Annotated in this window: 39 protein-coding genes, 1 rRNA gene and 1 pseudogene; 10 read left to right on the forward strand and 31 right to left on the reverse strand. The window is 73.8% G+C overall.

Going from position 1 to position 43,273, the window contains the following annotated elements:
• Positions 1 to 216: 216 nt before the first annotated feature.
• Positions 217 to 819 (reverse strand): annotated as a pseudogene (locus ACZ6S8_RS36575) (transglycosylase family protein); the annotation flags it as partial.
• 298 nt (positions 820 to 1,117) lie between these two features.
• Between ACZ6S8_RS36575 and ACZ6S8_RS36580 the strand changes: the two are divergent.
• Both ACZ6S8_RS36580 and ACZ6S8_RS36585 read left to right on the forward strand, forming a co-directional pair.
• Entirely contained in the window at positions 1,118 to 1,921 is an 804-nt protein-coding gene (locus ACZ6S8_RS36580) for a hypothetical protein (RefSeq protein ID WP_469462340.1), read from the forward strand.
• A gap of 155 nt (positions 1,922 to 2,076) precedes the next feature.
• Positions 2,077 to 2,487 (forward strand): hypothetical protein, encoded by a 411-nt coding sequence (locus tag ACZ6S8_RS36585; protein WP_469462342.1) that lies wholly within the window; start codon positions 2,077 to 2,079, stop codon positions 2,485 to 2,487.
• 36 nt (positions 2,488 to 2,523) lie between these two features.
• Here ACZ6S8_RS36585 and der read toward each other — a convergent pair whose 3' ends face one another.
• From der to ACZ6S8_RS36610, 5 genes are all read right to left on the reverse strand, one after another.
• Complete coding sequence (der, locus tag ACZ6S8_RS36590) at positions 2,524 to 3,981, reverse strand: ribosome biogenesis GTPase Der (RefSeq protein WP_469462344.1); 1,458 nt, start codon at positions 3,979 to 3,981, stop codon at positions 2,524 to 2,526.
• A gap of 75 nt (positions 3,982 to 4,056) precedes the next feature.
• Positions 4,057 to 4,644, reverse strand: coding sequence for a lysophospholipid acyltransferase family protein (locus ACZ6S8_RS36595; RefSeq protein ID WP_386532966.1), 588 nt, complete (start codon positions 4,642 to 4,644; stop codon positions 4,057 to 4,059).
• A gap of 52 nt (positions 4,645 to 4,696) precedes the next feature.
• Positions 4,697 to 5,431: a (d)CMP kinase gene (gene cmk, locus ACZ6S8_RS36600; protein ID WP_469462345.1), complete on the reverse strand. Its 735-nt coding sequence runs from the start codon at positions 5,429 to 5,431 to the stop codon at positions 4,697 to 4,699.
• 167 nt (positions 5,432 to 5,598) lie between these two features.
• The gene (locus ACZ6S8_RS36605) at positions 5,599 to 6,687 is read right to left on the reverse strand and encodes a prephenate dehydrogenase (protein WP_469462347.1); all 1,089 of its coding nucleotides are present in this window, start codon (positions 6,685 to 6,687) and stop codon (positions 5,599 to 5,601) included.
• Between the two features lie 136 nt (positions 6,688 to 6,823).
• Positions 6,824 to 7,282 carry a YidB family protein gene (locus tag ACZ6S8_RS36610; protein WP_469462348.1) on the reverse strand — a complete coding sequence of 153 codons (459 nt, stop codon included), beginning with the start codon at positions 7,280 to 7,282 and terminating at the stop codon, positions 6,824 to 6,826.
• Positions 7,283 to 7,431: 149 nt separating this feature from the next.
• On the opposite strand from ACZ6S8_RS36610, the gene ACZ6S8_RS36615 reads away from it, so the two are divergent.
• The 3 genes from ACZ6S8_RS36615 (at position 7,432) to ACZ6S8_RS36625 (ending at position 9,291) form a co-directional block, all read left to right on the forward strand.
• Positions 7,432 to 7,773: a DUF952 domain-containing protein gene (locus ACZ6S8_RS36615; RefSeq protein WP_469462349.1), complete on the forward strand. Its 342-nt coding sequence runs from the start codon at positions 7,432 to 7,434 to the stop codon at positions 7,771 to 7,773.
• Between the two features lie 83 nt (positions 7,774 to 7,856).
• Positions 7,857 to 8,315, forward strand: coding sequence for a Rieske (2Fe-2S) protein (locus ACZ6S8_RS36620; protein WP_469462351.1), 459 nt, complete (start codon positions 7,857 to 7,859; stop codon positions 8,313 to 8,315).
• A 262-nt stretch (positions 8,316 to 8,577) separates the two neighbouring features.
• Complete coding sequence (locus ACZ6S8_RS36625) at positions 8,578 to 9,291, forward strand: nucleotidyltransferase domain-containing protein (RefSeq protein ID WP_469462353.1); 714 nt, start codon at positions 8,578 to 8,580, stop codon at positions 9,289 to 9,291.
• Positions 9,292 to 9,312: 21 nt separating this feature from the next.
• On the opposite strand, the gene ACZ6S8_RS36630 is transcribed toward ACZ6S8_RS36625, so the two are convergent.
• From ACZ6S8_RS36630 to ACZ6S8_RS36690, 13 genes are all read right to left on the reverse strand, one after another.
• Positions 9,313 to 10,329: an ADP-ribosylglycohydrolase family protein gene (locus tag ACZ6S8_RS36630; protein ID WP_469462354.1), complete on the reverse strand. Its 1,017-nt coding sequence runs from the start codon at positions 10,327 to 10,329 to the stop codon at positions 9,313 to 9,315.
• Positions 10,326 to 11,069, reverse strand: a complete 744-nt coding sequence (locus tag ACZ6S8_RS36635; RefSeq protein WP_469462355.1) for an NUDIX hydrolase — start codon at positions 11,067 to 11,069, stop codon at positions 10,326 to 10,328. The genes ACZ6S8_RS36630 and ACZ6S8_RS36635 overlap by 4 nt, the downstream gene beginning before the upstream one ends.
• Positions 11,066 to 12,145, reverse strand: a complete 1,080-nt coding sequence (locus ACZ6S8_RS36640; protein WP_469462356.1) for an AAA family ATPase — start codon at positions 12,143 to 12,145, stop codon at positions 11,066 to 11,068. The genes ACZ6S8_RS36635 and ACZ6S8_RS36640 overlap by 4 nt, the downstream gene beginning before the upstream one ends.
• Complete coding sequence (gene pnuC, locus ACZ6S8_RS36645; protein WP_469462357.1) at positions 12,142 to 12,750, reverse strand: nicotinamide riboside transporter PnuC; 609 nt, start codon at positions 12,748 to 12,750, stop codon at positions 12,142 to 12,144. Before pnuC ends, ACZ6S8_RS36640 begins: the two co-directional genes overlap by 4 nt.
• Positions 12,751 to 12,876: 126 nt before the next feature.
• A complete protein-coding gene (locus tag ACZ6S8_RS36650) occupies positions 12,877 to 14,328 on the reverse strand; it encodes a pseudouridine synthase (RefSeq protein WP_469462358.1) in 1,452 nt (483 codons plus the stop codon).
• Positions 14,329 to 14,355: 27 nt separating this feature from the next.
• On the reverse strand, positions 14,356 to 15,000 hold the full coding sequence (scpB, locus tag ACZ6S8_RS36655; RefSeq protein ID WP_469462359.1) for an SMC-Scp complex subunit ScpB: 645 nt from the start codon (positions 14,998 to 15,000) through the stop codon (positions 14,356 to 14,358).
• Positions 14,997 to 16,157, reverse strand: coding sequence for a segregation and condensation protein A (locus ACZ6S8_RS36660; RefSeq protein ID WP_469462360.1), 1,161 nt, complete (start codon positions 16,155 to 16,157; stop codon positions 14,997 to 14,999). The genes scpB and ACZ6S8_RS36660 overlap by 4 nt, the downstream gene beginning before the upstream one ends.
• Positions 16,158 to 16,216: 59 nt before the next feature.
• A complete protein-coding gene (locus tag ACZ6S8_RS36665) occupies positions 16,217 to 16,726 on the reverse strand; it encodes a hypothetical protein (protein ID WP_383927197.1) in 510 nt (169 codons plus the stop codon).
• On the reverse strand, positions 16,711 to 17,871 hold the full coding sequence (locus ACZ6S8_RS36670; protein WP_386532841.1) for a ParA family protein: 1,161 nt from the start codon (positions 17,869 to 17,871) through the stop codon (positions 16,711 to 16,713). The genes ACZ6S8_RS36665 and ACZ6S8_RS36670 overlap by 16 nt, the downstream gene beginning before the upstream one ends.
• Before the next feature lie 326 nt (positions 17,872 to 18,197).
• Complete coding sequence (ald, locus tag ACZ6S8_RS36675; RefSeq protein WP_469462361.1) at positions 18,198 to 19,313, reverse strand: alanine dehydrogenase; 1,116 nt, start codon at positions 19,311 to 19,313, stop codon at positions 18,198 to 18,200.
• A gap of 152 nt (positions 19,314 to 19,465) precedes the next feature.
• Complete coding sequence (locus ACZ6S8_RS36680) at positions 19,466 to 21,439, reverse strand: tetratricopeptide repeat protein (RefSeq protein ID WP_469462363.1); 1,974 nt, start codon at positions 21,437 to 21,439, stop codon at positions 19,466 to 19,468.
• Positions 21,440 to 21,657: 218 nt separating this feature from the next.
• On the reverse strand, positions 21,658 to 22,296 hold the full coding sequence (locus ACZ6S8_RS36685; protein WP_469462364.1) for an NUDIX domain-containing protein: 639 nt from the start codon (positions 22,294 to 22,296) through the stop codon (positions 21,658 to 21,660).
• Positions 22,297 to 22,373: 77 nt separating this feature from the next.
• Entirely contained in the window at positions 22,374 to 24,026 is a 1,653-nt protein-coding gene (locus ACZ6S8_RS36690; RefSeq protein WP_469462386.1) for a CTP synthase, read from the reverse strand.
• A 456-nt stretch (positions 24,027 to 24,482) separates the two neighbouring features.
• Here ACZ6S8_RS36690 and ACZ6S8_RS36695 point away from each other — a divergent pair, with 456 nt between their 5' ends.
• From ACZ6S8_RS36695 to ACZ6S8_RS36705, 3 genes are all read left to right on the forward strand, one after another.
• The gene (locus ACZ6S8_RS36695; protein WP_469462387.1) at positions 24,483 to 26,294 is read left to right on the forward strand and encodes a glycoside hydrolase family 15 protein; all 1,812 of its coding nucleotides are present in this window, start codon (positions 24,483 to 24,485) and stop codon (positions 26,292 to 26,294) included.
• A 159-nt stretch (positions 26,295 to 26,453) separates the two neighbouring features.
• On the forward strand, positions 26,454 to 27,836 hold the full coding sequence (locus ACZ6S8_RS36700) for an FAD-binding protein (RefSeq protein WP_469462366.1): 1,383 nt from the start codon (positions 26,454 to 26,456) through the stop codon (positions 27,834 to 27,836).
• Positions 27,837 to 27,858: 22 nt separating this feature from the next.
• Complete coding sequence (locus ACZ6S8_RS36705; RefSeq protein WP_469462367.1) at positions 27,859 to 29,478, forward strand: PucR family transcriptional regulator; 1,620 nt, start codon at positions 27,859 to 27,861, stop codon at positions 29,476 to 29,478.
• Positions 29,479 to 29,543: 65 nt separating this feature from the next.
• Here ACZ6S8_RS36705 and ACZ6S8_RS36710 read toward each other — a convergent pair whose 3' ends face one another.
• From ACZ6S8_RS36710 to ACZ6S8_RS36730, 5 genes are all read right to left on the reverse strand, one after another.
• The gene (locus ACZ6S8_RS36710) at positions 29,544 to 30,662 is read right to left on the reverse strand and encodes a glycosyltransferase family 4 protein (protein WP_469462369.1); all 1,119 of its coding nucleotides are present in this window, start codon (positions 30,660 to 30,662) and stop codon (positions 29,544 to 29,546) included.
• A gap of 210 nt (positions 30,663 to 30,872) precedes the next feature.
• Entirely contained in the window at positions 30,873 to 32,591 is a 1,719-nt protein-coding gene (recN, locus tag ACZ6S8_RS36715; protein WP_469462389.1) for a DNA repair protein RecN, read from the reverse strand.
• Positions 32,592 to 32,695: 104 nt separating this feature from the next.
• On the reverse strand, positions 32,696 to 33,589 hold the full coding sequence (locus ACZ6S8_RS36720) for an NAD kinase (RefSeq protein ID WP_469462371.1): 894 nt from the start codon (positions 33,587 to 33,589) through the stop codon (positions 32,696 to 32,698).
• A gap of 20 nt (positions 33,590 to 33,609) precedes the next feature.
• Complete coding sequence (locus tag ACZ6S8_RS36725; protein ID WP_469462372.1) at positions 33,610 to 34,425, reverse strand: TlyA family RNA methyltransferase; 816 nt, start codon at positions 34,423 to 34,425, stop codon at positions 33,610 to 33,612.
• Between the two features lie 7 nt (positions 34,426 to 34,432).
• Positions 34,433 to 34,756 carry a hypothetical protein gene (locus tag ACZ6S8_RS36730; protein ID WP_469462374.1) on the reverse strand — a complete coding sequence of 108 codons (324 nt, stop codon included), beginning with the start codon at positions 34,754 to 34,756 and terminating at the stop codon, positions 34,433 to 34,435.
• Positions 34,757 to 34,820: 64 nt separating this feature from the next.
• Here ACZ6S8_RS36730 and ACZ6S8_RS36735 point away from each other — a divergent pair, with 64 nt between their 5' ends.
• The gene (locus tag ACZ6S8_RS36735) at positions 34,821 to 35,168 is read left to right on the forward strand and encodes an SCP2 sterol-binding domain-containing protein (RefSeq protein ID WP_469462376.1); all 348 of its coding nucleotides are present in this window, start codon (positions 34,821 to 34,823) and stop codon (positions 35,166 to 35,168) included.
• 9 nt (positions 35,169 to 35,177) lie between these two features.
• Here ACZ6S8_RS36735 and ACZ6S8_RS36740 read toward each other — a convergent pair whose 3' ends face one another.
• The 4 genes from ACZ6S8_RS36740 to ACZ6S8_RS36755 all read right to left on the reverse strand — a co-directional run bounded on the left by ACZ6S8_RS36740 (position 35,178) and on the right by ACZ6S8_RS36755 (position 39,260).
• The gene (locus tag ACZ6S8_RS36740) at positions 35,178 to 36,032 is read right to left on the reverse strand and encodes an ABC transporter ATP-binding protein (RefSeq protein WP_469462377.1); all 855 of its coding nucleotides are present in this window, start codon (positions 36,030 to 36,032) and stop codon (positions 35,178 to 35,180) included.
• Positions 36,029 to 37,030 (reverse strand): FecCD family ABC transporter permease, encoded by a 1,002-nt coding sequence (locus ACZ6S8_RS36745; RefSeq protein ID WP_469462390.1) that lies wholly within the window; start codon positions 37,028 to 37,030, stop codon positions 36,029 to 36,031. Before ACZ6S8_RS36745 ends, ACZ6S8_RS36740 begins: the two co-directional genes overlap by 4 nt.
• Positions 37,031 to 37,098: 68 nt before the next feature.
• Positions 37,099 to 38,163: a FecCD family ABC transporter permease gene (locus tag ACZ6S8_RS36750; protein ID WP_469462378.1), complete on the reverse strand. Its 1,065-nt coding sequence runs from the start codon at positions 38,161 to 38,163 to the stop codon at positions 37,099 to 37,101.
• Positions 38,164 to 38,198: 35 nt separating this feature from the next.
• A complete protein-coding gene (locus ACZ6S8_RS36755; protein WP_469462379.1) occupies positions 38,199 to 39,260 on the reverse strand; it encodes an HAD-IIA family hydrolase in 1,062 nt (353 codons plus the stop codon).
• Positions 39,261 to 39,348: 88 nt separating this feature from the next.
• On the opposite strand from ACZ6S8_RS36755, the gene ACZ6S8_RS36760 reads away from it, so the two are divergent.
• Complete coding sequence (locus tag ACZ6S8_RS36760) at positions 39,349 to 40,620, forward strand: DUF1015 family protein (protein ID WP_469462381.1); 1,272 nt, start codon at positions 39,349 to 39,351, stop codon at positions 40,618 to 40,620.
• A 75-nt stretch (positions 40,621 to 40,695) separates the two neighbouring features.
• Here the strand turns inward: ACZ6S8_RS36760 and ACZ6S8_RS36765 are convergent, their stop codons facing one another.
• From ACZ6S8_RS36765 to rrf, 3 genes are all read right to left on the reverse strand, one after another.
• On the reverse strand, positions 40,696 to 41,565 hold the full coding sequence (locus ACZ6S8_RS36765) for a tetratricopeptide repeat protein (protein WP_469462382.1): 870 nt from the start codon (positions 41,563 to 41,565) through the stop codon (positions 40,696 to 40,698).
• The gene (locus ACZ6S8_RS36770) at positions 41,547 to 42,956 is read right to left on the reverse strand and encodes a hypothetical protein (protein ID WP_469462384.1); all 1,410 of its coding nucleotides are present in this window, start codon (positions 42,954 to 42,956) and stop codon (positions 41,547 to 41,549) included. Before ACZ6S8_RS36770 ends, ACZ6S8_RS36765 begins: the two co-directional genes overlap by 19 nt.
• A gap of 225 nt (positions 42,957 to 43,181) precedes the next feature.
• Positions 43,182 to 43,273, reverse strand: a 5S ribosomal RNA gene (gene rrf / locus ACZ6S8_RS36775); the annotation flags it as partial.

Consider the following 43,273-nt stretch of genomic DNA (forward strand, 5'->3'; position numbering starts at 1 on the left):
GGCCGGGACGGGCGCGGCCGGTACAGGCGCCGCGGCCGGTACAGGCGCCGCGGCCGGTACAGGCGCCGCGGCCGGTACAGGCGCCGCGGCCGGTACAGGCGCCGCGGCCGGTACAGGCGCCGCGGCCGGTACGGGCGCCGCGGCCGGTACGGGCGCCGCGGCCGGTACGGGTGCCTTGGCCGGTACGGGTGCCTTGGCCGGTGGGGACGCGGCGGCCGGGGGCAGGGCCAGCAGCGTGCCCACGGCGATCCGCTCCGGCCGTTCCCCGATCACCCCCCGGTTCGCCTCGTACAGGGCCCGCCAGCCGCCCGCCACCCGGCGCCGCGCCGCGATCGACACCAGCGTCTCCCCGCCCCGCACCACGTGCATCCGCCCCGCCAGCCCGTACCGCTTCGCGCACACCGGCCACGCGTCCCAGCCCTGCGCGCCGAGCAGGTCCTCCGCGACCCGGATCTGCTGCTCCCGGCTCGCCAGGTCCGCCCGGGCCGCGAAGACCAGGCCCCCGTGCTCCTCCCACGTCGGCTGCCAGAACTGCAGCCCCCCGTAGAAGCCGTTGCCGGTGTTGACCGCCCAGCGCCCGCCGCTCTCGCAGTCGGCCACGCAGTCCCACGGCCACTCCCCGCCGGGCCCGCAGTCCCCCGGCCCGTGGCCGACGACCCCGGGCGAACCGGGGTGCGCGGCGCCCGCCGGTCCCGGCGCGGGCGGCGGCGGCGCCCCGGCCGGGGCCGGGGCGACGGCAGCGGCGGCATCACACGGGAGTACGAGCACCAGCGCGGCCGCGGCTCCGCGCGCGGCCCGACGGATCCGGAGGTTGGGCATCGGGTCACGCTACGGAGGAGCGCCCGGCCCACCTCGCACGCCACACCGCGCGCCCCTGCGCCCCACCCGGTCGGCCGACGCGCCCCACGCCCCCGAAACGGACAGCACCGCCCACCAACTGCGCACAACCAGAAAAGAGTTGGCACGAAAGCGAAGTCCCCGGCGAGGGGTTCACCCCTCCGGGGGCCGGGTTCGAATCCGTTCCCTCCCATGGCGTGACCCCGGCCACCGCTCGGCCGTTGAGCCCGGCGAGCCGGGAACCCCCCGGCCCGCCGCACCTATGCCGAGGAGCCACCCCGTGCCGCCCATGCTCGACGTCAGTGATGAGGTACGTGCCGAGATCGGTGACGAAGAAGCCGACAGGCTGCTCGTCGGCGACGACGCACCGCGCAGTTACGACTGCACCTCCTGCCGCACCCCCGGAGACCCGCAGAGCGACCCCACCAGCACGGTCCTGTTCGTCGGCGAGGAGACGGCCGTCCTGGCCTTCGCGCACGCCACCTGCATCCCCTCGCAGGTCGTCACCGTCTCCGAGGAGCAGCTCCAGGGCGCCGTCGCCAGCATCACCGGCGACAGCCCGGCCCCGGCCCCCGCGGGCGCCCCGCAGAGCGCCCCGGGCGGGCAGGCCGTCCTCGGCATCACCAGCGGCCTGGTCCTGATCGGCGGCGAGCTGCACCCGGCCCTGGTCGTCGAGCCCACCGCGCCGATCGCCCGCCCCGGCAGCGACGGCCCCGGCGACGACTTCCTCCCGCTCCTCATCGAGCAGGGCTTCATCCCCGTCACGGACACCTCCGAACTCCCCGCCGGACTCGCCGGCTGGTCGGTCCTGCTCGCCGCGGGCCAGCTGCACGCCGTGCTGCAGCCGGGCCTCGACGGCGGCCGTCCGGTCTCCTGGTGGCAGGCGCACCAGGCCCTGTCGGTCACCGACGGCTGGCGGGCCGCCGTCAACAAGACCCAGCGCGTGCTCATCTACGCCGCCCCGGTCGGCTCCATCGGGCAGCAGCCCCGCGAGGACCTGCTGCGCGACGCGCTGGACAAGGCGGCCGCCGCGGGCAAGCTGGTGGCCGCCTCGATGCCCCTGGCCGGTACCCCGGGCGCCTGACGCCCTCCCTGCCTCCAACACGCCCGCCGGACCCCGCCGAGGGGGCCGGGCGGCATGCGCCGGGGGTGCGCGGTCCGTCCCGCGCACCCCCGGCGATCTGCGTTTTCGCGCCCCTCACCCCGCATCCGCAGGGCGCCGGTTTCGTTGGCTGATACGTGCATTCACACGACTCCTCCCGCGCCCCGTCCCATCCGAGCACCGTCTCCCCGATGCGCCCCGTATGGGACCTGGACAGCGTTCCGGCCGCCTCGCACACCCCGATCTACGACGCGCTGTACTCCGAGTACCTGCGCTCCTTCCGGGCCCTTCCGGGCGACCGCACGGGCGAGGAGGACCTCGGCTTCACGGCGTTCTCGTACGGCGGCGGGTACACGGGCGGCAGTGCGTACGGCAGCGGATGGAGCGGCCCCTCCTGGCAGCAGACCGACGCCTGGCAGCCCCCGTCCGTCCCCCAGCCCGCGTACTCGTACGCCGGCAGCCCCGCCTACACGAACGGGCGGCAGCACCAGACCGGAATGACGCACATTCCGGCGGCCCTGCCGCCCGCTCCGCGCCGGGGCTACTGACCCCCGGCGCCGCACCGCGCTGCTGCTCCCGCGCTCCTACTTCTTCTTGTGCAGGGCGCCGCGCTTCTCGCGCACCCGCACCGAGATGTGGATCGGGGTGCCCTCGAAGCCGAACTCCTCGCGCAGACGGCGCTCGACGAAGCGCCGGTAGCCGTGCTCCAGGAAGCCGGAGGCGAAGAGGACGAACCGCGGGGGCTTGCTGCCCGCCTGCGTACCGAACAGGATGCGGGGCTGCTTGCCACCGCGGACCGGGTGCGGGTGGGCGGCGACGACCTCGCCGAGGAAGGCGTTCAGGCGGCCCGTCGGGACGCGCGTCTCCCAGCCCGCGAGGGCGGCCTCGATCGCCGGGACCAGCTTCTCCATGTGGCGGCCGGTGAGCGCCGAGACGTTCACCCGGGGCGCCCAGGCGACCTGCTGCATCTCGGTCTCGATCTCGCGCTCGAGGTAGTAGCGGCGCTCCTCGTCGAGCTCGTCCCACTTGTTGTACGCGATCACGATCGCGCGGCCCGCCTCGACGGCCATGGTGATGATGCGCTGGTCCTGGACGCTGATGTTCTCGGTCGCGTCGATCAGGATGACCGCGACCTCCGCCTTCTCGACGGCGGCGGCCGTGCGCAGGGAGGCGTAGTAGTCGGCGCCCTGCTGGAGGTGCACCTTCTTGCGGATGCCCGCGGTGTCGATGAACTTCCAGGTCACACCACCGAGCTGGATCAGCTCGTCGACCGGGTCGCGGGTGGTGCCGGCCAGCTCGTTGACGACGACACGGTCCTCCTTCGCGACCTTGTTGAGCAGCGAGGACTTGCCGACGTTCGGGCGGCCGATCAGCGCGATGCGGCGCGGGCCGCCGACCGGGGTGCCGAAGGTCTGCGCGGGCGCTTCCGGCAGGGCCTCCAGGACGGCGTCGAGCATGTCGCCCGTACCGCGGCCGTGCAGGGAGGAGACCGGGTGCGGCATGCCGAGGCCCAGCGACCACAGGGAGGCCGCGTCGGACTCGCCGCTCTGGCCGTCGACCTTGTTGGCGCACAGCACGACGGGCTTGCCCGCCTTGCGCAGCAGCCGGACGACGGCCTCGTCGGTGTCGGTGGCGCCGACCTTGGCGTCGACGACGAAGACCACGGCGTCGCAGGCCTCGATGGCGTACTCGGCCTGGGCGGCGACCGAGGCGTCGATGCCGAGGACGTCCTGCTCCCAGCCGCCGGTGTCGACGACCTTGAAGCGGCGGCCGGCCCATTCCGCCTCGTACGTGACGCGGTCGCGGGTGACGCCGGGCTTGTCCTCGACGACCGCCTCGCGGCGGCCGATGATCCGGTTCACCAGGGTCGACTTGCCGACGTTCGGCCGGCCCACGACGGCGAGGACGGGCAGGGGGCCGGCAGCGGCCTCTCCGAGCGCGCCTTCGACGTCCTCGATGTCGAAGCCCTCTTCCGCGGCGAGCTCCATGAACTCCGCGTACTCGGCGTCGCCAAGTGCTCCTTGGTCGTGCTGGTCGTTCATGAAGTCCGTTCCTCGTCGTTCGTGGTGATCGGTGGCACCCGCGCAGCGCGGTTCCACTACTGGTTCAAGTCTCGCTCAGCGCCCGGTGAGGCGCTTGGCATCGGCCAGGTGGGCGGTCAGCCGGTCCTGGATGCGTACGGTGGCCTCGTCCAGCGCGGTACGGGTCCGGCGGCCACTGCCGTCCCCCGCGTCGAAGGCCGAGCCGAAGACGACGTCGACCCGGCTCTTGAGTGCCGGGAGCCCCTTGACGAGGCGTCCCGGGGTGTCGCCGCTGCCGAGGACGGCCACCGGCACGACGGGTGCGCCGCTGCGGACCGCGAAGTACGCGAGTCCCGCGCGGAGCGAGGCGAAGTCGCCCTCGCCCCGGGAGCCCTCGGGGAAGATCCCCAGCGCTCCGCCCTGGTCGAGCACGCCGAGGGCGCGCCCTATCGCGGTGCGGTCGGCTCCGCTCCGGTCGACCCTGACCTGCCCGATCCCGTTGAGGAAGGGGCCGAGGGGGCCGACGTAGGCCTCCTTCTTGATCAGGAAGTGCAGCGGCCTCGGTGCGGTCCCCATCACCATCGGGCCGTCGATGTTGTGGGAGTGGTTCACGGCGAGGATGACGGGGCCCGAGACGGGCACCTTCCAGGCTCCCAGCACGCGCGGCTTCCACAGCCCGTACATGAGCCCGACGCCGATGCGCCTGCCGACCTCCGCACCCTTCAGGGAGGGCGCTTCACTCACCGGCGGACCGCCCGTTCCGGGTGCTGCCCGCGGTCTGCGGGCTCTGCCGGTCCGCCACCAGCGTGACGACGCACTCGATGACCTGGTCGAGCGTGAGGTCGGTGGTGTCGACCTCGACGGCGTCGTCGGCCTTGGCCAGCGGGGAGGTCTTGCGGCCGGAGTCGGCCGCGTCGCGCTGGACCAGCGCCGCCCGGGTGGCCGCGAGGTCGGCGGCCTCCTTGCCGCGGAGCTCGCCGCTGCGGCGCGCGGCGCGCGCCTCGGCGGTGGCCGTCAGGAAGATCTTGATGTCGGCGTCGGGCAGGACGGTGGTGCCGATGTCCCGGCCCTCGACGACGATCCCGTCGGCCGCCGCGGCGGCGATGGTGCGCTGGAGCGCGGTGATCAGGGTGCGCACCTCGGGGACGGCGCTGACGGCGCTGACCTTGGAGGTGACCTCCTTGGAGCGGATGGGTCCGGAGGCGTCCACGCCGTCCACGGTGATCGTGGGGGCGTGCGGGTCGGTGCCCGAGACGATGGCCGGCTTGCCCGCGGCGACCGCGATGGCCTGCGGGTCGTCGGTGTCGACGCCGTTGGTGATCATCCACCAGGTGATGGCCCGGTACTGGGCGCCGGTGTCCAGGTAGCGCAGCCCGAGCTTGGCGGCCACGGCCTTGGAGGTGCTGGACTTGCCCGTGCCGGAGGGACCGTCGATGGCGACGATCACGGCGGACGGAGCTACGGTTTCCACGGTGCGGGCACCTTCCTGGTTGCTGGTGCTGTCCGGGCGCGCCAAAAGCGCCCCTCCCCAGGTTACCGGGCCCCGGCGCTCCCCGTCCCCGCCCGGTGGATCCGGACCGTCCCGGACCCCGTTCCGGGTGGCCGGATCCCGGTGGTACGGGCCCTTCCGGGCGCCGCCTACTGCTGCCGCAGGGCCCAGCCGCGCTCCCGCAGCTCGGCCGTCAGCCCGGCCACCGCACGCGGTTCCACCATCAGCTGGACGAGGCCTGCCTGCTGGCCCGTCGCGTGCTCGATGCGGACGTCCTCGATGTTGACCCCCGCCCGTCCGGCGTCGGCGAAGATGCGGGCCAGCTCGCCCGGCTGGTCGCTGATGAGGACGGCCACGGTCTCGTACACCGTCGGCGCCGCGCCGTGCTTGCCCGGCACCCGCACCCGGCCGGCGTTCCCGCGCCGCAGCACGTCCTCGATGCCCGCCGCCCCGCCGCGCCGCTTCTCCTCGTCGGCCGACTGCAGGCCCCGCAGGGCCTCCACGGTTTCCGCGAGGTCGGCGGCGATCCCGGAGAGGACGTCGGCGACCGGACCCGGGTTCGCCGAGAGGATCTCCAGCCACATCCGGGGATCGGAGGCGGCGATCCGCGTCACGTCCCGGATCCCCTGGCCGCAGAGCCGGACCGCCGTCTCGTCGGCCTCCTCCAGGCGGGCCGCGACCATGCTCGACACCAGCTGCGGGGTGTGCGAGACCAGCGCCACCGCCCGGTCGTGCGCGTCCGCGTCCATCACGACCGGCACCGCCCGGCACAGCGCCACCAGTTCCAGCGCGAGGTTCAGCACCTCGTGGTCGGTGTCCCGGGTCGGGGTCAGCACCCACGGCCGCCCCTCGAAGAGGTCCGCCGTCGCGGCGAGGGGGCCCGAGCGCTCCTTGCCGGCCATCGGGTGGGTGCCGATGTACGCGGTGACGTCCACGCCCAGCTCGGCCAGCTCCCGGCGCGGTCCGCCCTTGACGCTGGCCACGTCCACGTACGCCCGGGCCACTCCGCGCCCGATCACGTCCGCCAGGGTCGGGGCGACGTGGGCCGGCGGCACGGCGACGACGGCGAGGTCCACCTGGCCCTCCAGGGCCTCGTCGGTACCGGCACCGAGGGCCGCCGCCGTACGGGCCTGGGCCGGATCGTGGTCGACCAGGTGGACGGTGATCCCGCGGGCGGACAGGGCGAGCGCCGCCGAGGTGCCGATCAGTCCGGTTCCGATGACGACGGCGGTTCTCACGGGGCGCTCCAGGGTTGCGTACGGCACGGCGGGGGCACTGCCCGGCCAGCGTAGCCACCGCACGTGCCGCGAGGGCCCGGCGGCCCGCCCCTCGGGACGGCGGCCGGGCCCTCGCGGGCGGCGGTGTGCGCGCCGGTCAGAGCTTCTGCTGCCGGATGATGTCCTCCAGCGAGCCCGAGGGCACCTGTCCGTCGGGCGTCAGCTTGTCGACGGCATGGGGCAGCGACCTGGCGATCTCGTCGGCGGCCTTCTCGGGAGTGACGCCCGCCTGCTCCGCGACCTTCTGGAGGGTCTCGTCCGGCAGCGCCTCGGCGATCTGCGCGCCGCTCACCGCCTTGTTCTCGCCGGTGCCGACCCAGGACTGGGCCTGGTCGGCCAGCCCCGACTTGGTCAGCATGTCCATCAGGCCGCCCAGCGGGTTGCTGCCGCCGCCGGCCGCCTGGGCGCCGGCCGCGCCGCCCGCTCCGCCGCCTCCGAGGAGGGCGCCGAGGAGCGAACCGAGGATGTTGCCGCCACCGCCGCCGCCACCGCCGCCCTGGCCGCTGCCGCCGCCGAGGAGGCCGCCGAGAAGAGAGCCGAGGTCGTTACCCGCCATGGTCGTGCCTTTCGGAGAGGGACCGGGCCGCGCGGACCGCGGCGTACCCGGCTTCGAGACACGGACAATGTCACTCATACAGGACAGTGCTGCCACTTGGCGCACACCCCCGGAACCCGCTTCCCTCCTGCTCCGGTAGAACGTCGGGCATGATCCTCCACCTCGTCCCGCTCGCCGACTGGGCGGCCTCGCCCGGCCTGCCGTACGCCCCGCCCTCGCTCGCCACCGAGGGATTCGTGCACTGTTCGGCGGACCGCCCGACCGCGCTGGCGATCGCCGACGCGCACTACCGCGGGGTACGGGGGACCCTGCTCGCGGTGGAACTCGACGAAGCAGCCCTGACGGCGGACGTCCGCCGGGAGGGTGATTCCGGGGGCCGCTACCCGCACGTCCACGGCCCGTTGAACCGGGACGCCGTGATCCGCGTGTGGGAGGTCGTACGCACTCCCGGCAGTCCTGCCTCACTGGCCCCATGGCAGCCGGGTACCTGAAAAGGCGCGGCGGACTCCGTCCCGGAGCCCCCCACAGGCCAGGATGCTGCACGCCATCCCGGCCACAGAGCGAGGAGACAGTCATGAGCCACCCCACGCGTACCGCCCGGCGCACCGTCCTGGCGGCAGGCGCGGCCACCCTGGCGGGCGGCGCGCTCGCCGCCTGCGGCGGCGATTCCGAGCCGAAGCCTGCCAGCGAGCCCGGCAGCGCGGCCACACCCTCCGCGGCGGCGTCCGCGCCCGCGGGCGACGCGGCCAAGGCGATCGCCACGACGGCGGAGGTACCGGTCGGCGGCGGCAAGGTGCTCAAGGACGAGAAGCTGGTGATCACCCAGCCGACGGCCGGCGAGTACCGCTGCTTCTCGGCGGTCTGCACCCACTCGGGCTGCCTCGTGAACAAGGTGGCGGACGGCACCATCGACTGCCCCTGCCACGACAGCAAGTTCAAGGACACGGACGGCGCGGTCACCAAGGGCCCGGCCACCCGCCCGCTGCCCGAGAAGAAGATCACCGTGGCGAACGGCAGCATCTCGCTCGCCTAGGGGGTGTCGCCGAAGTCGTTCCGTACGCCCGGAGGCCGGGCGCCGGCACGGTCCGAAAAGGGATGGCCCGCCGGCAGGCTCCTGCCTAAGGGCTGTCCCGTGATCCCCGGTGGATCAGCGCGCGGCGTCAGATGCGGTACATCGCAAGGCGGAGGAGCGTCCGGATACTGGACGTATCCGGACGTTCCGACAACGCGGCGAGGTGCCGTAGCTGTCGCCGCGCGCCCGCCGGGGATGACGGGACAGCCCTTAGGCTCCCCGGATGGACGATCTGACGCTGGTGCGGGACCACACGGTCTACCGCTGCGTGATGGGCTCCCGGGCGTTCGGACTGGCGACCGGGGCGAGCGACACCGACCTGCGCGGTGTCTACCTCGCCCCGACGCCGCTGTTCTGGCGCTTCGACAAGCCGCCCACGCACGTGGAGGGCCCCCGGGACGAGGAGTTCTCCTGGGAGCTGGAGCGGTTCTGCGCGCTCGCCCTCCGCGCCAACCCGAACGTCCTGGAGTGCCTGCACTCCCCGTTGGTGGAAGAGGTCACCCCGGTGGGCGAGGAACTCCTCTCCCTCCGCGGGGCCTTCCTCTCCCGCCTGGCCCACACCAGCTTCAGCCGGTACGCCGAATCCCAGCACGGCAAGCTCCTCGCCGACGTCCGCGTCCACGGGGCCCCGCGCTGGAAGCACGCCATGCACCTGCTGCGCCTGCTGCTGTCCTGCCGGGACCTGCTGCGCACGGGTCGCCTGACCATCGACGCGAGCCCGTGGCGCGAGCGCCTCCTGGCGGTCCGCCGCGGCGAGCTCACCTGGGACGAGACCGACGCCTGGATGGCCCGCCTCGTGGAGGAGACCGCGGCCGCCCTGGCCGGCACGCCGCTGCCCGAGGCCCCGGACCGGGCCCGCGTCGAGGACTTCCTCCTCCGCGCCCGCCGCGCCTCGGCCGTCCGTCACGAGCCCGCCGGATCCCCCTCCCGCCCCTGACGGGCGGGTCGCGTCACCGGGTCACGCGTCCCAGAGGGCGCCGAAGGACAGGAGTTCGTCGCGGTACTCGATGCGGCCCTCCCACTCCCCCGGCCAGGCGTCCGCGCCGAGGTGGGCGCCCGCGAAGGCGCCGGCCAGGCAGGCGATGGAGTCGGAGTCGCCGGCCGTGCAGGCCGCGCGGCGCAGGACCGTGAGCGGCTCCTCCGGGAAGAGCAGGAAGCACTGCAGGGCCGTGGCGAAGGCCTCCTCGGCGATCCACCCGTCGCCCGTCGTCAGGCACGGGTCGGTCTCCGGGGAGGGGGTGCGCAGGGCCGCCGCCACGCGGTCCAGGACGCCCAGGCAGTCGTCCCAGCCCCGGGCGATGAAGGACGTCTCGGAGGGGTCGGAGGACGTCCGCGTCCAGAGGTCGCCGAGCCAGCGCTCGTGGTAGCGCGTGCGGTTCTCCAGGGCGTACGAGCGCAGTTGCCCGACCAGCCCGGTCACCTCGGTGCCCCGGGCCAGGAGGTACACGGCCCGCGCCGTCAGGTCGGAGGCGGCCAGCGCCGTCGGGTGTCCGTGGGTCAGGGCCGACTGGAGCTGGGCCGCGCCGGCCCGCTCCTCCTCGGTCCAGCCGGGCACCAGCCCGACCGGCGCGACCCTCATGTTCGCGCCGCAGCCCTTGGAGCCGAGCTGGCTGGCGTCGCGCCAGTCCCGGTCGGGGTGGTCGAGCAGCCGGCAGGCCGTCATGCAGGTCCGGCCGGGGGCCCGGTTGTTCTCCGGGGAGTGGTACCAGTCGACGAACTCCTCCCGCACCGGCCGGGCCAGGCGCAGCGGGCCGACGCGGCCGCGTTCGGCGGCGGTGCGCATGCCGCGGGCCAGGGCGAGGGTCATCTGGGTGTCGTCGGTGACGATCGCCGGGCGGGGCAGTTCCATCTCGCGCCACGGGCCGGTCTTCGCGAGGATCGACGGGACGTCGTTGAACTCGGTGGGGAAGCCCAGGGCGTCGCCCAGCGCGAGGCCGACGAGGGCGCCCGTCGCCGCACGTTTCGTGGTGGTCATCGGGGGTGTCCTTCCGAGGGGCGGAGCAGGGGCGGGTGCAGGGTGGTGGCCGGGCCCGGCCGGTAGAGCGCGGCGGGCTTGCCGCGGCCGCCGGTGAGCCGGGCGGCGCCGGGCACGGCCTCCACGAAGCCGGGGGTGGCCAGTACCTTGCGGCGGAAGTTGGGGCGGTCGACGGTGGCGTCCCAGACGGTCTCGTAGACGGCCTGCAGCTCGCCGAGGGTGAACTCGGGCGGGCAGAAGGCGGTGGCCAGGCAGGTGTACTCCAGCTTCGCGCCGACCCGCTCCCGCGCGTCCGCCAGGATCACGGTGTGGTCGAAGGCCAGCCCGGCGGCCTCCCCCACGGCCACCCAGCGGGCGTGGGCCGCGTCGCCGCCGCCTCCGGCCGCCGGCTCCGGCATGTCCGGGACCAGGGCCGTGAAGGCGACCGAGACCACCCGCATCCGGGGGTCCCGGTCCGGTTCGCTGTACGTGCGCAGCTGTTCGAGGTGCAGGGCCGCGACCACCGCCTCCGGCAGGCCCGTCTCCTCGGCCAGCTCCCGCCGGGCGGCGCTCTCGGCGGACTCGCGCGGCAGGACGAAGCCGCCGGGCAGCGCCCAGGCGCCCGCGTAGGGCTCCTGCCCGCGCCGGATCAGCAGCACGTGCAGCCGCCCTCCCCGTACGGTGAACACCGCGAGGTCCACGGTCACCGCGAACGGCGCGAAGGCGTACGGGTCGTAGCCCTCCGGCGCTCCCCCGCTCATCGTGCCTCCGGCAGCGGGTCGGCGAAGTGCCAGCCCTCGGCGAGCAGTCCGTCCACCGCGGCGACGGCCGTCGCCAGCCGCTCCTCCCGGTCTCCGCGCACGACGAGGAACCGCCTCCCGGTGGCCTCCAGCTCCTCGCGGAACCGGCCGGTCATCCACGGTCTGAGGTGCGGCCCGTCCCGCAGTCCGTCGTCCTCGAAGGGGACGTCCGCGTGGTCGGTCAGCAGGTAGAGGTCCCGGCGGGTCAGCGCGGCGGTCCTCTCGACCTCCTCGTTGCGGCCGCCCAGGTAGCGCTCGTGCCAGATCCCGGTCGCGAAGGAGTCGGTGTCGCAGATCAGGACCGGGGAGCCCAGCCGGGCGGCCCGTTCCTCCTCCGCGTCCTGGCGCCGGGCGATCACCGGGAACTCCTCCGAGGCGAAGGAGACGTCCGCCCAGGAGGCGTCCGGGTCCGCCGCGCGGGCCGCCGCGAGCTTCTCCTCGCTGTACCGGCGGCCGTACTCGGCGACCCAGCCGGTGCCCGCCCAGACTCCGCCGCGCCGCCGGTAGTGCGCGGCCAGGGCCCGGGACAGCGTCGTCGTCCCGGTGGACTCGGCGCCGAGCACGACGACCCTGCGGGCCAGCGAGGCCCGCACGGCGGGCCCCAGGAAGTCCCAGCAGGCCGCCGGGTCCGCCCGGACGGCCGTCCCCGACACCGGGAACAGCGCCCGGGCCGGGTCCACGCAGACCGCCTCGGCGCCGAACCGGCGGGCGAGCTCTTCCCCGTAGCCCTCCGAGGTGAAGACGGCGTCCACCGGACCGGCCACCGCGCCGCGGAAGACGGCCATGTGGGCCTCCCAGACCGCCGGGTCGTTCAGGTCGACGGGGATGTCGTCCACCGCGCCGACCACCCGCGCCCCGGGGTGCGCCTCGCGCATCCAGGCGACGCGGTCGGCCAGCGGCACCGACTCCACGGAGGCGGCGCAGACCAGTACGGTCAGCCGCTCGCAGCGGTCCTGGGCGGTGCGCACCAGGTGGTGGTGGCCGGCGTGGGGCGGGTAGAACTTGCCGAGCACCAGCCCGTGCCCGAAGCGCCTCACGCCGTGGCCTCCAGGGCCGTACGGTCGGCCCGCGCGGGCAGCGACCGCCGCCACCCGATCAGGCCGGCCACGCACAGGGCGAGGAAGCCGACGTACAGCAGGGCGGTCAGGTACAGCTCCTTGTACGCGTACAGGGGGATGTAGATCAGGTCGGCGGCGATCCACAGCCACCAGGACTCGACGAGCTTGCGGCACTGGCCGTAGGTGGCGGCCAGCGAGAGCCCGGTCGTGGCCGCGTCCCAGAAGGGGACGGTCGAGTCGGTGGCCCGCGAGAGCAGCAGGGTCAGGCCGAGCACCCCCACCGCCCCCGCCGCGGCCAGCCAGACCCATTCGGTGCGCGTGGTGCGGCGCACCGGCAGGGCCCCTTCGGTTCCCGGTCCACCCCCGTGGGTCCAGGACCACCAGCCGTACGCGGCGAGGGCGATGAAGACGATCTGCAGCCCGGCGTCGGCGTACAGGCCGGCCTGGGTGAAGAGCGCGATGAAGAAGATGTTGTTGGCGATGCCGATCGGCCAGTTGGCGACGTGCTGCCGGGCGACCAGCCACACGCACAGGGCGCCGGTGGCGAAGCCGAGCACCTCGGTCCAGCTCAAGGTCCAGTTCATTCCGGGCCCCCTCCCTTTAATAGTCAGGTTGACTATAAAGGAGCGGAGGGGGTCGGGACAAGGGAGAAGCCCGCGGCGCCGTGGGGCGCTGCGGGCTTCTCCGTGAGCCGGTGGGGCGGGCGGTCCTTACAGACCGACCTCGCGCATCAGCATGCCGACCTCGGTGTTGGTCAGGCGGCGCAGCCAGCCGGACTTCTGGTCGCCCAGCTCGATCGGGCCGAAGGAGGTGCGGACGAGCTTCTCGACCGGGAAGCCGGCCTCCGCCATCATGCGGCGCACGATGTGCTTGCGGCCCTCGTGGAGGGTCACCTCGACCAGGTAGTTCTTGCCGACCTGGTCGACGACGCGGAAGTGGTCGGCGCGGGCGTACCCGTCCTCCAGCTCGATGCCGTCCTTCAGGCGCTTGCCGATCTCGCGCGGCAGCGGACCGGTGATGGCGGCGACGTACGTCTTCTTCACGCCGTACTTCGGGTGCGTGAGGCGGTGGGCCAGCTCACCGTGGTTGGTGAGCAGGATGATGCCCTCGGTCTCGGTGTCCAGGCGGCCGACGTGGAACAGCCGCGTCTCGCGGTTGGTCACGTAGTCGCCGAGGCACTGGCGGCCGTCCGGGTCCTCCATGGTGGAGACGACGCCGGCCGGCTTGTTCAGCGCGAAGAACAGGTACGACTGGGTGGCGACGGTCAGGCCGTCCACCTTGATCTCGTCCTTCGGCTGGACGCGCTTGCCCTGCTCCAGCACGATCTCGCCGTTGACCTCGACGCGGGCCTGCTCGATCAGCTCCTCGCAGGCGCGGCGCGAGCCCATGCCGGCGCGGGCGAGCACCTTCTGCAGTCGCTCGCCCTCCTCCTCGGCGCCCGGGAAGGTCTTCGGGGTCTTGATGACCGGCTTGTCGGCGTACCGGTCGCGCACGCGCTCCTCGATCCGCGCCTCCAGCTCGCGCGGCCGGGACTGGCCGCTGCGGCTGCCCGGGCCGCGGCGCGGGCCGCCGGCCCCGCCGATGCCGGGGGTCTTGGAGGTCTTGGGGCCGCCCTTGGCGCCACCGCGCGCCGCGGCGCCACGGGCACCGGAGCCGCCGCGGGGGCCGTCGGCCGCGCCGCGGGCACCGCCGCCGCCCGCCTTCGCTCCGCCGCGGCCGTTGCGCTCGCCCTCGGGGCCCACGTCGTAGCGGCGCTCTTCGGGGCGCGGGTTGCGGATGCGGGGTGCCGGCTGGTCGCGGTCGCGGTCCTGGGAGCCGCCCGCACCGCGGTAGCCGCCGCCGGAGCCGGAGGAGGACCCGGAGGAGCCGCCCCGGTAACCGCCGGAGGATGACCCGGAAGAGCCGCCCCGGTAACCGCCGGAACCGGATCCCGTGGAGCCGGAGCCGGAGCCGGAGCCGCCGCGGTGGCCACCGCCGCCGGAGCCGGAGCCGCCGCCGCTGGAGCCCCCGCGGTAGCCGCCGCCGGAGCCGCTGCCACCGCCGGAGCCGCCTCCGCGGTAGCCGCCGCCGCCGGAGCCGCTGCCGCGGGCGCTACCACGCCCGCCGCCGCCACTGCCGCTGTTCCTGTTGCCGCCACCGTTGCCGTTGCCGCTGCTTCGCATCAAAGTTCCGTCGTCTTGTCGTCGTCTTCACATTTCTGGGGCGTACGGTGCCTCCAGATCGAACGACGGCACACCTTCTTGCGTCTCGGCTTCGATCGCGTCCGCCTCGGGGAGGAAGGGCGCGAGTTCCGGGAGCTCGTCCAGGCCACGCAGGCCCATCCGCTCCAAAAAGTGGTTCGTCGTCCTGTACAGGATCGCACCTGTTTCGGGTTCCGTCCCCGCCTCGGCCACCAGACCCCGCTGGAGGAGGGTCCGCATGACCCCGTCGCAGTTGACTCCGCGGACCGCGGAGACCCTCGACCGGCTGACCGGCTGCCGGTACGCGACGACCGCCAGGGTCTCCAGGGCCGCCTGGGTGAGCCGGACCTGCTGGCCGTCCAGGACGAAGGCCTCCACGGCCGCCGCGTACCGCGCCCGGGTGTAGAAGCGCCACCCCCCGGCGACGAGCCGGAGCTCGAAGCCGCGGCGGGCCGCCGTGTACTCGTCGGCGAGCTCGCGCAGGGCGAGCGCGACCTCCCTCGGGGTGCGCTCCAGCACCTCGGCGAGGTGCGCCTCCGTGGCCGGCTCGTCCACCACCATCAGGACTGCCTCCAGGGCGGGCTTCAGCTCCAGGGCCGTCACCTCGTCCGGTCCGCCCTCCGGGACCTGCGGCCCCGCGTCGCTGCTGCTCAATCCTTCGCCTCCACGATCCGGTCGAACTCGTCGGTCACCGTCGGCATGCCGTCGCCGTCCCCGCCGCTCCAGCGCACCGTCAGGGTGTCCAGGGCCTCCTCCTGGTCCAGGACCACGGCCTTCTCCCGGTAGAGCTCCAGGAGGGCCAGGAACCGCGCGACGACCGTCAGGGTGTCCCCGGCGTCCTCGGTGAGCTCCCGGAAGGTGGCCTCGCCGCGCGCCTTCAGCATCCGCACCACGAGCCCGGCCTGCTCGCGCACGCTGACCAGCGGCGCGTGGATGTGGTCCACGTACACCTGGGGCTCCGCCCTGGGCTGCATGGCGCGGGCGGCGATGCGGGCGAAGCCCTCCGCGCCGATGCCGATGACCACCTCGGGCAGCAGTTCCGCGTGGTGCGGCTCCAGGCCCACGGTGCGCGGGTAGCGGCGGCCCTCGGCCTCCGCCCGCGCCTCGAAGATCTCCGCGATCCGCTTGTACGCCCGGTACTGGAGCAGGCGCGCGAACAGCAGGTCGCGGGCCTCCAGCAGGGCGAGGTCGCCCTCGTCCTCGACCTCGGCGGCCGGCAGCAGCCGGGCGGCCTTCAGGTCGAGCAGGGTGGCGGCGACCACGAGGAACTCGGTGGTCTGGTCGAGGTCCCAGTCGGGGCCCATGGCCCGGATGTGCGTCATGAACTCGTCGGTGACCCGGGACAGCGCGACCTCGGTGACGTCCAGCTTGTGCCGGGAGATCAGCTGGAGCAGCAGGTCGAAGGGGCCCTCGAAGTTGGCCAGCCGCAGGGTGAACCTGCCGTCGCCCGGCGCCGCGGGCCCGTCGGCGGATCCCGTACGGCCCTCAGGAGGCGCTGGGGCGACTTCTGCGGCCTCCGCGGCCGCCGGGGCTCCCGGCCCGCCCGGAGCCGGTCCGCGGCCCTCAGCGGGCCCCTCGGGGGCTTCCGGAGCCCCGCCGGGCCCGCCCGCCGGCTCCGCGGCGGGTTCCCGTACGGCTCGCGGCGGCTCGGCGGCGGGTTCCCGTACGGCTTCGGCGTCGGGCTCTTCCGCCGGGGAGCCCGGCTCCCGTACGGCCCCGGCCGCCGGGTCCCCCGCGGGCGGCCCCGCTCCGGGACCGCGCCCCAGAGGGCGGCGGGTCGGCGGCGGGCCGGGTTCGGCGGGGAGGTGCATCGCGGTCCTGGCTGGTGCGGAGGGGCGGGATGCGGGTGGGGCGCGCCCGGAGGAACGGGTCAGCGCCCGCGCAGCCGCCGTACCAGGATGCTCGCGTCCCCGCGGGACTCGAGATCCGCGAGGACGACGGCCACCGCCTCACGGACGATACGGCCCCGGTCGACCGCGAGACCGTGCTCGCCGCGCAGCACCAGCCGCGCGTGTTCCAGGTCCATGAGCTCTTCGGCCGAGACGTAGACCGTGATCTTCTCGTCGTGCCGCTCGCGCCCGCTGGGGCGCCGGTTGGCGCCCCGGCCCTGCCCCTTGCCGCGGCCGCCCGGCTGGGCCGGTCCGTTCGCGGAGCTGACAGAACCTTCCTGCGGCCGCCTCGGTGCCCCCACCACGGGGTCGGTTCCGGCCGCGGCCTCCCGGCTGCGCCCCTCCCCCGCCGTGCCCTCCGCCGAAGCCGCCGCGTGCTCCGTTCCGGGCGCCTCCTCGGCCCCCCGCCGCGGCGAGGACGACTGGAGGGCCATCCCCCCGGTCGTGCGGAACAGTTCGTCGGCTCCGGGCAGACTCACTCGGCGTGACACCGGGCGAGCACCTCCCTGGCGAGCTGGCGGTAGGCGGCGGCGCCGACGGAGTTGGAGGCGTACGTGGTGATCGGCTCACCGGCGACCGTGGTCTCCGGGAAGCGCACCGTGCGGCCGATGACCGTGTGGTAGACGTGGTCGTCGAAGGCCTCGACGACGCGCGCCAGGACCTCGCGGCTGTGCACCGTGCGGGAGTCGTACATCGTCGCGAGGATGCCGTCGAGCTCCAGCTCGGGGTTGAGCCGCTCCTGCACCTTCTCGATGGTCTCGGTCAGCAGCGCCACGCCGCGCAGCGCGAAGAACTCGCACTCCAGCGGGACGATGACCTTGTGAGCCGCCGTCAGGGCGTTCACGGTCAGCAGGCCGAGCGAGGGCTGACAGTCGATCACGATGTAGTCGTAGTCGGCCATCAGGGGCTTCAGGGCCCGCTGCAGGGTCGACTCGCGCGCGACCTCGCTGACGAGCTGCACCTCGGCGGCCGACAGGTCGATGTTGCTCGGCAGCAGGTCCATGTTGGGGACCGCCGTCTTCAGCAGCACCTCGTCGGCCGACATCCCCCGCTCCATGAGCAGGTTGTAGACCGTCAGGTCGAGTTCCATCGGGTTCACGCCGAGGCCCACGGACAGCGCGCCCTGCGGGTCGAAGTCGACGAGCAGCACACGGCGCCCGTACTCGGCGAGAGCGGCACCCAGGTTGATGGTCGACGTGGTCTTGCCCACGCCGCCCTTCTGGTTGCACATCGCGATGATCTTCGCCGGACCGTGGTCGGTCAGCGGACCCGGGATGGGGAAGTACGGGAGCGGGCGTCCGGTCGGGCCGATCCGCTCACGGCGCTGGCGGGCAGCGTCGGGGGCGAGGGTGGCCGCGTACTCGGGGTCCGGTTCGTACTCCGCGTCGGGGTCGTAGAAGTGCCCTTCGGGCACGTTTTCGTAGTCGGCGAAACCCACGGGCTTGTCGCCGCTCGGGTCGCCGGCCCTGGAGTTCACGTCTAGGCCGTCCATGCTCTTTCGGGGCGTCTGCATGTGCTGGTGGTTTGCGAAGGTGCGGACTGCGACGGAGCCGACAGCCTCGAGCCCGGCGGGGCCTGGGCCCCGCTCCGGCGTCCCTGCGCGACCACCCCCAGGAGCAAATGTCGACTCATTCACAAGTCGTCTTACCTCCTCGGACGTGACCAGGACACTTATCGATAGGTCAGCGTTGCACCATGCCGACGGTTGGCGACTCTATGGCGTGTCACCGCCCAGCGGCAACACAATCCGTCGGACCCGGCACGATGTGTCGGCAACCGAACACCTCTCTGTCAAGGGCGTCCGAGCTGTCGCCGCGAAGTTTCGCGGGTGTGCGAAAGGGTTAAAGGGTTACGTTCGAGGCGAGTTGAGCGGGGTCGCCGGGTACCCCGCGAACGCCTCCGGCCGGACCTCGCGAGCAAGGTCCGGCCGGATACGTGAGATTGACGTCAGTCGTTGACGCGTCAGCCGAGCAGCGTGTTCAGCTCCAGGGTCGGGAGGCCGTGCGCGTCGGCGACCGGACCGTAAACGACCTGGCCGTCATGGGTGTTGAGGCCCAGGCCGAGCGCCGGGTCACGGCGGAGCGCCTCGACCCAGCCGAGGTTCGCGAGCTGCACGATGTAGGGCAGCGTGGCGTTCGTCAGCGCGTAGGTGGAGGTGTTCGGAACCGCGCCCGGCATGTTGGCGACGCAGTAGAAGACCGAGTTGTGGACCTGGAAGGTCGGCTCGGCGTGCGTGGTCGGACGGGAGTCCTCGAAGCAGCCGCCCTGGTCGATCGCGATGTCGACAAGGACACTTCCGGGCTTCATCCGGGAGACCAGCTCGTTGGTGACCAGCTTCGGGGCCTTCGCACCCGGAATCAGCACCGCGCCGATGACGAGGTCGGCCGCGAGGACGGCCTTCTCGAGCTCGTAGGCGTTGGAGACGATCGTCTGGATCTTCGTGCCGAAGATCTTGTCGGCCTCGCGGAGCTTGTTGATGTCGCGGTCCAGCAGGGTCACGTGGAAGCCCATGCCGATGGCGATCTGCGCCGCGTTCCAGCCGGAGACGCCGCCGCCGATGACCACGGCCTCGCCGGCCGAGGTGCCGGGGACGCCGCCGGGGAGGACGCCGCGGCCGCCGGCCGAGCGCATCAGGTGGTAGGCGCCGACCTGGGGGGCCAGACGGCCCGCGACCTCGGACATCGGGGCGAGCAGCGGGAGCGCGCGGTTGGCGAGCTCGACCGTCTCGTACGCGATGGCGGTGGTGCCGGACTCCAGGAGGGCGTCCGTGCACTCGCGGGAGGCGGCGAGGTGCAGGTACGTGAAGAGGGTCTGGTCCTTGCGGAGGCGGTGGTACTCCTCGGCGATGGGCTCCTTGACCTTCAGCAGCAGGTCGGCGGTGGCCCAGACCTCGTCGGCGGTGCCGAGGATCTCGGCGCCGGCCGCGACGTACTCGGCGTCCGTGATCGAGGAACCCACACCGGCGTTCTGCTCGACGAAGACCTGGTGGCCGCCCCGGACCAGCTCATGCACGCCGGCGGGCGTGATGGCGACCCGGAACTCGTTGTTCTTGACCTCGCGGGGGATGCCGACCTTCATCGTCGATCACGGTCCTTGGCTCAGGGGATTTTTCGGGTCACTTCCATACATACCCGCCCACAAGAACGCGCAACGGGATGCACCACAGGATGACGTGGTGGAGCCAGTCTAATGAAGGATGAGTCGCTGTCTAGCCTTGCAAACGAATAATCTTAGTCGGAAGCACTACGGATTTCGCAGGCTGCGGGGTCATCTCCCAGCAATCTGTCGGCTGCGGACCGGTGCAGCCTGGCGGCCGCGGGGTCGCCGAGCCGGTCCAGCGTGTCGGCCAGCCGGACCTGGAGCGCGGCCTGGAGCCGCTGGTCCCCGGCCCGGCGCGCCAGCTCCACCGCCTCCCGGCAGGTGTGCAGCGATTCCTCGGGCCGTCCCGCGTACTCCTGGACCCGCGCCATCTCGCTCAACGCCTTTGCCTGACCGGGGACATCGGCCAGCTTCCGGTAGCCCGCGGCGGCGGCCCGCCAGCTGCGCAGCGCGTCCCCGTAGCGGCCCGCGTAGGTGTGGACGTTTCCGAGTCGCCCGTAGAGCCGCGCCTCGTCCGCGCGCTCCCCGCGGGCGAGGGCCTGGGACAGGGCCCGGCCGAACCAGTCGGCGGCCCGGTGCCAGTCCGTGAGCTCCTGATACGCACCGCCTACGGATTCCATCGCGCGGCCGGTCGCGTACGGGTCGTTCGCCGCCTTTCCGGCGGCCAGTGCGGCCCGGTAGCGCTCCAGGGCCTCCTGGGTCCGCCCGGTCTCGGCGTCCAGGTCGGCCAGGTTCAGCAGGGCGGCGGCCTGTTCGCGGTGCAGGTCGCGGCGCTCGGCGACGTCCAGGACCAGCCGGTGCAGTCCGTACAGCTCGGGGGCGGCCTCCGCGGTGCCCCGGTGGTCCGCGAGGGCCCGTACGAGCCCGGCGACCAGCCGGCGGGCCAGGGTGTCGAGCCCGCCGTCGGCCACGGCCACCGTGGCGGCCGCCGACAGGGCGGGCAGCCGGGTGTCGAGCCAGGTCGCGGCGGCCCGCCGGTCGGGGAAGCGCAGGGCGCGCGGCAGGCCGTCCAGCTTCTCCGGGCCGCCGACCGGCCCGTCCTCGTCCGTCTCGGCCATGGCGCGGCAGGAGTGCAGCAGCCGTACGGTGCGCTCCAGCATCCGGGCCCGGGCCAGCTGGACCTCGGCGGGGCGCTCCTTGGCCTCCAGCAGGGCCTGGAGCAGCGGGGCGAGGCAGCCGGGCACCAGGAACAGCCCGTCGCGGGAGGAGTGCAGGAGGCCCAGTCCGGCGAAGTCGTCCAGGGTGGACTGGGCGGCGGCCACCGAGCACCCGGCGAGGGCGGAGGCGGTGTGCGAGTCGACGACCCCGGCGGGGGCGAGCGGCAGCAGCCGCAGGGTCCGCTGGGCCGGCTGCGGCAGGGATTCGTAGACGAGCCGGAAGCCGCGGGCGAGCGGGCCGCCGGTGCTGGGCGGCATGTCGTGCAGTTGCTTGGCCACGTCGACGACGGAGGCCTTGGGGTGGGCGGCGAGCCAGCCGCCGACGAGGCGCAGCGCGGCGGGCTGGCCACCGCACTCCTCGGCGAGGGCCTCGGCCGCGCGGGGGTCGACGGTGACCCGGATGTCGCCGATGCGGTGGGCGAGCATGGTCACGGCGGAGGGGGTGTCGAGCCCGCCGAGGGTGCAGGGCCGCACGTCGGGGATGCCCGTGAGGGGGCCTTCGGCGGTGACCACGACCAGGCACTCCGGGGTGTCCGGCAGCAGGGCGTCGACCTGGCCGGGGTCGACCGCGTCGTCGACCAGGACGATCGCCCGGCGACCGGTGAGCGCGGTCCGCAGGGCGGAGCTCAGGTCGTCCTCGCCGGCTCCGGCCGGGGCGACGTGCCCCAGTCCCTCCAGGAGGTCCCTGACGGCGCGCTCGGTGGGCACGGTCTCGCCTCCGGGCGAGGTCAGCCGGGTGCGCAGGACCCCGTCGGGGTACTGCTCGGCGATCTCGCGCACGAAGGCCTCGGCGAGGGCCGTCCGCCCGGAGCCGGGCCGCCCCGCGACGAGCAGCACCCGCGCCCGGGGAGCCTTGGCCTTCCGGCCGGAGAGGGTGTCGAGCCCGGTCCGTGCGATGTCCTCGCGCAGCTCCTTGAGCTCACGCCGCCGCCCGACGAAATCCGTCACGGATCCGCTCCTCTCGCTGCTTCGGATTGCGAGCGTAGTTCACGCAGAGCGACGACAAGGGTGGAGCGCGGCGGACAAATCCCCCAATCGGATCAGCGGATCGTCACACCACTGGGCCGTACCGGGCCCGTGAGCCCGCCCGAAGGCCCTCCGGGGCCCGCCGGGCACCCGGCCGGCGGCACACGGGCCCGCCGGCCGCGGGAAGGGCGGCGTCCGCCCTACGCCTCGTACGGGCGGGCCGGCCAGGGGGCGAGGGCCGGGCGCAGCGCGTCCAGGCCGTCGCCCGCCAGGGCGGCGGTCACGGCCAGCACGCCCGTGACCAGGCCCGGGTTGCCGAGCCGCCCGGCCAGTACGCCGGCCACCAGGTCCGCGAGCAGCACCCGCGCGACCTCCATGTCGGCCTCCTCGTCGGAGACCTCGAACCGCTCCCCCTCGGCCTCCGCGAGGCCCCGTGCCAGGAAGATCCGTACGGCCTCGTCCGAACCGCCCGGCGAGGAGAAGAAGTCGGCGAGCACGTGCCACTGCTCCGCCTTGACGTGGGCCTCCTCGTAGAGCTCGCGCTGCGCCGCGTGCAGCGGGTTCTCCCCCGGCACGTCCAGCAGCCCGGCCGGCAGCTCCCACAGGCGGTGCCGCACGGGGTGGCGGAACTGCTTCAGGACCAGCACCCGCTGGTCCTCGTCGAGGGCCAGGACGCACACCGAGCCGGGGTGCGCCTGGTAGTCGCGGCGCACCACCATCCGGTCGGGCATGCGGACCTGGTCGGAGCGGACCGCCGTCTTCGCTCCCTGGAACGGGGTGCGCGAGGCGACGACCTCCCACGACTCCGGTGTGTCCTCGATGTCGTTGCCCATGGCCATGGCCGTACCTTCCCGAGAAACGCGACAGCCGGGGCACGATCCCGTGCCCCGGCTGTCTACGTTATGCGGTCAGGCCGTCACTTCGCGGACTGCTGCCGCTCCACGGCCGCCTTGACGAGCCCCGCGAAGAGCGGGTGCGGGCGCGTGGGGCGGGAGCGGAGCTCCGGGTGGGCCTGGGTGGCCACGAGGTAGGGGTGGACCTCGCGCGGGTACTCGACGTACTCGACGAGCTTGTTGTCCGGGGAGGTGCCGGAGAAGACGAGGCCGGCCTTCTTCTCCAGCTCGCCGCGGTAGGCGTTGTTGACCTCGTAGCGGTGGCGGTGGCGCTCGTCCACGTACGCCTCGTCGCCGTAGGCCTCGCGCACCACGGAGCCCTCGGCGAGCTTGGCCGTGTACATGCCCAGGCGCATGGTGCCGCCCAGGTCGCCCGCGCCCTCGACGAAGGCCAGCTGCTCCTCCATGGTCGAGATGACCGGGTGCGGGGTGGAGGCGTCGAACTCGGTGGAGTTCGCGTCCTCGATGCCGGCCAGGTTGCGTGCGGCCTCGATGACCACGCACTGGAGGCCGAGGCACAGGCCCAGCAGCGGGATCCGGTTCTCGCGGGCGTAGGTGATCGCCCCGACCTTGCCGTTCACGCCGCGGTCGCCGAAGCCGCCGGGCACGCAGATCGCGTCCACGTCGCCGAGCACCTCGGCGGCGCCCGCCGGGGTCTTGCAGTCGTCGGAGGCGACCCACTTGATCTGGACCCGGGCCTTGTTGGCGAAGCCGCCGGCGCGCAGCGCCTCGGTCACCGACAGGTAGGCGTCGGGCAGGTCGATGTACTTGCCGACGAGCGCGACCTTGACCTCGTGGTCGGGGTTGTGGACCCGGTCCAGCAGGTCTTCCCACACGGTCCAGTTGACGTCGCGGAAGGGCAGGTCGAGCTTGCGGACGACGTAGGCGTCCAGGCCCTCGGTGTGCAGGACCTTGGGGATGTCGTAGATCGACTTGGCGTCGATCGCGGCGACGACGGCGGCCTCGTCGACGTCGCACATCAGGGAGATCTTGCGCTTGATGGAGGTGGGGACCTCGCGGTCGGCGCGCAGCACGATGGCGTCGGGCTGGATGCCGATGTTGCGCAGGGCCGCGACCGAGTGCTGGGTCGGCTTGGTCTTCAGCTCGCCGGAGGGGCCGATGTAGGGCAGCAGCGAGATGTGCACGACGAAGACGTTGTCGCGGCCGACCTCGTGGCGGACCTGGCGGACGGTCTCCAGGAACGGCAGCGACTCGATGTCGCCGACGGTGCCGCCGACCTCGGTGATGACCACGTCGACGTCCGCGGTCGCCATGCGGCGGATGCGGTGCTTGATCTCGTTGGTGATGTGCGGGATGACCTGCACGGTGTCGCCGAGGTACTCGCCGCGCCGCTCCTTGGCGATGACCGTCGAGTAGACCTGGCCGGTGGTGACGTTGGCCGAGCCGTCGAGGTCGACGTCGAGGAAGCGCTCGTAGTGGCCGATGTCCAGGTCGGTCTCGGCGCCGTCGTTGGTGACGAACACCTCACCGTGCTGGAACGGGTTCATCGTGCCGGGGTCGACGTTCAGGTACGGGTCGAGCTTCTGCATCGTGACCCGGAGACCGCGCGCCTTCAGCAGCGCACCCAGGCTGGAGGCCGTCAGGCCCTTGCCGAGGGAGGAAGCGACACCCCCGGTGACGAAGATGTGCTTGGTCGTCATGGAGTTGGGCGGCATCGCCAAGAGGGGGCTCCCGTGGTCGCGAGGTGAGGTGCGTCCGGCGCCGGCCTCCGTCGATCCGGAAGGGTCTCAGGGGGCGCCGAAGCTGCGGTTTCGGGGCTCCTGATTCGCACAGGCAGACCACCGGTCCACGGGGTACCAGCCTATCAGCGCCCGGACGGGTCCGCCTCCGGCGACGCCCCGCGACCCGGCGTGCGGGGGTCGTGCGGGGAAGTTCCACCTGCTCACCCGTTTGGCTGCATCACATTCTTCGCAGGCTTAGGTGGATCACTAGGGTGCCGTCATATCCTGCTCGGATATTGCGAACATCGCCGCCGGGCAGCCGTCAGACGGCCGACCCGAGCCGATATGCGGAATCATTGGCTCAACGCGGTGTTCCCCACCCATGGGAGACCGCGCACACCGCGCGCAATGCAAGCGCCCTTCGGGGCGGACGTGGCCGTTCGACTGGAGATGCACGTGTCCGGGCGCATCGAGGATTACGCACTGATCGGGGACATGCAGACCGCGGCGTTGGTCTGTCGGGACGGGGCGGTGGACTGGTTGTGTCTGCCCCGGTTCGACTCCCACGCCGTGTTCGCGAGCATTCTCGGCACGGAGGATCACGGCTTCTGGCGGATCGGTCCGGCCTTCCCGGCCGGCGTGGACGCACCCCGCGCCACCCGGCGCCGCTACCGCGGCGACTCGCTGGTGCTGGAGTCGGAGTGGGACACCCCGCGCGGAACGGTGCGTGTGATCGATTTCATGCCGCCCCGCGAGGACCACGCCCCGCAGCTGATCCGCATCGTGGAGGGCGTCAGCGGCCGCGTGCCGATGCGCTCCGCCCTGCGCATGCGCTTCAGCTACGGACGCGTGGTGCCCTGGGTCCACAAGGTCGACGGCCGCACGGTGGCCGTCGCCGGGCCCGACTCGGTGTGGCTGGACACCGACGCGCAGACCTACGGCAAGGACCTGACGACGTACTCCGACTTCACCGTCGGGCCCGGCGACCGGGTGGCCTTCGCGATCAGCTGGCAGCCCTCGCACAAGGGGGCGCCGGAAACCCCCGACGCCGGTGAGGCCCTGGAGGCCACGGCCGAGTTCTGGCGCGAGTGGGTCGAGCAGTGCACGTACCACGGGCCCTACCGCGAGGCGGTGGTCCGCTCGCTGATCACCCTCAAGGCCCTCACGTACGGCCCCACGGGCGGCATCGTCGCCGCGCCGACCACCTCCCTCCCGGAGGAGATCGGCGGGGTCCGCAACTGGGACTACCGCTACACCTGGCTCCGGGACGCGGCCATCACCCTGTCCTCGCTGCTGCGCACCGGCTACCGCGAGGAGGCCCGCGCCTGGCGCGAGTGGCTGCTGCGCGCGGTGGCCGGGGACCCGGAGAACCTCCAGATCATGTACGGGATCGCGGGCGAGCGCGAGCTCGGCGAGACCGAGCTGGACTGGCTCCCGGGGTACGAGGGCTCCACCCCGGTCCGGGTCGGCAACGGCGCCGCCGGTCAGCTCCAGCTCGACGTGTACGGCGAGGTCACCGAGGCGCTGCACCTGGGCCACATGACCGGGCTGGCGCGCAGCGACTACGCCTCGCTGCTCCAGCTCAAGCTGATCCGCTACCTGGAGACCCACTGGGACCAGCCCGACGAGGGCATCTGGGAGGTGCGCGGCCCGCGCCGCCACTTCGTGCACTCGAAGGTGATGGCCTGGGTGGCCGTGGACCGCACGATCAAGCTGATCGAGAGCGGGGACGCGGACGGCCCCCTGGAGCGCTGGCGCGAGCTGCGCGACGAGATCCACCAGGACGTGTGCGAGAAGGGCTACGACAAGGAGCGCAACACCTTCACCCAGTCGTACGGGTCGAAGGAGCTCGACGCCTCCCTGCTGCTCATCCCGCAGATGGGCTTCCTGCCGCCGGACGACAAGCGGGTCATCGGGACCATCGAGGCGATCCAGCGCGAGCTGTCCACGCCCGACGGGTTCATCCTGCGCTACCCGACGTCGGGCGGCGAGGCCGGCGTCGATGGCCTGGAGGGCGACGAGGGCGCGTTCCTCGCCTGCTCGTTCTGGATGGCCGACGACCTCGCGATGATCGGGCGGGTGGACGAGGCGCGGCGGCTGTTCGAGCGGCTGCTCGCGCTCCGCAACGACCTGGGGCTGCTGGCGGAGGAGTGGGACCCGCGGCTCCAGCGGCAGGTCGGGAACTTCCCGCAGGCCTTCAGCCACGTCCCGCTGATCGACACGGCGCTGCGGCTGACCGCGAGCGGGGCGTACGGGGGCTAGGGCGGCCGCGGCGCCGGGCCCGTACGCGGGTCCGGCGCCGCCCGGCCGTCCGGACTCCGCGGGTCGCAGGACGGGCGCGGTGTTCCCGCCGCGCCCCCGTCCCCCGGGCCGCCTAGGCTGGAGGGGTCCTTTGCCCTCCCCCGTTGGAAGGGGGCAGCCATGGCTCCCCTCTCGAAGGCGGGCGCGGCGCTGACCGCGCTCCGCGAGGACCTGGCCGGCGAGGTGTTCGCCCCGGGGGATCCCGGGTACGACGGGGCCCGGGCCGTCTTCAACGCCATGATCGACCGCCGTCCGGCCGTCATCGCGCAGTGCGAGGGCGAGCCCGACGTGGTCACCGCCGTGCGGTTCGCCCGCGAACTGGACCTGCCGGTCGCGGTGCGCGGCGGCGGACACAGCGTGGCCGGCAACGCGAGCGGCGACGGCGCCCTCGTCATCGACCTGCGCAGGATGACCGAGGTGACGGTCCATCCGGCGGCCCGGGCGGTCCGCGTCGCGGGCGGCGCCACCATGAGCCACCTGGACCGGGCCTGCCAGCCCCACGCGCTCGCGACCACCGGCGGCCGCGCCTCCACCACCGGCGTCGGCGGCTTCGTCCTCGGCGGCGGCTCCGGCTGGCTGGACCGCAAGTGCGGCCTGGCCGTCGACAACCTCCTCGGCGTGGACCTCGTCACCGCCGACGGCGAGAGCGTCACGGCGACCCCGGAGGACCACCCCGAGCTGTTCTGGGCCCTGCACGGCGGCGGCGGGAACTTCGGCGTCGCGACGTCGCTGACCCTGCGCCTGCACGACCTGCCCGACATGTCGATGGCGCTGCTCCTGTACGCGCCGGAGCGCGGGCCGGAGGCAGTCCGGCTGTTCCGGGACCTCGTCGAGGGCGGCCCGGTGGAGGCGAGCGGGGGCGCCATCTACCTGACCGCGCCGCCCGAGCCGTTCGTGCCGCCGCACCTGGTCGGCACCCTGATGTGCGGCGTCCTGCTGACGTACGCCGGGCCGGAGGCGCGGATGCGCGAGCTGGCCGCCGGGCTGCTGGCGCTCCCCCACGAGGCGGAGGTGGTCTCCGCCATCCCGTACGCGGACCTCCAGTGCATGATCGACGACCCGCCGGGGATGCGGAACCACTGGTCCGCCGAGTACCTGACGGGCCTGCCGGACGAGCTCGTCGAGGTGTTCTGCGCCCGGGCGCACTCCATGCCGGTCCCGACGGGCACCCAGCACATCCTGTTCCCGCTGGGCGGGGCCGTCGCGGACGGCCCGGCGGAGTTCCCCGTCCCCTACCGGGACGCGCCCTGGGCGGTCCACCCGTTCGGCATCTGGGAGGACCCCGCGGACGACGAGCGGTGCCGGCGGTGGGTGAAGGACGTACGGGCCGACGTCCGGCCGTGGAGCACCGGCGCGGTGTACCTCAACTTCACCGGCGACGAAGGGTCGGAGCGCGTCGCGGCGGGGCTGGGCGAGGACAATCTGCGCAGGCTGGGAGCCGTGAAACGGCAGTACGACCCGGACAACGTCTTCCGCTTCAACCACAACATCCGCCCCGCCTGACCCCCTGATAGCGTCCCGCGATATGGACAACCAGGGCGGGATCACGGTTCAGCGGGCACTGGAGCTGCCGGGACTGCGCAGCGGGCTGCCCGAGGTGGTGGCCTGCGCCGACCGCCTCGGCCGGACCGTCCGCTGGGTGCACGCCGGCGAGGTCCCCAACATCGCCTCCCTCCTCAAGGGCGGCGAGCTGCTGCTGACCACGGGACTCGGCCTGGGCACCCGCCCCGCCGAGCAGCGCGCCTTCGTACGCCGCCTCGCGGACCGCGGGATCGCCGCGCTCGTGGTCGAGCTGGGCCCGCGCTTCACCCGGCTGCCGGCGACCCTCGTGGAGACCGCGCGCAGCGCGGGCCTGCCCCTGGTCCAGCTGCACCGGGAGGTCCCCTTCGTCACCGTCACGGAGGAGGTCCACACCGAGATCGTCAACGGCCACTACGCCCTGCTGCAGCGGGCCGAGGAGGTCCACCGGCGCTGCACGGAGGCCCTGCTGGGCGGCGGCGGGATCCAGCAGGTGCTGCGCATCCTGGCCGACTTCACGGCGAACCCGGTCTTCCTGGAGACCCCCGACGGGCAGCTGCTGTACGCCGCCGGCAGCTCGGCCGGGGACGCGGGCGCCGACCCGCTCCAGGTCTGGGAGGGCCTGCGCGGCCAGCGCGAGGTCGAGGCGTCCGCGAACACGGTGGTGATCGACGTCCCGGGCGGCGGCCACGGAACGGGCTCGGTCCGCGCCCGGGTCGTCCTGGTCGGGGTCTCCGCCCCGCTGGCCCCCGTGCACAGGATGGCGGCGGAGCGCACCGCGGGCGTCCTCGCGGTGGTCCTCATGCAGGCCCGTCAGGAGGACGAACTGGCGGCGCGCGGCCGCGGCGACTTCCTCACGGACCTGGCCGAGGGCCGCATCCCGGCGGAGGACGCTCCGGCGCAGGCGCGCGTCCTCGGCTTCAAGCCGGGCCCGGGACCGCTCCTCCCGGTGGTGATGAGGCTGTCGTCCGACCTGGGGCCGTCCGGCAACTGGGCGGTGCTGGCCCGGGCGGTGCTGGAGGAGCTGTCGTCCGTCGGGGTCCCGGTCCTGCTGGGCGTGCGGCCCGTCGAGGGCCGGGTGCCGCTGCTGGTCTCGCTGCGCGCGGAGTCGGAGCGCACGGCGGTGGCCGACCGGGTCGCGCTCGCGCTGCGGACCGGCGTGGAACGGGCGGGCCTCGAACGGGCCGCCCAGCCGCCCGCGGTGGTCGTGGGCGTCGCGGGCGGCTGGGCGGCCGCCTCGGCGGGCCTGCGGCACGCGGCGGAGACCGCCACGGCCGCCCACGGCCTGCCGGCCCGCCCCTGGTACGACGCCCGGCGCCTGGACATCGACCTGCTGCTGTGGCGGCTGCGCGAACACCCCGACCTGGCGGCGTTCGTGGACCGCGCGATCGGTCCGCTCCGGGCCCACGACGTGACCTCGCGGCCGCCGCTGCTGCCGACCCTGGAGACGTACCTGGCCCACGCGGGCCGCAAGGCGGAGACGGCCCGCGAGCTGCACCTGAACCGGCAGACGCTGTACAACCGGCTGGCCCGCATCTCGGAACTGCTGGGCACGGACCTGGACGACCCCGAGACGGTGCTGTCCCTGAGCCTGGCCCTGCGCGCCCGCCGCCACACGGTCTCCTGACGCCCCGCCCGGCCCGCCGGGGACGAGGGCGCCGGGCGGGTCCGGTACCGGACCCGGCCGGCGCGTCAGCGGCCGCGCTCCATCAGTTCGTCGTAGACCGACAGGACCTGCGCGACGGTGTCGTCCTCCGACGGCCACGTGGCCGCCTGCGCCCGCCCCGCGAGGGCGAGCGCCGCCCGCCGGTCCGCATCGCCCAGCAGGTCCGACACGGTGGCGGCCAGCGCCCCCGGGTCCCCGTACGGCACCAGCGCCGCGCCGTCGCCGACCAGCTCGGGCAGGCCCCCGACCGCCGTGGCCACCAGCGGCACCCCGACCCGCAGCGCCTCCTGCGCCAGCGGCGCCCGCGCCTCCCACCGGCTCGGCAGCACCGCCAGGTCCGCCGCCGCGAGCAGCTGCGCGGCGTCCCGGCGGCGCCCGAGCAGCCGTACGGGCAGGCCTTCGGCCTCGATCCGCCGGGACAAGTCCGCCCGCAGCGGCCCCTCCCCCGCGATGACCAGCAGGGGCACGGGGTCCAGCGCCCGCCACGCGCGCGCCGCGTCGAGCAGCACGGAGTAGCCGCGCTGCGGCACCAGGCTCCCGACCGCGACCAGCAGCGGCCGGCCCACGGCGCCGAGTTCCGCCCGCACCTTGCCCGGGTCGGCCGGATCCGGGTCCTGCGGTCCGGCCGGCACCGCCACCGGCGCCAGCCGGGCGTCCCGCGCTCCGCGCAGCCGGGCCAGGTCGACCTGGTTCGAGGAGGCTCCGAGGACCACCGCCGCGGCGCGTGCCACGTGCCGTTCCAGCAGCCGGCCGAGCCGCCCGAGGGCGCCGCCCGCCGCGGGGCCGTCGCCGTGCCAGCTCACCACCAGCGGCACCCGTCGCCCGCGCAGGGCCAGCGCCGCCCGCATGCCGGCCCGCACGCCGTGGGCGTGCACGACGTCGGACGCCGCGCACGCGGCGCGCAGGGCACTCGACGCGTCGGGCTCGAACCGTGCCCCGGCGCCGGTGAAGTCGTACTCGCCCTCCGCCGCGACGGGGGCGCAGACGGTGACGCGTACCCCGCGCGCGGCGAGCCCGGTCGCGAGCGAGCGCACATGGGCGCTGCTGCCCGCGCCCGCGCTCGTGCCGAGCACGTGGAGGGCGCGCAGGGGCGGCCGCCCGTAGGGCTGGGCGGGGGCCGGGGAAGAGACCGGGGAGCTGCTCACGGGCCGAAGCTCCAGGGTGAGGGAGTCAGAGACGTCGCCCAGGATGCCAGCCCGTACGCGCGTTCCGGGACCATACGGGTGCGTATTCCGTACGGGATACCGCCGGATACCCCCCAGCCTCACCCACACGGGCTACCCCGGGCCCCTCGTGGGGGCGTGAAAAGGGGCCCGGGCCGCATCGCGCGCCCCGGGCCCCGTTCCTGCCCGCGCTCAGGCGTCCGCGCGCGCCGCGGCGAGGAGTTCCTCGGCGTGGGCGCGTGCCGAGGCCGAGTCCTCGTGACCCGCCAGCATCCGGGACAGCTCGCGGATGCGGGCCTCGCCCTCCAGGACGGTGACGCCGCTGCGCGTCACCGAGCCGTCGTTGGTCTTCTCCACCAGCAGCTGCCGGTCCGCGAAGGCGGCCACCTGCGGCAGGTGGGTGACGACCACGACCTGGGCGGACTTGGCGAGCTTCGCCAGCCTGCGCCCCACCTCGACGGCCGCCTTGCCGCCGACGCCCGCGTCCACCTCGTCGAAGAGGTACGTGGGAACCGGGTCGGAGCCGGCGAAGACGACCTCGACCGCCAGCATCACCCGGGACAGCTCACCGCCCGAGGCGCCCTTGGCGATCGGCCGCGGCTGCGCCCCGGGGTGCGGGGCCAGCAGCAGTTCGACCTCGTCGGCGCCCGAGGGGCCGTAGGCCACGGTCCGGCCGCCGACCTCCACGCCCTCGGCGTCGTCGGCCTGCCGGATGTCGATGGTGACCCGCGCGTGCGGCATGGCCAGCGAGGCCAGCTCCTCCGTCACGGCGGAGGCGAACAGCGTGGCCGCCTCGACCCGCGCGTCGGTCAACGCCTGGGCCAGCTGGGAGAGTTCGGAGCGCAGCCCGTCGCGCTCGGCGGTCAGCTCCGCGATCCGCTCGTCGTCGCCGTCGAGTTCCAGCAGCCGCGCCGAGCCCTGCTCGGCCCACTCCAGTACCGATTCCACCGAGTCGCCGTACTTGCGGGTCAGCTGGGTCAGGGCCGCCCGGCGTTCCTCCACCGCGGCCAGGCGCAGCGGATCGGCGTCCAGGTCGTCGGCGTAGCCCGCCAGCTCCCCGGCCACGTCGGCCAGCAGGATGCCCAGCTCCCCGATCCGCTCGGCGAGCACGCCGAGCGCCGGGTCGTGGGAGCGTACGGACTCCAGGGCCCGGTGCGCGCCCGCGACGAGCATGTTGGCGTCGATGGCCTCCGGATCCTCGGGGTTGCCCCCGAGCGCCGCGTGCGCCACCTGGGCCGCCGACGCGAGCGACTCGGCGTGCCCGAGCCGTTCCGCCTCCGCCGCCAGCTCGACGTCCTCGCCGGGCAGCGGCTCCACGCCGGCGACCTCCTCCAGCCCGAAGCGGAGCAGGTCCGCCTCCTGGGCGCGTTCCCGGGCCCGGGTGGTGAGGGCGTCCAGCTCGACGGCGACGGCGCGCAGCCGCCGGTAGGCGGCCGCGTACTTCTCCAGCGGTACGGCGACGGCGTCGCCGGCGTACCGGTCCAGGGCCTGCCGCTGCCGGGCCGGCCGCAGCAGCCCCTGCTGGTCGGTCTGCCCGTGGACGGCGACCAGGTCGTCGGCGAGCTCGCCGAGCAGGCCGACGGGCACGGAGCGGCCGCCGACGTGGGCGCGCGAGCGCCCCTCGGCGGAGACGGTCCGGCTGATCAGGAGCGCGCCGTCGTCGAGCTCGGCGCCGGCCTCCTCGGCGCGCAGGGCGGCGGGGGCGTCCGGGCGCATGACGATGCGGCCCTCGACCACCGCCGCCTTGGCCCCGACCCGCACCAGGGCGGGGTCGGCACGGCCGCCGAGCAGCAGCCCGAGGCTGGTGACGACCATGGTCTTGCCCGCGCCGGTCTCGCCGGTCACCGCGGTGAATCCGGGCGACAGCTCGACCACCGCGTCGTCGATGACTCCGAGCGACCGTATCCGCATCTCCTCAAGCACGGGACGACGATACCGAGGTTTCACCGGTGCCATGTGACGTCACCCGCCCAGGGTTCTGCGAACGGACGTGCTATTACGCGAGGGCCACGGGGTCAGTGGGGCGCCCCGCGCCACCCGGACACCGGCAGCGCGAACTTCGCCACGAGCCGGTCCGTGAACGAGGCGTGGTGCAGCCGCGCCAGCCGTACGGGCACCGCCCCCCGCCGTACCTCGACCCGCGCGCCGGCCGGCAGTTCCAGCATCCGCCGGCCGTCGCACCACAGCACCCCGTGCGGGGTGTCGGGCTGCACCTCGACCGCCAGCACCGAGTCCGGCGAGGTCACCAGCGGCTTCGCGAACAGCGCGTGCGCACTGATCGGCACCATCAGCAGCGCCTCCACCTCCGGCCAGACCACCGGCCCGCCCGCGGAGAAGGCGTACGCCGTGGAGCCGGTCGGGGTCGCGCAGACGATCCCGTCACACCCGAAGCCGGTCACCGGGCGCCCGTCGATCTCCAGGACCACCTCCAGCATCCGCTCCGGGGACACCTTCTGGACCGCGGCCTCGTTCAGCGCCCAGTCCTGGTGGACCACGTCGCCGTTCGTGCGCACGGTCACGTCGAGGGTCATCCGCTCCTCGACCTCGTACTCCCGGGTCACCACCCGGTCCACCACCTGGTCCAGGTCGTCCCGCTCGGCCTCGGCGAGGAACCCCACCCGGCCCAGGTTGACGCCCAGCATCGGCACTCCCGAGCCGCGCGCGAACTCCGCCCCGCGCAGCAGGGTCCCGTCCCCGCCCAGCACGATCAGCAGCTCGCACCCCGCCAGCACCTCCGGGGTGCACTCGGCCACCAGGTCCACCTCGGGCGGCAGCGGCAGGTCCACCGCCTCGTCCTGCAGGACCCGTACCCCCAGACCGCACCGCAGCAGACCCTGTACGACCAGCTCGGCACTGCGGATGGCCGCCGGCCGCCCGGTGTGCGCGAGCAGGAAGACGGTCCGTCCCACCCCTGAAGCCGAAGAATCTGTCACTGAGGCCCCTCCGCCACTGCCCTGTCGACATCCCCCGGGTCGAGGGCAGGTGCCCCCGCCCGCAGCCAGAGAAAATACTCGACGTTGCCCGAAGGACCGGGCAACGGACTCGCGGTCACCCCGAGCACGCCCAGGCCCAGCTTCCCGGCCTGCGCCGCCACGTCGCGCACCGCCTCGGCCCGCAGCTCCGCGCTGCGCACCACACCCCCGCTGCCGAGCCGGTCCTTGCCGACCTCGAACTGCGGCTTGACCATCAGCACCAGGTCGGCGTCCGGCGCCGTGCAGCGCACCAGCGCCGGCAGGACCAGGCCGATCGAGATGAAGGAGAGGTCGCTGACGACCAGGTCCGCCGGGATCCCGTCGATCTGCTCGACCGTCAGCTCGCGCACGTTCGTACGGTCCTTCACGGTGACCCGGTCGTCGCTCTGCAGCGCCCAGGCCAGCTGTCCGTACCCCACGTCCACGGCCACCACGTGGGCCACGCCCGCCCGCAGCAGCACGTCGGTGAACCCGCCGGTGGAGGCGCCCGCGTCCAGCGCCCGGCGGCCCTCGACCGCCAGCCCCAGCGGCTGGAAGGCCGCCAGCGCCCCGGCGAGCTTGTGGCCGCCCCGGGACACGTAGTCGGGGTCGTCGTCGTCCTTGAGGACCACCAGGGCCGCGCTGGTCTCGACCTGCGTCGCGGCCTTGGTGGCGGTGGTCCCGCCCACGGTCACCCGGCCCGCGGCGATCAGCTGCGCGGCGTGCTCGCGCGAGCGGGCCATGCTGCGGCGTACCAGTTCGGCGTCCAGGCGGCGGCGTGCCACTCCTGCCACGTTCGGTTCAGCTCCTGTTTTCGTACGGACCAGGGACGGGCGGTGCGTCCAGCGCGGTCAGCGCCTCGCGCAGCCCCCTGTGCACATCCTCGTACACCGCGACGTGTCCGTCCGCCGTCAGGCCGTCGGCCTCCGCCAGCCGCGCCAGCTCCGCGTCGACACCGGCGTGGCCGGTGGGCGTGCGTACGACGCCCAGCGCCACGGGCCCGGCGGGCGCCGCGGCACGGTCGTCGGGCGCCGCGGCACGGTCGTCGGGCGCGGGCCCGTCATCGGCCCCGGCCGGTCCGTCGACCCCGGCCACCGGGTCGGCCTCGGCCGCTTCGTCGGTCATGCACCGACGCTACCCCGAAGCGCCCCGCGACCACGTACGGCTCTGCGGTACCGTCGTGATCACGATGGCTACGATCGAGGAGTGCCGCGAAGCACTCGACCGACTCTCCGGCAACCTCGCGGGCGCCGACGGCGGTGTGCGCGGCGCGGCCGCGCTCGACCGCTCCCTCAGCTGCCACATCACGGACCTGGACCGGACCTTCACCGGCCGCCTCGACGGCGGCCGGATCAGGGTCGACGCGGTCTCCCCCGGTCCCCCGGCCGCCAAGGCCGAGATCCGGCTGGCGATGACCGGTGACGACCTGGTCGCGATGGTCGCGGGCGAGCTGAAGTTCGCCAAGGCCTGGGCCTCGGGCCGGGTCCGGCTGGAGGCCGGGTTCCGCGACCTCCTGCGCCTCAAGAGCCTGCTCTAGGGGGTGCTTCTAGAGCGCCGTCGCGGCCGCGCGGGCCTTCGTACGGGCCCTGCGCGCCGCCGGGATCACCAGCGGCGTGCCCGTCGCGGGGTCGTCGATGACCTGGCAGCTCAGCCCGAACACCTTCTCCACCAGCTCGGCCGTGACCACCTCGGCCGGCGGCCCCTCGGCCACGACCTCCCCGGCCCGCATGGCGATCAGGTGCGTGGCGTAGCGCGCGGCGTGGTTGAGGTCGTGCAGGACGGCGACCAGGGTGCGCCCCTGGTTCTCGTGCAGTTCGGCGCACAGGTCCAGCACGTCGAGCTGGTGCTGGATGTCCAGGAAGGTCGTCGGCTCGTCGAGGAGCAGCAGCGGCGTCTGCTGCGCCAGCGCCATCGCGATCCACACGCGCTGCCGCTGCCCGCCGGACAGCTCGTCCACGGCCCGGTCGGCGAGTTCTTCGACCCCGGTCGAGGTCATCGACTCGACCACGATCCGTTCGTCCTCCGGCGACCACTGCCGCAGCAGGCCCTGGTGCGGGTAGCGGCCCCGCGAGACCAGGTCGGCCACGGTGATGCCGTCCGGCGCGATCGAGGACTGCGGCAGCAGGCCGAGCGTCTTGGCGACCTTCTTGGCGGGCATCGACCCGATGGCCTGCCCGTCGAGCAGCACCCGGCCGGTCGACGGCTTCAGCATCCGCGACAGGGCGCGCAGCAGCGTGGACTTGCCGCAGGCGTTGGGGCCGACGATCACCGTGAAGGAGTGGTCGGGGATCTCCACCGACAGGTTCTCGGCGATGACCCTCTGGTCGTAGCCGAGGGTCACGTTCTCCGCGGTCAGCCGCTGCACTTGCCCACTCCTGAGGTTCCTGGATGTCGCGGTCATATGCGTCCCGCCTTGCGTTCGGTGACGAGCAGCCAGAGCAGGTACACGCCGCCGACCAGCCCGGTCACCACGCCCACCGGAAGCTGGTCGGCGCCGAAGGCCCGCTGCGAGGCCCAGTCGGACACCAGCAGCAGCACCGAGCCCATCAGCCCGGCCGTCAGCAGGTTCCCCCCGGGGGAGCGCGTGAGGCGCCGGGCCAGCTGCGGCGCGGCCAGCGCGATGAAACTGATCGGCCCGGCCGCGGCGCTCGCTGCGGTGGTGAGCAGGATCGCCGCCAGCATCAGCAGCAGCCGGGTCCGCTCGACCGGCACGCCCAGCGCGTACGCGGCGTCGTCGCCCATCTCCATCATCCGCAGGGCCCGGCCGTGTCCGAGGATCACCGGGAACAGCACCGCGCAGACCGCGAGCAGCGGCCACACCTGCGCCCAGTCCCGGCCGGCGAGCGAGCCGGTCAGCCAGACCAGTGCCCGGCTGGCCTCGACCAGCTGCGCCTTGGTGATCAGGTACTGGATGACGGCGACGAGCACGGCGGAGGCGCCGATGCCGACGAGCACCAGCCGGTACCCCTGGATGCCCTTCTTGTACGCGAGCAGGTACACGGCGATGCCGGCCAGCACCCCGCCGACCAAGGCGCCGACGGCCACCGCCCCGGCGCTGCCGTTGAACAGGATGATGACGACGAGCGCGCCGACCGCCGAGCCGTACCCGAAGCCGAGCAGGTCCGGCGAGCCGAGCGGGTTGCGGGAGACCGACTGGAAGACGGCCCCGGAGATGCCGAGGGCGGCGCCCACCAGCAGTGCGACCAGTACGCGCGGCATCCGCAGGTCGTTGACGATGAAGTCGTGGGCCGGGGTGCCGTTGCCCAGCACGGTCCGTACGACGTCCCACGGCGCGATCCGGAAGTCGCCCGTGCCGATGAGCAGGACCGCCAGGACGAAGGCCAGGGCGGTGAGCAGCACCGCGACGGACACCGCCCGCCGGTCGACCCGCAGCGACATCCCGCCGGGCGACCGCAGCGCGCGGGGCCCCGCCGACCGGACGGGCTGGTCGGTCGGGAGCTTCGCGGTCACAGCTGGGCCATCCTCTTGCGCCGGACGAGGTAGATGAAGACGGGGCCGCCGATGAGCGCGGTCACGATGCCGACCTGGAGTTCCGCGGGCCGGGTGATCACGCGGCCGAAGACGTCGGCGCCGAGCAGCAGCACGGGCGACAGGACGGCCGAGTACGCGAGCACCCAGCGCATGTCGGGGCCGGTGAAGGCCCGTACGAGGTGCGGGATCATCAGGCCCACGAACGCGATGGGCCCGCAGGCCGCCGTCGCGGCGCCGCAGAGCAGGGTGATGGCGGCCATCGCCGCGATCCGGGTCCGCGTCAGGTTGGCCCCGAGCGCCCGGGCCGTGTCGTCACCCATCGCCATCGCGTTGAGCGGCCGGCCCAGGGTCAGCGCGAGCACGGCCCCGACGAGGAGGAAGGGCGCCACCTGCCGGACGGTGTCCGCGTTGGCCGAGGCCAGCGAACCGACCGTCCAGAACCGCAGCTTGTCCAGGGCCGTGCTGTCCATCAGCTGCACGGCGTTGATGTAGCCGATGAGGGCGGCACTGGCCGCCGTACCGGCGAGCGCGAGCCGCACCGGCGTCGCACTGCGGCTCCCGCCCAGTACGTAGACGAGGACCGAGACGGCGGCGGCGCCGAGGAAGGCCCACCACACGAACTCGTCGAGGGACCTCGCCCCGAAGAAGCTGATCGCGGAGACCACGGCGGCCGCGGCGCCGGCGTTGACGCCGAGGATGCCGGGCTCGGCCAGCGGGTTGCGGGTCAGCGCCTGCATCACCGCGCCCGACAGGCCCAGCGCCAGCCCCACCATCAGCCCGAGCAGGGTGCGCGGGACCCGCAGGTCCCGCACCACCACGTCGGAGGACGTGCCCGTGTAGTGGAAGAGGCCGTGCCAGACCTCGTCGAGCGGCATCTGGCGGGCACCCACCGCGATGCTCACCACCGCGATCAGCGCCAGCACCACGAGGGCTGCCAGCAGGCCGGCGGCGCGGACGCCGTGGCGCGGACGGGCCGCCACGGCGGGCCGCGCGCTCGCCGCGGCGCCCGGTTCGGGTTCTGGGGGACTCTCGACCAACACCAGGTTAGGTTAGCCTACCCTCCACCCCGTACGGGTCAGAGGCCCAGCCGGGCCAGCGCCTTCTGCGCGTCGAGCGTGCAGGAGCCGTCCCCGGCCGCGCTCCAGGCCGCCGCGCACAGCGCCCGCAGCCCGTCGAGCGGATCCCCGTCCGGCCCCTCGGGGCCGTCCGCCGCGCGGACGCTCCGCAGCTCCAGCCCGTCGGCGCCCGCCGCGCAGATCCAGTCGCCGCAGCGCCAGCCGCCGTCCTCCTCGGTGACCTCCGGCTGCCCGGTCAGCAGCCCGCGCAGGTCCCGGTCCACGTACGTCGGCCGGTGCCGGGGCTCGGCCCGCACCAGCTGGGCGGCGTCCGTCACCCCGGTCAGCACCAGCAGCGAGTCCACCTCCCCGTTGAACGCCCCCTCGATGTCGGTGTCCAGCCGGTCCCCGACCACCAGCGGCCGCTTCGCCCCGGTGCGCAGCACCGTCTCCCGGTGCATCGGGGGCAGCGGCTTGCCCGCCACCTGCGGCTCGGCGCCGGTGGCGATCCGTACGACCTCCACCGCCGCCCCGTTGCCCGGGCCGATCCCCCGCGCCCCGGGGATGGTCAGGTCGGTGTTGGACGCGAACCACGGCACCCCCCGGTTGACCGCGTACGCCGCCTCCGCGAACCGCGACCACTGCAGCTCCGGGCCCCCGTACCCCTGGACGACCGCCGCGAGCCCCTCCTCGTCGGACGACTCCACCGGCACCAGTCCGCGCTCGCGCAGGGCGACCCGCAGCCCCTCCCCGCCGATCACCAGCACCTTCGCGCCCGGCTCCACCTGCTCCGAGATCAGCCGGGCCACCGCCTGCGCCGAGGTGATCACCTCGTCCGCCTCGGTCGGGATGCCCAGCTCGCCCAGGTGCCCGGCGACGGCCTCGGGGGTCCGCAGCGCGTTGTTGGTGACGTACGCGAGGTGCATCCCGTCGGCCCGGGCCGCGGCGAGGGACTCCACCGCGTGCGCGATCGCCTGCCCGCCCGCGTACACCACCCCGTCGAGGTCGAGGAGGGCCGTGTCGTACGCCTGGTGCAGATTCCGCTCACTCGCCGCGGGACTGTTCCTGCTCGCGCTGGTCATCGTGTCCGCTCCCGATGTGTTCGTTCTGTGTGATTCCTCGGTCACCCCCGATCATCCCGCATCCCGAGACGGGTCTTACCATGCACCAATGACCACACCTGGCACCGCTGACCACGGGCTGCGTCTGATCCCGTTCCATGGCCTGCGCTACGTTCCGGAGCGGGTCGGCAGCCTCGCCGCCGTCACCTCACCGCCGTACGACGTGGTCGTACGCCCGGACGGAGTCGATCACCTCGAATCCGCCGATCCGCACAACATCGTGCGCCTGATCCTGCCCCAGGCCGGCACCCCGGCCGCCCGCAACGAACAGGCCGCGCGCACCCTCCACGACTGGCTGGCCGAGGGCGTCCTCCACGCCGACCCGGAGCCCGCGCTGTACGTGTACGAGCAACGCAGGGCCGGGCTCCTGCAACGGGGGATCATCGGCGCCCTGGCCCTGTCCGGCGCCGAGGCCGGCATCGTCCTCCCGCACGAGGACGTCATGCCGGACGTCGTCACCGACCGGGCGGGCCTGATGCGGGCCACCTCGGCGAACCTCGAACCCCTCCTGCTGACCTACCGCGGCGACGACCCCCGCGCGGGCGCCACGGCGGTCGTCGAGCGGACGGCGGAACGCCCGCCCCTCCTGTCGACCACGACCGAGGACGGCTTCCAGCACCGCCTGTGGGCGATCACCGATCCGGAGGAGCTGGCGGCCGTCACCGCCGACCTCGGACACCGCCAGGCCCTCATCGCCGACGGCCACCACCGCTGGGCGACCTACCTGCGCCTCCAGCAGGAGCACGGCTCCCCGTCTCCGTGGGACTTCGGCCTGGTCCTCCTGGTGGACACCGTCCGCTATCCCCTGCAGGTCCGCGCCATCCACCGGATGCTGCGCCGGCTGCCGGTCGCCGACGCCCTCGCGGCGCTCGACGGCCTGTTCCGGGTGCGCCCGGTCGAGGGGCCGCTGCCGCTCGCCCTGGAGGCCCTGGCGGACGCCTCGGAGCGGGGCAACGCGTTCCTCCTCACCGGCGACGGCAGCTTCCACCTGGTCACCGACCCCGACCAGGCGCTCCTCGACCGCACCGTCCGCCACGACCGCCCGGAGGCCTGGCGCCGCCTGGACGCGACCGTCCTGCACGCCACCCTGCTCGACGCCGTGTGGAACGTCCCGGACACCCCGGAGCACATCACGTACATACACGACACCCCGTCGACGGTGGCCATGGCGGAACGGCACGGCGGCACCGCGGTCCTGCTGCACCCGGTCCGCGAGGACGTCGTACGGGACCTGGCCCGCCAGGGCGTGACCATGCCCCGCAAGTCGACGTCCTTCGGCCCGAAGCCGGCGACGGGCCTGGTACTGCGCGGCCTGGCCTGACCGGCCGGCGAACCGGTTCCGGATACGCAGAAGGGCGGTACCCCGGTCGGGGTACCGCCCTCCTCACGTCATGCCTCAGGCCTTGTCGCGGCCCGGGTCCTGCTCGTCGTCACCGGCGGGGGCGACGTCCTCGGCCACGGGCTGCTCCTGCGGCTCGTACTCCTCGTCGTCCTCGTCGTAGTACTCGGCGACGTCGGAGGCACGCTCGGCCGCGGCGACCTCGGCGTCGTCCTGGTCGTCGTCCTCGTCCTCGTCGTCGACGTCGGCCTCGACATCGTCCTCGTCGTCGACGTCATCAACGTCGACGTCATCGGCCGACGCGTCCACGAACTCGACGCCGTCGAGCTCCGCGAGGCGGTCGGAGGCGTCGGTCGCCCCGTCCTTGTCGGCTTCGAGGGTCTTGGCGAACCACTCGCGGGCCTCGTCCTCGCGGTCGGCGGCCAGCAGGGCGTCGGCGTAGGCGTACCGCAGGCGCGCGGTCCAGGGCTGGACGGTGCTGGACGCCAGCTCCGGGCTCTGCAGGGTGACGATGGCGGCTTCGAGCTGCCCCTGGTCACGGCGGGCACCGGCGGCGACGAGTCGCATCTCGACCTGGCCGGCCTTGTCCAGCTTCTGCACCTCGGGCTCGCCGGCCATGGCCAGCGCCCGCTCGGGACGGCCGAGGCCGCGCTCGCAGTCGGCCATGACGGGCCACAGCTCGACGGAGCCGGTCATGCGCTTGGCGGCACGGAACTCCGCGAGCGCCTCGCTGTACTTCTGCGTGGCGTACGCGGCGAAGCCGGCGGCCTCGCGGACGGCGGCGACGCGGGAGGCCAGACGCAGCGCGATGCGGGAGTAGGCGTACGCCCGCTCGGGGTCCTCGTCGATCAGGCGCGCGACCATGACCAGGTTCTTGGAGACCTCCTCGGCGAGCCCCTTGGGCAGGCTCAGGAGCTCCTGGCGCACGTCGGAGTCAATCTCGAAGCCGGTGACGTCGTCGTCGATCGGGAGCCGCTTGACCGGGTCGCGGTCGGAGCGGAAGTCACGGTCGCCGCCACGGTCGTCGCGACCACGGTAGCCACCGCGGTCACCACCGCGATCGTCGCGCCCGCCGCGGAAACCGCCGCGGTCGTCGTCGCGACGCGGGTACGAGGGACGGTCGCCGCCACCGCTCCGGTCGTCACGACGCGGGTAGCTGGGACGGTCACCGCCACCTCTGCGGTCGTCACGGCCGCCGCGGAACCCACCGCGGTCGTCGTCGCGACGCGGGTACGAGGGACGGTCCCCACCACGGTCATCGCGACGCGGGTAGCTGGGACGGTCGCCGCCACCGCCGGAGGGACGGCCACCGCGGTCATCGTCACGACGGGGGTAGGACGGACGGTCCCCACCACCACTGCGGTCGTCACGACGGAACCCGCCGCCACCACCGGAGGGACGGTCATCCCGACGCGGGTACGAAGGACGGTCCCCACCACGGTCATCACGACGCGGGTAGCTGGGACGGTCGCCGCCACCGCTCCGGTCGTCACGACGGAACCCGCCGCCACCACCGGAGGGACGGTCATCACGACGCGGGTACGAGGGACGGTCCCCACCACGGTCATCACGACGCGGGTAGCTGGGACGGTCGCCGCCACCGCTGCGGTCGTCACGGCCGCCGCGGAACCCACCGCGGTCGTCGTCGCGACGCGGGTACGAGGGACGGTCGCCACCGCGGTCATCACGACGGGGGAAGCTGGGACGGTCGCCGCCACCGCTCCGGTCGTCACGACGGAAACCGCCGCCACCACCCGAGGACGGACGGCCACCGCGGTCATCGTCACGACGGGGGTAGGACGGACGGTCCCCACCACCACTGCGGTCGTCACGACGGAAGCCACCGCCGCCACCGCCGGAGGGACGACCACCACGGTCATCGTCGCGGCGCGGGTAGGACGGACGGTCCCCACCACCACTGCGGTCATCACGACGGAAACCACCGCCACCACCGGAGGGACGGTCATCCCGACGCGGGTACGAAGGACGGTCCCCACCGCGGTCGTCACGACGCGGGAAGCTGGGACGGTCGCTGCCACCACTCCGGTCGTCACGACGGGGGTAGCTGGGGCGGTCGCCGCCACCGCCGGAGGGACGGCCACCGCGGTCATCGTCACGACGGGGGTAGGACGGACGGTCCCCACCAGCACTGCGGTCGTCACGGCGGAAACCACCGCCACCACCGGAGGCAGGACGCCCACCACGGTCGTCGCGACGGAAACCACCGCCGGCGCTGCCGCCGCCGGCCGGACGGCCACCACGGTCGTCACGACGGAACGGGGGTCGGTCGCCGCCACGGTCGCCACCACGGTCGTCACGGCCCCCGCGGTAGCCGCCCCTGTCACCGCCGTCGTTGCGCCGAGGCTCGCGCTCCGGACGATCGTCGGGAGAGTTGGACATGGGTGTGACTCCTGTCTTCGGGGTACCGCTAGTCATTCTTGCGCAACCAACCCATGGCCGCGCTTCGGCGTAAAGATGTGGAAAAACAAAAAAGGACCCTTGGTCCAGCGTTGAACGCTGGACCAAGGGTCCTTTGAAAGATTGTTCGGCGGCGTCCTACTCTCCCACAGGGTCCCCCCTGCAGTACCATCGGCGCTGAAAGGCTTAGCTTCCGGGTTCGAAATGTAACCGGGCG

Source organism: Streptomyces sp. NPDC048461, from assembly GCF_055587105.1.

What these genes read in the sequence shown, in the direction of transcription:
- der (WP_469462344.1), bottom strand. Translation starts at nt 3,981, where the DNA reads ATGAACGACCAGCACGACCAAGGAGCACTTGGCGACGCCGAGTACGCG.
- ACZ6S8_RS36595 (WP_386532966.1), bottom strand. Translation starts at nt 4,644, where the DNA reads ATGTACGGGCTGTGGAAGCCGCGCGTGCTGGGAGCCTGGAAGGTGCCC.
- ACZ6S8_RS36610 (WP_469462348.1), bottom strand. Translation starts at nt 7,282, where the DNA reads ATGGCGGGTAACGACCTCGGCTCTCTTCTCGGCGGCCTCCTCGGCGGC.
- ACZ6S8_RS36615 (WP_469462349.1), top strand. Translation starts at nt 7,432, where the DNA reads ATGATCCTCCACCTCGTCCCGCTCGCCGACTGGGCGGCCTCGCCCGGC.
- ACZ6S8_RS36620 (WP_469462351.1), top strand. Translation starts at nt 7,857, where the DNA reads ATGAGCCACCCCACGCGTACCGCCCGGCGCACCGTCCTGGCGGCAGGC.
- ACZ6S8_RS36625 (WP_469462353.1), top strand. Translation starts at nt 8,578, where the DNA reads ATGGACGATCTGACGCTGGTGCGGGACCACACGGTCTACCGCTGCGTG.
- ACZ6S8_RS36630 (WP_469462354.1), bottom strand. Translation starts at nt 10,329, where the DNA reads ATGACCACCACGAAACGTGCGGCGACGGGCGCCCTCGTCGGCCTCGCG.
- ACZ6S8_RS36635 (WP_469462355.1), bottom strand. Translation starts at nt 11,069, where the DNA reads ATGAGCGGGGGAGCGCCGGAGGGCTACGACCCGTACGCCTTCGCGCCG.
- pnuC (WP_469462357.1), bottom strand. Translation starts at nt 12,750, where the DNA reads ATGAACTGGACCTTGAGCTGGACCGAGGTGCTCGGCTTCGCCACCGGC.
- ACZ6S8_RS36650 (WP_469462358.1), bottom strand. Translation starts at nt 14,328, where the DNA reads ATGCGAAGCAGCGGCAACGGCAACGGTGGCGGCAACAGGAACAGCGGC.
- ACZ6S8_RS36660 (WP_469462360.1), bottom strand. Translation starts at nt 16,157, where the DNA reads ATGCACCTCCCCGCCGAACCCGGCCCGCCGCCGACCCGCCGCCCTCTG.
- ald (WP_469462361.1), bottom strand. Translation starts at nt 19,313, where the DNA reads ATGAAGGTCGGCATCCCCCGCGAGGTCAAGAACAACGAGTTCCGGGTC.
- ACZ6S8_RS36685 (WP_469462364.1), bottom strand. Translation starts at nt 22,296, where the DNA reads ATGGCCATGGGCAACGACATCGAGGACACACCGGAGTCGTGGGAGGTC.
- ACZ6S8_RS36690 (WP_469462386.1), bottom strand. Translation starts at nt 24,026, where the DNA reads ATGCCGCCCAACTCCATGACGACCAAGCACATCTTCGTCACCGGGGGT.
- ACZ6S8_RS36695 (WP_469462387.1), top strand. Translation starts at nt 24,483, where the DNA reads ATGCACGTGTCCGGGCGCATCGAGGATTACGCACTGATCGGGGACATG.
- ACZ6S8_RS36700 (WP_469462366.1), top strand. Translation starts at nt 26,454, where the DNA reads ATGGCTCCCCTCTCGAAGGCGGGCGCGGCGCTGACCGCGCTCCGCGAG.
- ACZ6S8_RS36705 (WP_469462367.1), top strand. Translation starts at nt 27,859, where the DNA reads ATGGACAACCAGGGCGGGATCACGGTTCAGCGGGCACTGGAGCTGCCG.
- recN (WP_469462389.1), bottom strand. Translation starts at nt 32,591, where the DNA reads ATGCGGATACGGTCGCTCGGAGTCATCGACGACGCGGTGGTCGAGCTG.
- ACZ6S8_RS36730 (WP_469462374.1), bottom strand. Translation starts at nt 34,756, where the DNA reads ATGACCGACGAAGCGGCCGAGGCCGACCCGGTGGCCGGGGTCGACGGA.
- ACZ6S8_RS36735 (WP_469462376.1), top strand. Translation starts at nt 34,821, where the DNA reads ATGGCTACGATCGAGGAGTGCCGCGAAGCACTCGACCGACTCTCCGGC.
- ACZ6S8_RS36740 (WP_469462377.1), bottom strand. Translation starts at nt 36,032, where the DNA reads ATGACCGCGACATCCAGGAACCTCAGGAGTGGGCAAGTGCAGCGGCTG.
- ACZ6S8_RS36745 (WP_469462390.1), bottom strand. Translation starts at nt 37,030, where the DNA reads ATGTCGCTGCGGGTCGACCGGCGGGCGGTGTCCGTCGCGGTGCTGCTC.
- ACZ6S8_RS36755 (WP_469462379.1), bottom strand. Translation starts at nt 39,260, where the DNA reads ATGACCAGCGCGAGCAGGAACAGTCCCGCGGCGAGTGAGCGGAATCTG.
- ACZ6S8_RS36760 (WP_469462381.1), top strand. Translation starts at nt 39,349, where the DNA reads ATGACCACACCTGGCACCGCTGACCACGGGCTGCGTCTGATCCCGTTC.